This is a genomic window from Staphylococcus sp. EG-SA-15 (assembly GCF_017151895.1).
Lineage (GTDB): Bacteria > Bacillota > Bacilli > Staphylococcales > Staphylococcaceae > Staphylococcus > Staphylococcus aureus.
Map to the genome: position 1 here is coordinate 1 of NZ_JACVZN010000017.1, position 53,011 is coordinate 53,011.

The window sequence follows — 53,011 nt, forward strand, 5'->3', positions numbered from 1 at the left end:
TCTGAGTCGTTGTCTGAGTCCGAATCGCTATCTGAATCTGAGTCGCTGTCTGAATCTGAGTCGCTATCTGAGTCCGAATCGCTATCTGAATCTGAGTCACTGTCTGATTCTGAATCGCTGTCTGAATATGAATCACTGTCTGAGTCTGAATCGCTATCTGAGTCTGAGTCGCTGTCTGAGTCTGAATCGCTGTCTGAGTCTGAATCGCTATCTGAGTCTGAGTCGCTATCTGAGTCTGAATCGCTGTCTGAGTCTGAATCGCTATCTGAATCTGAGTCGCTGTCTGAGTCTGAGTCGCTATCTGAGTCTGAGTCGCTGTCTGAGTCTGAGTCGCTATCTGAGTCTGAGTCGCTGTCTGAATCTGAGTCGCTATCTGAGTCTGAATCGCTGTCAGAATCTGAGTCGCTATCTGAGTCTGAATCGCTGTCTGAATCTGAGTCGCTATCTGATGTTTCTTCTTCGTAGTAGCCATTATCTAGTGTGAAATCATCATGATCCGTAATTGTTACGTCAACTTCGCCACCATCAGCATCTTTATCATCTTCAGTTGTATTTGTACCTGTTTGAGTTAAGCCAGCAGGCTTTTCAAAGATAACTTTGTATTTACCACTATCTAAATTATCAAAACGATATTTACCATTTGAATCTGTTTCAGTTGTACCAATTACTTCGCCTTTTTCATTTTGCAATGTAACTTTAACACCTTTAATTCCTTTTTCAGTCGAATCTTGTTTACCATCTTTATTACTGTCATACCAAACATAATCACCTAAACTGTATTTTGGTGTTTTATAGAATCCACTGTCTAATGTCATGTTGTCAGCATCTTTAATGACACCTGTTGTAGTTAGTCCATCAGAATCTATTGCGTCATCTGTACCTGCATTTGCAGTTGTTGGTGTATAACCGGCTGGTGTTGAAAATTCTACACTATATGTTCCATTGCTTAAACCTGTGAACTGATATTTACCATTTTCATCTGTTGTCGTACGATCTAATTCTTTACCATTGCTATCTTTAAGAATGACATACACGCCTTTAATACCCTTTTCGTTAGCATCTTGTTTACCATCTTTATTTGTATCTTCCCAAACATAATCACCAAGATTGTATTTTTTTTGATCGCCATTTGCAGTTGATGAGCCATTCACATTTGAATAACTATTTGACCAACTATATTTAGTTTTGTCAGTGTCTAAAGTATAATCAATTTTCCCATTATCTGTTGAACTATTATCTGGATAAGCAACTTGTTGAATGATGTATTGTTTATTACTACTTTTTTGGCCTTTCATTAAATCGACTGTAGCTGTTTTATTATCATTACTATAATTAATATCGAATTGATCAGTAACATCTGTAAGTTTTGAAGTATCTGGTGTGAAACTATCCACAAACTGATTTTGGTTAGTCACTTCGTATATTTTGAAGTTTTTTGCATTTGGATTAAATTTATATCCAGTTAAATTAGTAACAAACGTTTGTTTAGTATATGTATTTTTAGGTTGATTTACATATGCAGTCATATTTCGTGACAAATCTTCATTGTTGATATAATTTGTACTTGAAATAAGCGGTTGTGCTTTTTTATTACCATAATCGACAATAACTTCTTTACTATAAGAGTCGTTTCCTAATGTAACTTCCATTTTATAAGCAGTTTTATCAGTTGTTGCATTTTCACGTTTGGCAAATGAAACTTGTTCAATACTACCACTAATATTTGTATATTGATCAACATAGTTTGTAAATGTATATGTTGTTGAATTTGTTGCACTATCATAAATACCTTTAGCAATAATGTTACCTTGAGCATTATATAAATTTTGTGTTTTCGATGGTAATCTTACTGATCCTGGACGGAAATATTGACCATATTTAAAAGTAAATGTATCGCCCTCTTTAACAGAATCATCGATTGTATAATTTGCTTTTAATTTTAAAACATCACTTGAAGTTGCCCAAAATTCAGTTTTACCAGTATCTTTATTAACATGTCCTTTATCAATCGCAATATCAATATTCTTAAAATGTACTTTATCATTAACATTTGTACCTTGTTGTGGTGCTGCAACAGTATTCACTGCCATACGGTTTAATGTTCTTGGTTTAATAGTTGTTGTTTTAGGCTTAGTTGAAACGTCTTTTGCCTGCGTTAAATTGCTTTTACTAGTATCGTTACTATATGTAGTTGCTGATTTATCATTTGTTGTTACATTGCTAGTTTGTGTAGTAGATTGATTAGCTGTAGCGTTTTGTGGTGATTGCATGTTACTACTAGTTTCTTTAACTGTTGCACTATCACTCATTGTCACTTTAGGCTGATCTGCAGTTGCAGTTTGCGTATTGTCTTTTAGTTGACGACTATCAACTTTTTCAGTTGTTTTATTCTCACTTGTGCCTGTCGTTTCATTTTTTGATTGATTTAATTCTCCATTCGTATGTTCTGCCGCTTTAGCTTCATGACCACTTAACCCAAAAATCAATGTTGTCCCTACTAAAATTGAAGCAGTACCTACAGAATACTTTCTTATCGAAAATTTGTTTAATCGATTTGGTATCATGCCTTTTCTATTTGTTGCTGTCTTTTTATTATTCATTTAATAATACTCCTTTAAAATATCAAAATTTGATAAATATAATATTTTGCATATATAAATTTCTGCATTACTATCGTAATATAAATTTCAATAAAGTGCAATACTTTAATTATTTTTCTTTATTTTACAATGTTATTTGCTACAAATATTAATATGAATTCCAGTTTAAGAATTGCAATTTTCAATACTTTTTTTCTTTAATTGCTTTAAATTATTTATCTATATTTTTAAAACTCACTTTTAATCTAAGCTTGTTTTCAATTCGCTATTACATCTTATTTTAATTAATAACATTGCTCACAACAGTAATCTCAAAGGCTTACTATTGGTGCATTAGAACAAAAAATAGGCATGTGACTTAAAAGCATTCTCAATGAAATACCTTAAGCTACATACCTATTTTTAATGTATATTTACATATTTTTTAATATTATTTTAAATGTTCATATGGACTATTATTCACAAAAGATACAATTTGATCGACAAATAATCTTGCTCGTAATTGGAATTCACTATCATTTAAGTAATATGAACCATCTTCATTTTTAGCAAAATCAGAATCATGTGTTGCTATTTGAGTTGGTACAGCAATGCCTAGTAAACTTCTGACGATTACTCTTAAATGTGACAATGGCTCTGAACTAACAATACCACCACTATTTCCTATTAAGCCTACAGGTTTCATTTTAAAATAATCCATATTTAGATGATCTAATGCATTTTTCAATATTCCAGAATATGAACCATGATAGTTTGGCGTTCCTAATATTAAAAAGTCCGCCGCCATTGCTTTCTCTTTTAAATCTTTCATATTTTGTTTGATTTCATCAATAGACGGTGTTGTTCCTGAAAAATCTAATTGATTTAACGGTTTTTCTGCTAAATCGAATATTTCCGCTTCAATATCATGTGTTTTAAAATGCTCAGTTAAGTATCTTGCTAGTGCACTTGTATGTGAATTCACTTGTGCACTGCCAATAATAATTAATCCTTTCATATTTGACCCCTCTTTTTTTATTAAACTTGTTGTTCACGTAATAATTTCATAATAGCTTTTCCAACACCACTATTTTCATTCGTATCTGTGACATATTTCGCTATTTTTTTAACTTCTTCTGCACCATTTTCCATCGCAACTGGATAGCCAACTTTCTCTAACATTGATAAGTCATTTAAATTGTCACCTATTGCCATGACATCTTTCATTTCAATCCCTAATCTTTCGGCAATTGTTTCTAGCGCAATACCTTTTTGTGCATCTGAATGCGTTATTTCTATATTTCCTCTCGAAGATGATGATATAGCTAAATTCGGAGATTCAGCTAAAATTTTACTAGCTTTGTCAATTTTTTCTAAATTTCCATCAAATGCTAATATTTTCATAATTAATTCACCAGGTATGTTTTCAATAGCATCATAATTATCAACAACTTTCAACGTACCATTATCTATGCGTCTTTGAATACCATTTTTAATACGCTCAACGTTTGCATGTTGACCTGCACGCTCAGCAATATCTATGTAAATGTCTAAATCTCTTTGTGGATCTTCAGTATAAATCGCACGACTCGTGTATACTTGATAATAAATACCTGCATCTTTTAAAACATTTGTAATTTTGTGTACTAACGATTTATTAAGGTGTGAAGTGCTCATTACATTGAAAGTTTCATCACGTACTTCAGCACCATTCAAACAAATATATGGTACTGTTAAATCTGTGTCAGCAACTGGTGCTTGTGCTTCATAAAATGCTCGACCTGTCGCGATAACAACTGTTATCCCTTGTTCTTGAGCGTATTTAATCGCATCAATATTAGGTTGAGAAATTTCATGTGCTGCATTAAGTAGCGTGCCATCCATATCAGTGGCTATTAGTTTTATCATTATGTTACCTCGTTTCGTAAATTTAAAATCTTGTTCTTAAATAAGAATATATACTCAGCGCACATACTTTTCTATTAACATTTATATTGTCATTAATTTATCATATAATGTAATTCTAACAAATTTTAATTAGTATGTACTATCGTCTAATTGGTGGATTTCTTATTGGCTCTTAAGTTTTTAAAAAATGTTGTTAATAATGTGCTACATGCTTCTTTAAGTAGACCTTTATCAACAATTGCACGATGATTAAAATTAGATTGTTGCAATAAATTCATTAAACTGCCACTACAACCACCTTTAAGATCATCTGCGCCATAGACGACTCTTGGAATGCGACTCATTACAATTGTTCCTGCGCACATGACACATGGTTCTAAGGTTACATATAATGTGCAACCTTCTAAACGCCAACTACCTAACACTTTGGCTGCACGTTCAATTGCAATATGTTCAGCATGCGCCGTTGGTTGTTGTAGTGTTTCTCTTAAATTATGTGCTCTAGCGATAACTTCATCATCTTTAGTGATGATAGCACCTATAGGTACTTCGCCTAGTTGAGCTGCTTTTTTAGCTTCTTCAATCGCTAATGTCATAAAATATATATCATTTGTCATTTATGTCCAGATACCTCACTTATGGTACAATACTCAATGTCTATTTTAACATTTGGAGATGTGAATATGAACAAACCTTTTATAGCAATTGAAGGTCCTATTGGCGTAGGTAAATCTTCACTTGCACACAAATTAAGTCAAACTTTAGATTTTTATGAAGAAAAAGAAATCATCACAGAAAATCCATTTTTATCAGACTTTTATGAAGATATCTCTAAATGGAGTTTTCAAACTGAAATGTTCTTTTTATGCAATAGATATAAGCAATTTCAAGATGTAACACAACTAAATCAAGGTGTAGTTAGTGATTATCATATACATAAAAATAAGATATTTGCTAAAAATACTTTGAGTCCTGTTGAATTTCAGAAATTCAGTAAAATTTATGATATTTTAACTGAAGATATGATTATGCCGAATATGATTATCTTTTTAGATGCAGACCTTGATGTGTTAAAATCTAGAATTGCTAAACGTAACCGTAGTTTTGAGCATCAAATAGAAGATGAATATCTGTTAAAGTTAAAAAAAGATTATCGTGAGTATTATGAGTCCTTACAAAGTAATGGTTCAAATGTAGTTTTAATCGATACAACTTCTATTGATTTTCTTAAAAATGAACAAGATTACGAAGATATATTACATATTATATTACCTATGATAGGAGATATTACCAATGAATAATTACGGTATTCCACAAAATGCCATTATAACCATTGCAGGTACAGTTGGTGTTGGAAAATCAACACTAACGCAAGCACTTGCAGATAAATTAAACTTTAAAACGTCTTTTGAAAATGTCGAACATAATCCATATTTAGATAAATTTTATAGCGATTTTGAACGATGGAGTTTCCATTTGCAAATTTACTTCTTAGCTGAACGTTTTAAAGAACAAAAGCGTATGTTTGAATATGGTGGTGGCTTTGTCCAAGATCGATCAATTTATGAAGATGTTGATATTTTTGCAAAAATGCATGAAGAAGAAGGCACAATGAGTAAAGAAGATTTCAAAACATATTCAGACTTATTTAATGCCATGGTCATGACACCTTATTTTCCTAAACCTGATGTAATGATTTATTTAGAATGTAACTATGATGAGGTCATTGATCGTATTATTGAACGTGGTCGCGAAATGGAAATTAATACAGACCCTGAATACTGGAAAAAGCTATTTAAACGCTATGACGATTGGATTAATAGCTTTAATGCATGTCCAGTTGTACGTATCAATATTAATGAATATGATATCCATAAGGACCCCGAATCTTTAAATCCTATGATAGACAAAATTGCTCGAATTATTCAAACATATCGACAAGTAGATACACGATAAAAGACTAAAGACATAGCGTATATGTTTATATTCAATGTATATTCCATAGATATCATCGATTACATTATCAATTCTATCGAATACATTAATTCACATATACACTATGTCTTTCTTTTTAATTTAAAGCTTCTAAAATATCTGCCGCACTATTTAAAATAATATCAGCTTCATGTAATTCTTCTTTTGTTGCAATACCTGTTAATACACCTATTGCCATACCTAAATTTGCATTACTTGCTGTCTTCATATCATTAGCAGTGTCTCCTACTATAGCTACTTTCTGAGGATCTACATTATATTGCTCAAATAAAGGCGATAATACTTTAGGATTTGGCTTCTCATAGGCATCCGCTTCGGTAGAAATGATCAAATCGAACAACGAGATAGCATTGGTATGTGCTAAAAATTGTTCTACACCTTTTTTAGTATCACTCGTAACAATACCAAGTTGATAGCCTTTTGCTTTCAAATCGATAAGTGCTTCTTTAACACCTTCTACCCAATTAATTTCAGGAATACGTTCATCTACCAGCTTTTGACTTGTTGACTTGGACCAGTCGGTTGTATCTTGTCCCGTCACATCATTAAATGCCTGGATAATTTGTTGTAAAGATCCTGAACCCATCACTGATTTTGGATCAATAGATTCTTTAATGACACCGAGTTGTCTTAAAGCAGCTTCTTTATTATGTACTGGGAAAGTCTCAAGCAATGATTGTACAAATCGTACCCCTATTTTTTCCCAACTTCTATCAAATTCAATTAACGTACCATCTTTATCAAATAATATCCATTCCATTGATATCAATACTCCTATTTATTTATTTCGTATTATGCTGATTCTATGATATTCGTTATCCCCTGAAAATGAACTCGTAGTATTGTTCTATTTAAATATTGAATTAAATATAATAATAAGTGAAATCCCCTTCAATACTTAACAATAAACATTGTAAACTTAATTTATTACCATGCTTCGCTTCATTGAAAGGGATTTTAGTCATGATTAACTTTTACATATTGTTTTCATGATTATATTCAATTTTTATTAATATTTTGGTACAACGACTCTCCAACCATTTTTATCTTCTAAAGTACCATTTTGAATACCAGTATAGACGTCGTATAATTTTTGAGTAATTTCACCAGTCTCATTATTATTAATAACGATTTCACGATCTTCGTATCTCAATGTACCCACAGGTGAAATAACTGCTGCAGTACCACTACCAAATACTTCTGTTAACTCACCTTTATCATATGATTCGAATAATTCATCGATTGAAACGCGGCGCTCTTCGACTTCATATCCTAAGTTTTTAGCTAATTCGATAATAGATTTACGTGTAATACCAGGTAAAATACTGCCATTCAACTCTGGTGTAATTACTTTTCCATTTTCAACGAAGAAAATATTCATGCTACCAACTTCTTCGATATATTTCTGTTCAACACCATCAAGCCATAATACTTGGTCATAACCTAATTTATTTGCATTTGTTTGTGCTAATAAACTTGCCGCATAGTTACCTGCAACTTTCGCAAACCCTACACCGCCACGAACAGCACGCACATATTCATCTTCTACATAGATTTTAGTTGGTTTTAAAGTTTCACCACCATAATATGCACCTGAAGGAGATAAAATAATTAATAATTTATACTGATGTGATGCACCAACGCCAAGTGCCCCTTCTGTTGCAAAAACAAATGGACGAATATATAATGATTGACCTTCCCCTTCAGGAATCCAATCTCTTTCTAAATCAACTAATTGTTTTAGCCCCTCTAACAATTCTGCTTCGTCTACTTGAGGCATTTCTAATCGTGCTAACGAGTTATTAAGACGCTTAAAATTTTCTTCTGGACGGAAAAGTGCAACTTCCCCATCTCTTTTATATGCTTTTAATCCTTCGAATACCGATTGACCATAATGAACACCTTGTGCAGCAGGTGAAATTTCAATAGGACCATAAGGTACTATCTTCAAATCATGCCATCCTTTATCTGCATCATAATCATAACTCAACATATAATCAGTAAAATATTTACCAAAACCTAGTTGAGATGTATTTGGTTTTTGTTTTAATGTTTCTCGTCGTTCAACTTTAACTGCTTGTGACATGGTGATTGCCTCCTAATAATATTGTATAAGAATTTGTTTAACTTAAATTATAACAATCCATATTTTGCTGTTCAATAAATTTTCTAAAAATTCAAAATTAATTAACAGATTTTCTAGAAAGACTATATCTTTTAGTATAAACGTATTAATTTCACAGAGACAAGTAATCTGTGTTTTACTAATATACTTTACATACAAAAAACTCTTTACTTTAAAATGAACTAAGCTCGCGAATTCAATATATATAATGAATAATATTAGAATTCATGCACTAGTTTATTAAAATAAAGAGTAATTTAAAATATCATTCCGTGTATTAAAGTGAATGGAAATGATTAGTTATTATTTTTAACAGTATCTTTTTGTTCAATAGCTTCTAACATTAATTTAGTCATGCTCGCTAAATCATATTTAGGATCAAATCCCCATTCGCCACGTGAACAGCTTGTATCAATAGAATCCGGCCAACTATTAGCGATACCTTGTCTAATAGGATCAACATCATAATCTAATGTAAAATTTGGATAGTATTCTTGAATTGCTTCTTTTACCATCTCTGGATCAAAACTCATTGCGCTCAAATTATAACCGTTTCTAGTTTCTAATTTAGCGTCGTCTGCTTCCATAAGTTTAATAATTGCTTCAATTGCATCATCCATATACATCATATCCATATACGTGCCTTTATCTATGAAGCTTGTATAATGACCTTCTCTTACTGCTTTGAAGTATATTTCAACAGCATAGTCTGTAGTACCGCCACCTGGCTCTTTAACATGCGAGATTAAACCTGGGAATCTAACACTTCTTGTATCTACACCAAAACGTTTGAAATAGTATTGACACAATAATTCTCCAGCTACTTTATTTACACCATACATTGTCGTAGGTTGCTGAATTGTTACTTGTGGCGTATTAACTTTAGGAGTTGAGTCTCCAAATGCACCAATTGAACTTGGTGTGAAAAAGTGCAAATTATAAGTTCTTGCAGCTTCTAATGCATTCATTAATCCACCCATATTTAAATCCCAAGCTAGAATTGGATTTTTCTCTGCAGTTGCTGATAATAATGCTGCCATATGCATTAGACTATCCGCTTCAAAGTCCCTAACTAACTCAAACATACGGTCACGATCTGTTACGTCTAAGATTTCAAATGGTCCATTTTGTACAGGTGAGTCTGCTTCAGGTTCCCTAATATCTGTAGCAAGAACATTATCTGTCCCATAAATTTCTCTGCACTTAACAACTAATTCTGTACCAATTTGTCCTAATGCACCAGTAATCATAATTTTTTTCATAGAAATATCTCCTTTGTCTCTTCTATATAGCTATAGTCCATCACAAGCGGACATAATATTCGTTTTCATAATAATTATAATATAAAAGCGCTTTCTTGTATATATGACATGTACATGTTGCTGTTATTTCCGTAAATGGAAATTCTAGTTGTATTAATTGATTTTAGTAATTTATAGCGTTGAATATTACTAATTACTGTCAAATTAAATTTTTTATCCCTCAACTCTTAAACTCTGGATATCTTTCATTATATTAGCTTTTTTATAACCATGGATATCATGTAAAGCCTTATAAGCTTTAAATAATGTTTCATACCTTTGTACTTTTTCCGCTTCTGGATTAATTTCGTATAAAATTGGCTCTTTCATAGCATCAACTGCATCATTAATTGAATTATGTGCGCCACCACTGACTGCACCTAATATTGCTGCGCCTATTGCTGGTGCATACTCACTATCCATAACAATTAGTTTTTTATTCAGTACATTCGCATAGATATCCATCATAACAGCATTCTTTTTAGGTATACCGCCACATGCAAATACCTTTTCTACTTCCATATGCCAATCTTGATACTGTTGCATAATCATCTTAGTACCAAATGCTGTAGCTTCTAAATATGCTCTATAAATATCCTCATGCTTAGTTTGTAAAGTTAATCCAAAGATACAACCTGTTAAATTGCTATCACTTAATACACTTCGATTTCCATTATGCCAATCAAGAGCAATGAGCCCACTTTCACCTGGCATTTGATGTTTTATCTTTTCATTCATTAATTCAAATACAGTCATATTTCTATTTGCTGCTTCATCTACATATGACTTTGGTGCTTGCTTAGCGACATACTCAAACAAATCACCTACTGCTGATTGCCCCGCTTCATAAGCAAATAATTCTGGAATAATTGCTCCTTTTACAGAACCTGATATACCTGGCACTTGATGTTGCTTTTCATTTAACATAAGATGGCATGTGCTTGTTCCCATCACCATAGTCATTTCTTTATCTTTTTCAGACCCAATACCTAATAAACTAGCATGGGCATCAATAATAAAAGGACTTACCATAGTCTCTTTTGATAATCCTAATTTCTGTGCCATTTTATCGTCCAGTTTCCCTACTACTTCACCAATATTAACAACCGGTGCAGATACTTTATCTTGAATTACTTTTGATAATTTGGGGTCTATTTTATCAAATAAATCATAATGAAACCCTGTTTCTTCTTCCCAAAATGCTTTGAAACCTAATCCACAATTCGAGCGTACATTTTTATTAGTTAATTTATTTACAATCCAATCGCCCGCTTCCATAATATAAGCCGTTTTTTCCATAATTTCTGGTGCTCGATTCATGACTTCCATTATTTTGGGAATCATCCATTCACTACTAACATTATATCCATAATGGCCTAACCACTTATTATTATTTTCAATAGCAGTTTGATATAATTTCTCTGCTTCTTTATATGCACCATGATGTTTCCAAAGTTTCACATACGCATGTGGATTGTTTTTAAATTGTTTTAAATTATGTACCGGGTTAAGGTTTTCGTCAGTAAAAATAATAGTAGATGAAGTAAAGTCTATACCAATACCTACTATATTGACTGGATCTATTTTTGATTCACGTACTATATATGATATTCCTTCTTCCATAATTTCTAAATAATCATTACTATTTTGAAGTGCATATGTATGTGGTATTTTCAAACCATTTAATTCACTCTCAATGACACCATGTGTATATGGTTTCACAAATTTTGATACTACTTGACCGTTAGTTGTATTAATTAAAAACACACGGCCTGAAGCTGTTCCATAATCAATTCCAATGCTATAAGACATCATGTTTCCTCCATATCGCTAGTTGCGGTTATTAGTTTTGCAAGCGTTTTCTTAAATCATACTCATAATAGGTTCTATTTTACAAGTATCACTTAAATTTTGCCAAAAAAAGAGCCCTCATACATTTACATATGGGGCTCCTCTAATTAATATTTAATTATTTATTTTGTATTGCATTTAACATTTCATTAACTGCTAATTTTCCTAACTCATTTGAAGCTAAAGGACTGTCACCTGTTAATAATTTACGATCTTTTAACGTTCTTCCTGTCATATCGTCGTTAACTACTTTTAATCCTTGTTTAGTTAATAAATCAGCAACTAACCATTTCAAGCGTCCAGGTAAATAACCTATTTCAATATTTGCACCTTCATCTAATGAGTCAGGGAAGACACAAACAGAGTATCCTTCTAATGGAGATTTTTCTCTGTTAAGCCCTGCTGAAAGTAGTGCTGCTGGTCCATGACATAATGTAACTATAAAGCGGTCATTGTCTAATGCCCAATCTAATGTTTGTTGAACGTCCTCACTTTCAGAAATACCAACAACTGCAGCATGTCCGCCTGGGATAAAGACAGATAAATAGTCTGAATCAGGTCCTAATTCATTTTTAATCACATCTGCTAATTTTTTTGGCTGTTTTAATTTTTCTTTCAATTTATTATAAGTACTTATAACTGCCTCGTCTTCAGTTGGCATAGCCCATAATTCTAATTTAACTGGATAACCAGATAATGTCGCAACATCAACGTCAAAACCTGCTTCCATTAAATGATGTAAAGGTAATAACATTTCAACAGGATGATTACCCGTAGAGAACATTTTTCCATTTTCCAATAATACATATCTCTCTTCAGCAGCAATCATCAATACTTTCCATTTACCATCTTTATAGGCACCTTTGTGTTCAACACCATCAAAATCTGTTTTAGGTGCTGTATATTGACTAAGGGAATATGGTGATGGGAAAAATGCGTTATCTTCTGCTTTATCTGGCGTTGGTTGCTTACTTAATTCATTTACATCTTGTGACATAGTTTATTCCTACTTTCTCTATATAGTTACTACTAGTATAGACATATACTACACACTATAAACATGTATTACTATTAAAATGCTCATTATCAAAAATAATCAAAATGAATTTCTTTGTAAAAAATACAACTAAATTCTACAAGATGCTTTTAAAATTCAAACTTCAATTTTGGGGAGCACTAAACATTGTTATAAGAACTTACTGTTAATAAACTAAACATTAAAAAAAGCCCACGACAATATTTGCCGTGGGAATAAATAAATATTAAATCAACTTCATTTCTTTTCCTACTTTTTCATAAGCCGCAATTGCTTCATCTAACATGTCTTTTGTATGTGCAGCTGTAGGCATATTTCTTACACGTCCTGTACCTCTTGGTACTGTTGGGAAAACGATAGATTTCACATAGACACCTTCGTCTTTTAAACGCTTACTAAATTCTTGAGTTGTTTTTTCATCACCAATAATTACTGGTGTAATTGGAGTTTCTGACTCACCTGTATCATATCCTAATTTTGACAATCCATTTTTTAAATATTGTGCATTGTCCCATAATTTATCATGTAATTCAGTTGAATCCATTAACTTTTTAACTGCTTCAGTTATTGCTTTGGTATCCCCAGGTGCTAATGATGTAGAGAATAAGAATGGTCGTGATTGTGCTTTTAACCAATCTATTAACTCTTTTGTACCTGCTACATAGCCGCCAACGACACCAATTGCTTTAGAAAGCGTACCTATTTGGAAATCGATTTTATCTTGTAAACCAAAATGTTTAACCGTACCAGCGCCTTTACCCATAACACCTGAACCATGAGCGTCGTCAACATAAGTTAATAAACCAAATTCTTCTGCAATTTCTACAATTTCAGGTAATTTAGCCACATCACCATCCATACTAAAAACGCCATCAGTGATATACATCACTTTATTGTATTGACCTGATTCAACTGCTTCTTTTGCTTTCGCACGTAAATCATCCATGTCTGAATGGTTAACTCGAATAATTTTAGCTTTAGATAAGCGACATCCATCAATAATTGATGCATGATTAAGCTCATCTGATAAAATAGCATCATTTTTATTCATGACAGCTGAAATAGCAGCCATATTACAATTAAATCCTGACTGATAAGCTATTGCAGCTTCTGTTCCTTTAAATTTTGCTAGTGTTTCTTCTAATTCGTCGTGTAAATCTAATGTACCATTGATTGTACGAACAGCGCCTGCACCTACACCATGTGTATCAATAGCTGCTTTTGCAGCTGATTTCAAATCTTCATTTGTTGCTAGTCCTAAATAATTATTTGAAGATAAGTTAATGTATGATTTCCCATTGATTTTGATTTCTGGTCCGTTTGCACCTTCAATTGTATCTATTTCATTATACAAACCATTTTCTTTTAGATAATTTATATTTTCCTCTAAAAACTCATGTAATGATTGAACCACAGTATATAATCCCCCTTAAGTATTGTTTGGTAATACCTTTATCATACAGTAATTCTACATAACTTGAAAGCCTTATCATTCATAGATAAAATATCTCAAAGCAATCATTTAGTACGATAATTTCATAAAATGTTATACTATAAACATTATTTTAGAAAGTAGTGATAAGGGTGTTAGATTGGTTCCAACTAGCAAATAATAAAGAAAATAAAACAATTCAACTCAGACGTTATTTACACCAATATCCTGAGTTATCTTTTGAAGAATTTCAAACACATGATTATATTGTTAACCAATTAAGCCAGTTATCTTGTGATATTGAAACTCCTATCGGCCGCAATGGTATCAAAGCCACATTTAAAGGCTTGGGCACAGGACCTACCATTGCATTAAGAGCTGACTTTGATGCGTTACCTGTCGAGGAATTAAACGATGTGCCTTATAAGTCTAAAAATCCAGGATGTATGCATGCGTGTGGGCATGATGGTCATACAGCAATTTTACTTACTGTAGCAGAGATTTTAGATGAACATAAACATTTATTAGAAGGTAATGTTGTATTAATATTCCAGTACGGTGAAGAAATCATGCCAGGTGGTTCTCAAGAAATGATAGATGCTGGATGTCTGGAAAATGTAGATAGAATTTACGGTACACATTTATGGAGTGGTTATCCTACTGGAACTATTCATTCACGTGCGGGGGCAATCATGGCCTCTCCAGATGAATTTAGCGTCACAATTAAAGGTCGTGGCGGTCATGGTGCCAAACCTCATGAAACCATTGACCCAATAGTAATCATGGCAGAGTTCATTTTAAGTGCACAAAAAATAATTTCACGTACGATCGATCCAGTTAAACAAGCTGTACTTTCATTTGGAATGATTCAAGCAGGCACCACAGATAGCGTTATTCCTGATCAAGCATTTTGTAAAGGTACAGTTAGAACTTTCGATTCAGATATACAGAATCATGTAATGGACAAAATGGATAAGCTTTTACAAGGTTTAGCAATAGCAAATGATATTAACTATGATTTGAATTATATTAAAGGGTATTTGCCTGTCCATAATAACGAGAAAGCATATCAAGTTATTAAAGAAGCAACAAATGACTTACATGTACGCTTTAATGAATCAGATTTAATGATGATTGGAGAAGATTTTTCACATTATTTGAAAGTACGACCAGGTGCATTCTTTCTGACTGGTTGTGGTAATGAAAGTAAAGGTATTACAGCGCCACACCATAATCCCAAATTTGATATTGATGAAAAATCATTAAAATACGCTGTAGCTGTATTTTTAAAAATCATTGAATTAGAGCAAGTATTTAAAACAAATTAAGCATTTAAATTAATTGAAAGATATGAATCTGAGACATAAACTAATGAAATGCTCCCTTCAAAGTAGACATTGAAAAAATGAAAACTTTGAAGGGAGCATTTTACAATGTCCAAGACTCAACAATTTTATTTAAACAGTATTATCAGTTATAAGTTTTATTAGTCAGTCTTTCATCAATTATTGTTCTTCTAAATCGAATAGCCATTACAAAATTTACACATTAAAAAAAGACCCCTCGATTGAGGGATCTTCTTTTTATATAAAATCTAAGAAATTAGAAATTATTTAATGATTTCAGTAACAACGCCTGATCCTACAGTACGTCCACCTTCACGGATTGAGAAACGAGTACCGTCTTCAATCGCGATTGGAGCGATTAATTCTACTGTCATTTCAACGTTATCACCAGGCATTACCATTTCAGTACCTTCTGGTAAGTGAACAACACCAGTTACGTCAGTAGTACGGAAATAGAATTGTGGACGATAGTTTGAGAAGAATGGAGTGTGACGTCCACCTTCGTCTTTTGATAATACGTATACTTCTGCTTTGAATTCAGTATGTGGTGTAATTGAACCAGGAGCAGCTAATACTTGACCACGTTGTACGTCTTCACGAGCAACACCACGTAATAATGCACCAATGTTGTCACCAGCTTCAGCGTAGTCTAATAATTTACGGAACATTTCAACACCTGTAACAGTTGTTTTAGATGTGTCATGTAAACCGATGATTTCAACTTCTTCACCAACTTTGATTTGACCACGTTCAACACGGCCTGTAGCAACAGTACCACGACCAGTGATTGAGAATACGTCCTCAACTGGCATCATGAATGGTTTGTCAGAATCACGTTCTGGAGTTGGAATGTAAGTATCTACAGCTTCCATTAATTCTAAGATTTTTTCTTCGTATTGAGCATCGCCTTCTAAAGCTTTTAATGCTGAACCAGCGATTACAGGTACATCGTCACCTGGGAAGTCATATTCGCTTAATAAGTCACGAACTTCCATTTCTACTAATTCTAATAATTCTTCATCGTCAACCATGTCAACTTTGTTTAAGAATACTACTAATGCTGGTACACCAACGTTACGTGATAAAAGAATGTGTTCACGAGTTTGTGGCATTGGACCGTCAGCAGCAGATACTACTAAGATACCGCCGTCCATTTGAGCAGCACCAGTGATCATGTTTTTAACGTAGTCAGCGTGTCCTGGGCAGTCAACGTGAGCGTAGTGACGTTTGTCAGTTTGGTACTCAATGTGAGAAGTATTGATTGTGATACCACGTTCTTTTTCTTCTGGAGCGTTGTCAATCATGTCATATGATTGTGCAACTGAGTCACCATTTTTTGCTAATACAGTAGCGATTGCTGCTGTTAATGTTGTTTTACCATGGTCAACGTGACCGATAGTACCGATATTGGCATGTTCTTTAGAACGATCGAATTTTTCTTTTGCCATTATAAAATCTCTCCTATTCTAATTAAAAATAATATTTAAATTTATCTCTCATGATAGTTTCTCACCATCATGAGAAATTATTTATAGCGATGCAAAAAGAATTTTACAATTCTTTTATAATGCATTCACCCCAAAAAATCAAACTATAAAGATGATAGCTTACATTTAAGCTCACCTTGTATTTTAACCTAGGCTAGCTAGTCAAAACAAGTTATATTATTCACCTTTATTTTTCTTGATAATATCTTCAGCGATTGATTTTGGAACTTCAGCATAGTGATCGAAGTACATAGTGTAAGTACCGCGACCTTGAGTGTTTGAACGTAATGATGTTGCATAACCGAACATTTCTGAAAGTGGTACATAAGCATTAACAACTTGTGCATTACCACGAGGTTCCATACCATCAACACGTCCACGACGAGATGTTACGTCACCCATGATATCACCCATGTACTCTTCAGGCATTTCAATAGTTACTTTCATCATTGGTTCTAAGATTACAGGATCACATTTTTTAGCAGCTTCTTTAAGTGCTAATGATGCAGCAATTTTGAAGGCCATTTCAGATGAATCGACATCATGGTATGAACCATCATATAATTTAGCTTTAACATCAATTAAAGGATAACCTGCTAAGACACCATTTTCCATAGCATCTTTAAGACCAGCTTCTACTGATGGAATGTATTCACGAGGAACTACACCACCAACGATAGCGTTTTCGAATTCGAAACCTGCGCCTGTTTCGTTTGGTGTGAATTCAATGTGAACATCACCGTATTGACCACGACCACCAGATTGACGAGAGAATTTACCTTGAACTTGTGCAGATGATTTGAATGTTTCACGATATGAAACCATTGGAGCACCTACGTTACATTCAACGTTGAATTCTTTCTTCATACGGTCTACTAAGATGTCTAAGTGAAGCTCACCCATACCACCGATGATAACTTGTCCAGTTTCTTCGTCAGTGTGTGCATGGAATGTTGGGTCTTCTTCTTGTAATTTAACTAAAGCTTGAGTCATTTTATCTTGGTCAGCTTTAGATTTTGGCTCTACTGATAAGTGAATAACTGGCTCTGGGAATTCCATTGATTCCAAGATAATGTCATTTTTCTCACCACATAAAGTATCACCAGTACCTGTATCTTTAAGACCTACCGCAGCAGCGATATCTCCAGAGTATACAGTATCGATTTCTTGACGTGAGTTAGCGTGCATTTGTAATAAACGACCTACACGTTCACGTTTACCTTTAGTAGAGTTCTTAACGTATGAACCAGATGTCATTGTACCTGAATACACACGGAAGAATGTCAATTTACCAACATAAGGGTCAGTCATAACTTTGAACGCTAATGCAGCGAATTCAGCTGAATCGTCTGCTTTCGCGATTACTTCTTCTTCAGGGTTGCTAGCACGGTGACCAATAATTGGTTTAACGTCTAGTGGTGAAGGTAAGTAATCAATTACAGCGTCAAGCATTAATTGAACACCTTTGTTTTTGAAAGCTGTACCACAAAGTACTGGGTAGAATTCTACGTTAGTAGTAGCTTGGCGGATAGCTTCTTTTAATTCAGAAACTGAAATTTCTTCGTCACCAAGATATTTTTCCATTAATTCGTCGCTAGTTTCTGCAACTGCTTCGATTAAGCTAGCACGAGCTTCTTCAGCTCTATCTAAGTGGTCTTCAGGAATTTCAATTTCTTCAATTTCAGTACCTAAATCATTTGTATATTTGAAACATTTCATTTCAACTAAGTCAATGATTGCTTCGAATTCGTCTTCCGCACCAATTGGTAATTGGATTGGAGCAGCGTTAGCTTGTAAACGATCATGTAATGTACTTACAGAGTATTCGAAGTTAGCACCTAATTTGTCCATTTTGTTTACAAATACTATACGTGGAACACCATAAGTTGTAGCCTGACGCCAAACTGTTTCAGTTTGAGGTTCAACACCTGATTGTGCATCAAGTACTGTAACTGCTCCGTCAAGTACACGTAATGAACGTTCAACTTCTACAGTGAAGTCTACGTGTCCAGGTGTATCGATAATGTTTACACGGTGACCTTCCCAAGCTGCTGTTGTTGCAGCAGATGTGATAGTAATACCACGGTCTTGTTCTTGCTCCATCCAGTCCATTTGTGAAGCACCTTCGTGTGTTTCACCAATTTTGTGGATACGGCCAGTGTAATAAAGAATACGTTCAGTCGTAGTCGTTTTACCAGCATCAATGTGAGCCATGATACCGATATTACGAGTTTTTTCTAATGAAAATTCTCTAGCCATGTATTTTTTCTCCTTCCAGTTTATATTACTGAATAAATACGATAGATATGGCGATGCCCTAAGCATGAACGCTTAATGAAAATTCATTAATATAGAACACACTCAGGGTAAAAGCTTTTATCTTACCAACGGTAGTGAGCAAATGCTTTGTTTGCTTCAGCCATTTTGTGAGTGTCCTCACGTTTCTTAACGGCACCACCTGTATTATTTGCTGCATCTAAAATTTCGTTAGCTAAACGATCTTCCATCGTTTTTTCACCACGAAGACGTGCATAGTTAACTAACCAACGTAAACCTAAAGTAGTACGACGCTCTGGACGAACTTCTACTGGTACTTGATAGTTAGAACCACCTACACGACGAGCTTTAACTTCTAATACTGGCATAATGTTGTTGATTGCTTCTTCGAATACTTCTAATGCATCACGACCACTGCGTTGTTCAACTAGGTCGAATGCTGAATAAAGAATTCTTTGTGCTGTTCCACGTTTACCATCTAACATAATTTTGTTAATTAATTTAGTTACTAACTTAGAGTTATGAATTGGATCTGGTAATACGTCTCTTTTAGGTACTGATCCTTTACGAGGCATAATGTAAATCCTCCCTTCCTTATATTAAATATTTTAAGTTTAAGATTTAATTAAAAACTAAATTCTTAGTTTTTAGGTTTCTTAGTTCCGTATAATGAACGACCTTGTCTACGTCCGTCAACACCTGAAGTATCAAGTGCTCCACGTACAATATGGTAACGCACACCTGGTAAGTCTTTTACACGTCCACCACGTACAAGTACAACACTGTGTTCTTGTAAGTTATGGCCGATACCAGGGATGTATGCGTTAATTTCGATGTTGTTTGATAAACGCACACGTGCATATTTACGTAACGCTGAGTTAGGTTTTTTAGGTGTCATTGTACCTACACGAGTACATACACCACGTTTTTGTGGTGAGTTTAAGTCAGTAAATTTTTTCTTTTTACTGTTGAAACCTTTATTTAAAGCTGGAGAATCTGATTTTTTGATTTTGCTTTGTCTTGGTTTACGTACTAATTGGTTAATAGTTGGCATGTGATATGTCCTCCTCTCTTCACTTTTTAATCCCACACATCCAGGTGGTTCATTTTTAGGTTAAATAAAATTTAGTAAGTAAAACACTTACTAATTCTCATTTAATCAATGCTACTATTGTCGCATTGACGTTAATACCTACATGTTTACCCAAAGCATGTTTGCTTTTGAAAAAAGATACAGGTATATTTTTCTGATTGATTTGGCTTAACACGCGAGTCATTAAATATACTTCAACGTCTTCAGCAATAATCAAAGATGTAACTTGATCTTTCTTTAACGCTTTAAGCGTTTCTTTAAGACCAACTACAAAATGTTGTTTGTTAAAGCGTGCAACTTTTTCCTTAGACAATAATTTATCCTCCAAAGTTCTGCTTGCATCAACCTTTAATATATTAACATTGAACAAGAGAATTCGTCAACATTAAATCAAATAATTTACATAAAAATAACAAGAGGCTAAAGCATTAGCCTCTGTTATATACTTGTTATTCCGTTACTTCAGTTTGAGATTCAACTTCTGCAACTGGTTTAGCTGTTTTTTCGTATTTTACGTCGCTATAACGTCTCATACCAGTACCAGCTGGAATTAACTTACCAATAATTACGTTTTCTTTAAGACCTAATAAGTCATCACGCTTACCTTTAATTGCTGCATCTGTAAGAACTCTTGTTGTTTCTTGGAATGATGCTGCAGATAAGAAACTTTCTGTTTCAAGTGATGCTTTAGTAATACCAAGTAATACTGGTTTAGCTGTTGCAGGACGCTTACGGTGTTTAAATGCTTCTCTATTTGCATCTGTAAAGTTATGAATATCAACTAATGAACCTGGTAATAACTTCGTATCACCTGCTTCGATAATTCTAACTTTACGTAACATTTGTCGAACCATAACCTCAACGTGTTTATCGTCGATTTCTACACCTTGCATACGGTAAACTTTTTGTACTTCTTTTAATAAGTAGCTTTCAGTCGCGTTTAATCCAGCAACAGATAAGTAATTCTTAGGTTCAATAGAACCTTCAGTTAATACTTCACCACGTTGAACTGGTTGACCGATTTCTACAATAATTCTTGAAGTACCTGAAGCAAGGTATGATCTTGTTTCATTAACACCTTTAACAACAATTTCTTGTTGTCTATCTTTTGCTAATTTAATATCTTCTACGACACCTTCGATTTCCGTAATTACCGCTTGACCTTTAGGGTTACGTGCTTCGAAAATCTCTTGAATACGAGGAAGACCTTGTGTGATATCGCTACCTGCTACCCCACCTGTATGGAATGTACGCATTGTAAGCTGTGTACCTGGTTCACCGATAGATTGGGCTGCAATTGTACCAACTGCTTCACCAACTTCAACTTTTTCACCAGTAGCAAGGTTTTTACCGTAACATTTTTCACAAACACCATGTCGTGCGTTACAAGTAAATGCTGAGCGAATATACATTTGTTCAATACCAGCATCTGTAATTTTCTTAGCAATTTCAGGTGTAATTAATTCATCAGGACGAATGATTATTTCATCAGTTTCAGGATGACGAATTGTTTCTTTAGAATAACGACCTTCAATACGTTCGATAAATGGTTCAATCATTTCTGTACCTTCTTTAATATCAGAAACTAATAAACCTCTATCAGTACCACAGTCTTCTTCACGAACAATAACATCTTGTGCCACGTCAACAAGACGACGAGTAAGATATCCTGAGTCAGCTGTTTTAAGTGCTGTATCGGCAAGACCTTTACGTGCACCGTGAGTTGAGATGAAGTATTCAAGTACTGTTAAACCTTCACGGAATGAAGATGTGATTGGTAATTCGATAATCTTACCAGATGGTGCGGCCATCAATCCACGCATACCTGCTAACTGTGTAAAGTTAGATGCGTTACCACGGGCACCTGAATCACTCATCATGAAGATTGGGTTAGTTTTATCAAGTGATTGCATCAATTCACCTTGAATTTGATCTTTTGCATCTGTCCAAATTTCAACAACTGCATTATATCTTTCTTCTTCAGTGATTAAACCACGGTTGAATTGTTTTGTAATTCTGTCGACTAATTTTTCATGCTCATCAAGTATTTGTTGCTTATCAGGTAATACTACGATATCAGCAACACCTACTGTAATACCAGCTTTAGATGAGAATTTGAATCCTAAGTCTTTCATACGGTCTAACATCATTGATGTATCAGTGATGCTAAATCTGTTGAATACTTCTGCAATAATATTACCTAAGAATTTTTTGTTGAAAGGTTCAATTAATTCTTCATTTTCAAAGTATTCTTTTAATCCACCTTCACCTAAAGTTGTAGGATCGATGAAATATCTGTTTGGTGTCTTTCTTTCTAAGTTTTCTTGCGTAGGTTCATTAATATAAGCAAATGAATCTGGAATGATTTCATTGAATATAATTTTACCTACTGACGTAGCAAGAATCTTTTTGTTTTGTTCTTCAGTAAATGTTGGATTATTGAACGAACTTGCATGTACACCAATTCTAGTGTGTAAATGTACAAAGCCATTTGCATATGCTTTTAATACTTCATTTGTATTATTAAAGATTGCGCCTGTATTTACTGCATCTTTTCTTTCTAAAGTAAGGTAATAGTTACCAAGTACCATATCTTGTGATGGTGTAACTACAGGTTTACCATCTTTAGGGTTCAAGATGTTTTGTGCTGCTAACATCAACATTCTTGCTTCAGCTTGTGCCTCTTTTGATAAAGGAACGTGAACCGCCATTTGGTCACCGTCAAAGTCAGCGTTATAAGCTGTTGTTACAAGTGGATGTAGACGAATCGCACGACCTTCAACTAAAGTTGGTTCAAATGCTTGAATACCAAGTCTATGAAGTGTTGGTGCACGGTTAAGTAATACAGGATGTTCTCTAATTACTTCTTCCAATACGTCCCAAACTTCATCATCCATGCGTTCGATTTTACTCTTCGCATTTTTAATGTTAGTTGCAATTTCACGTTGAACTAATTCTTTCATTACGAATGGTTTAAATAGTTCAAGTGCCATTTCTTTTGGTAAACCACATTGGTACATTTTCAAGCTTGGACCTACTGCAATAACTGAACGTCCTGAATAGTCAACACGTTTACCAAGTAAGTTTTGACGGAAACGACCTTGTTTACCTTTTAACATATGAGATAAAGATTTTAATGGACGGTTACCTGGGCCAGTAACTGGACGACCACGACGACCATTATCAATTAAAGCGTCAACGGCTTCTTGTAACATACGTTTTTCGTTTTGAACGATGATACCAGGTGCACCTAAATCTAATAAACGTTTCAAACGATTATTTCGATTAATTACACGACGGTATAAATCGTTTAAGTCACTTGTTGCAAATCGTCCACCATCTAATTGAACCATTGGACGAATTTCTGGTGGGATGATTGGAAGTACATCTAAAATCATCCATGAAGGTTTGTTACCTGAATTACGGAATGATTCAACAACTTCTAAACGTTTAATTGCACGAGTAAGTCTTTGACCAGTAGCTGATTCCAACTCATCGCGTAACAATTTAAGTTCTTCGTCAAGATCAATCTCTTCAAGTAAATCTTTAATACCTTCTGCACCCATTTTTGCAACGAATTGACCTGGGTATTTATCATAATAATCTCTGAATTCAGCTTCAGATAATAAAGTTTTCTTTTCTAAACCAGTTGGACCTGGATCTACAACAACATAAGAAGCAAAGTAAATAACTTCTTCTAATGCTCTTGGTGACATGTCAAGTAATAATCCCATACGGCTTGGTATACCTTTGAAATACCAAATGTGAGAAACTGGAGCAGCAAGTTCAATGTGACCCATTCTTTCACGACGTACTTTAGATTTAGTTACTTCAACTCCACATCTGTCACAGACCATGCCTTTGTAGCGAACACGTTTGTATTTACCACAACTACATTCCCAGTCTTTTGTAGGTCCGAAAATCCTTTCACAGAATAGACCATCTTTTTCAGGTTTTAATGTACGGTAGTTGATTGTTTCAGGTTTTTTAACTTCACCAAAAGACCAAGAACGGATTTTTTCAGGTGAAGCCAATCCTATTTTCATATAATGGAAATTATTTACATCAATCAAGGAGCCTACCTCCTTCAATTTAGATTAGCTGTGCTATTTGATTGATTTGCATTTATTTAAAATGGCTTAAAGTACTAAACTGAATCATCAATAAAATTCAGCTTAGTATCTTTTTGCCTGTTTTGTAAATTGCGTATTAATCAGTAACTTCTTTTTGTGTTTCAGGAGCATCATTTTGTTGTAAATCTACTTTGCGTTCTACAACATCATCGTCATCAACGTCTGTCATTTCGATTTCATTATCTTGCTCATCCATAACTTTTACATCTAAACCTAAACTTTGTAATTCTTTCATCAATACTCGGAATGATTCTGGAACACTTGGTCTAGAGATGTTTTCACCTTTAACAATAGCCTCGTATGTTTTCACACGTCCTACTGTATCATCGGATTTGTAAGTTAAGATTTCTTGTAATGTGTATGCAGCACCATATGCTTCAAGTGCCCATACCTCCATCTCACCGAAACGTTGTCCACCGAATTGCGCTTTACCGCCAAGTGGTTGTTGTGTAACAAGTGAATATGGTCCTGTTGAACGCGCATGTAATTTATCATCAACCATGTGCGCAAGTTTCAACATGTACATTACACCTACTGAAATACGGTTATCGAATGGTTCACCTGTACGTCCATCATAAAGTACAGTTTTACCATCACGAGCCATACCAGCTTCTTCAATTGTTGACCATACATCGTCATCGTTTGCACCGTCAAATACAGGTGATGCAACGTGAATACCAAGATTTTTAGCAGCCATACCTAAGTGTAGCTCTAATACTTGTCCGATGTTCATACGAGATGGTACACCAAGAGGGTTTAACATGATATCGATCGGACGTCCGTCTGGTAAGTAAGGCATATCTTCTTCAGGAACAATCTTAGAAATGACACCTTTGTTACCATGTCGACCACACATCTTATCACCAACATGAATTTTACGTTTTTGAACGATGTATACACGTACTAATTGGTTTACACCAGGTGATAATGTATCGTCGCCTTCTTCACGATTGAATACTTTTACATCAAGAACGATACCGCCAGCGCCGTGAGGTACACGTAATGAAGTATCTCTAACTTCACGTGCTTTTTCACCAAAGATTGCATGTAACAATCTTTCTTCGGCAGTTAACTCAGTTACACCTTTAGGCGTTACTTTACCAACTAAAATATCTCCATCTTTTACTTCTGCACCAATATAAACGATACCACGATCGTCTAAGTTCTTAAGTGCACTTTCAGAAACATTAGGAATATCTCTTGTGATTTCTTCAGGTCCTAACTTAGTATCACGTGCTTCTGATTCATACTCTTCAATATGAATAGAAGTATACACGTCATCTTTCACAAGTCTTTCACTCATGATAACGGCATCCTCATAGTTGTAACCGTCCCAAGTCATGAAACCAACTACTACGTTTCTACCTAATGCCATTTCTCCTAATTCCATAGATGGTCCGTCTGCTAAAATCTCGTTATACTCAACAACATCTCCAACTGCAACGATTGGACGTTGGTTATAACATGTACCTGAGTTTGAACGTTTAAATTTAGCTAATGGATAGCGATCTAATTCACCTTCATGCTCAACGCCGTTCTCTTCAACTAGACGACGTACAAGAATTTCATTAGATTCAACATGTTCAACACGACCTCTGTGCTTAGCTGTAATAGCCGCACCAGAATCACGTGCTGCAACGTGTTCCATACCTGTACCAACAAATGGTGCTTCTGGATTCATCAAAGGCACTGCTTGACGTTGCATGTTCGCACCCATCAATGCACGGTTTGAGTCATCATTTTCTAAGAATGGAATACATGCTGTCGCTGCTGAAACAACTTGCTTCGGCGATACATCCATATAATCCATTTTTTCTTTAGCCATAACTGTGTTGTTACCACGGAAACGACATACAACTTCATCATCCATGAAACGACCATTTTCATCTAATTTAGAGTTTGCTTGTGCTACAACATAGCTATCTTCTTCGTCAGCTGTTAAATAGTCAATTTGATCAGTGATAGCATGTGTATCTAAATCAACTTTACGATATGGTGTTTCAATAAAGCCGAATTCATTTACACGTGCATAACTTGATAATGAGTTAATCAATCCAATGTTTGGTCCCTCAGGTGTTTCAATTGGACACATACGGCCATAGTGAGAGTAGTGAACGTCACGTACTTCCATTTGAGCACGTTCACGTGTTAAACCACCAGGTCCTAATGCTGATAGACGACGTTTATGCGTTAACTCAGCTAATGGGTTTGCTTGGTCCATGAATTGTGATAATTGAGAGCTACCAAAGAATTCTTTAATAGATGCAATAACAGGTCGAATATTAATTAATTGTTGAGGTGTGATAGACTCAGTATCTTGAATTGACATTCTTTCACGTACAACTCTTTCCATTCTTGATAAACCGATACGGAATTGGTTTTGTAGTAATTCACCTACAGAACGTAAACGACGGTTACCTAAATGGTCAATATCATCTGTATATCCAATACCGCTTAATAAGTTAAAGAAGTAACTCATTGAAGCAATGATATCTGCTGGTGTAATGCATTTAACTTCTGAGTCAGGGAAAGCATTACCAATTACAGTTGTCGTACGACCTTCATCATCGTTAGGAACATATACTTTAATTGATTGAATTTCTACTGGCTCGTCTATAACGCTACCATGCAATTCAAACACTTCGCTGTTTGCATTTGATTCAAGTACATCCATGATTTCGTCGATTTTACGACGATCAAGCACTGTACCTTCTTCAACTACAATTTCACCAGTTTCAGTATTTACAATTGGCTCAGCTAATTTTTGATTAAATAAACGATGTTTTAAATGTAATTTTTTGTTTGTTTTATAACGACCCACGCTTGCTAAGTCATAGCGTTTTGGATCAAAGAAACGTGAATACAATAGACTTTTAGCATTTTCAACAGTTGGTGGTTCACCTGGACGTAAACGTTCATAGATTTCTAATAACGCTTGTTCAGTGTTTTCAGTGCCGTCTTTCTCTAAAGTATTACGTAAATATTCATTGTCACCTAAAAGGTCAACAATTTCTTGGTCGCTTGAGAAACCTAATGCACGTAACAATACTGTTAATGGTAGTTTACGTGTTCTATCAATACGCACGTATACAACATCTTTAGCATCTGTTTCATATTCTAACCATGCACCACGGTTTGGAATAATTGTTGCATCATAGTTTTCACGACCATTTTTGTCGATTTTTTCATTGAAATAAACGGATGGTGAACGAACTAATTGAGATACGATTACACGTTCTGCACCATTGATAACGAACGTACCTGTATCAGTCATTAATGGGAAATCACCCATAAAGACTTCTTGTTCTTTAACTTCTCCTGTTTCTTTAATGATTAGACGCACTTTTACACGAAGAGGTGCAGCATAAGTAGCGTCACGGTTTTTAGATTCTTCTAAATCATATTTTGGTTCTCCTAAACGGTAATCCACAAACTCTAATGACAAATTACCAGTAAAATCTTCAATTGGAGAAATGTCTCTAAACATTTCGATTAAACCTTCTCTTAGGAACCACTCGTAAGATTTAGTTTGAATTTCTATTAAGTTTGGTAATTCTAATACTTCTGAAATTCTCGCGTAGTTTCTACGTTTACGATGTCTTCCATATTGGACAACTTGACCTGCCAAACAGATTCACCCCTCAAAAATTATGTGATCCGCTTTTAGCTAAATACCATAAGCATATTAATAAAAAGACAAAAAGAAAACGGCAACACTAATGATGACACCATTTTCGATTCTATATTTATTCTTAATTAACTTATCTATTTAACGTAAAAGTACACACTTATTGAACATAAATTTTTACATTATATAACTATAACAGAATATCCATTTCATTTCAAGCTTTTATACTTCTCAGAATGTAATATCCTTTATCTTTATTTACCACTTCTACATTTCCAAAAAGTTCATTCATTCTTTTCTTTGCAGATGGCATACCTTGCTTCTTCTGAATTACAACGAATAGTTCACCGTTCGAGTCTAATCTATGTAATGCTTGCTCGAATATACGATGCACGGTTTCTTTCCCTGCTCTTATTGGTGGATTGGTTAAAATAAAATCAAAACTTTTGTCTTCCACAGCAGACAAAGCATCACTTTCCTTTACGATCGCATTATCAATACCATTTATTTTTTTGTTTTTTTCAACTAAGGCTAGCGCTCTGTGATTAACATCTAGCATTGTAATTGAATGATGTGGTGATACTTTAGCAATCATCAAACCAATTGGTCCGTAACCACAACCAACATCGGCAATTCGCTTACTTGGACCAGGTGGATGCGCTTTTAAAAAAGTTTGAACAAGAACATCTGAACCATAATCTACTTTATCTTTCGAAAACACTCCATTATCAGTTATTAAATCAATTTTATGATGGTTTAATTGATATTGAATACGTTGTTCATTGCTAATTACACTTGGATCTTCATCGTAATAATGACTCATTATTCCACCTCATCTTCACTTTGTAACTCGTCATTATAATTATAACATTTCACTCAGTCTTTAAATGAATAAAACCCCGTTATCAAAATAACGGGGTTTTAACTTCTCAAAGAATCATTATATTATAGCAATACTTGCTATAAAACTTTGATTATTAAGTTTAAGATACTTGAATTATTTTAATTCTACAGTAGCTCCAACTTCTTCTAATTGTTCTTTAAGTTTTTCAGCTTCTTCTTTAGGTAAAGCTTCTTTGATTACTTTAGGAGCTCCGTCTACTAATTCTTTAGCATCTTTTAATCCTAAACCAGTTGCTTCTTTAACAGCTTTAACAACTTTGATTTTAGATGAACCAGCTGAAGTTAACTCAACGTCAAATTCAGTTTTTTCTGCTGCAGCGTCAGCGCCACCAGCTGCACCTGCTACTGCTACTGGAGCAGCTGCAGTTACACCAAATTCTTCTTCAATTGCTTTTACTAAGTCGTTTAATTCTAATACTGACATTTCTTTAATCGCTTCAATGATTTGTTCATGATTAGCCATTTTATAATTCCTCCATTATTTTTAATTTTTTTACGCTAAAAATTATTCAGCGCTTTCTTCTTTTTGTTCTCCAATAGCTTTAACCGCATAAGCGAAGTTGCGTACAGGAGCTTGTAATACTGATAAAAGCATAGATACAAGACCATCGTGTGAAGGTAATGAACCAACAGTTTTAACTTCTTCTGCTGTAATAACATTGCCTTCCATAACGCCTGATTTAATTTCTAATGCTTCATGATCTTTAGCAAATCCAGAAATTACTTTCGCTGCAGCTACAGCATCTTCACTTGAAGTTGCAATAGCAGTAGGACCTGTTAAGAATTCATCTAAGCCTTCGATACCAGCTTTTTCAGCTGCACGACGTACCATAGTGTTTTTGTATACTTTATACTCAACACCAGCTTCACGTAATTGTGAACGTAAGTCAGTAACTTCAGCTACTGTTAATCCACGGTAGTCAACGATTACTGTTGAAACTGAATTTGATAGTACCTCAGCAATTTCATCAACTAGTTGTTTTTTAGCTTCAATGATAGCAGACATTCAGACACCTCCATTTAAATTTTTGGTGCTTTTTTTAAAATTAATAAAAAAAGCACTTTCTACCCACGGCAAAAAGTGCTTGAAAGATCATAGATCATCACGTTCAAGTCAATTTTAGCCTCGGCAGGATAAGTTTTAAGTTATAAATAACTCCTACTGTCTTAGGTAAAATAATCACAATAAGTAATATAACTTGGAAATTACTTATTGTCAATATATTTTTACAGACTGAAAGATATTTCTTTCAGCCTGTAATTGTTTATATCATTTATTATTTGAAACTTGCAGTATCAATTTTAACTCCAGGACCCATTGTTGTAGTTACAGCAACAGATTTGAAGTATGTACCTTTAGCAGATGATGGTTTAGCTTTAGCTAATACATCTTGTAAAGTATTGAAGTTTTCAATTAATTGTTCATCAGTAAATGAAACTTTACCAATTGATGCATGTACGATACCAGCTTTTTCAGCACGGTATTCTACTTTACCAGCTTTGATTTCTTCAACAGCTTTTTTAACATCCATTGTTACAGTTCCAGTTTTAGGGTTTGGCATTAAACCTTTTGGTCCTAATACACGACCTAATTTACCAACTTCACCCATCATGTCTGGTGTAGCAACTACTACATCGAAGTCGAACCAACCTTGTTGGATTTTTTGAACGTATTCTGCTTCACCTACATAGTCAGCACCTGCTGCTTCAGCTTCAGCAATTTTGTCACCTTTAGCGAATACTAATACACTTTGTGATTTACCAGTTCCGTTTGGTAATACAACTGCACCACGGATTTGTTGGTCATTTTTACGTGTATCAATTCCTAAACGGAATGCAACTTCAACAGAAGCGTCAAAGTTAGCAATACTTGTTTCTTTAGCTAATTTAATTGCTTCTTCAACACTGTAGTGCTGAGTACGGTCAACTTTACTAGCTGCTTCTTGATACTTTTTACCTTTTTTAGCCATTTATAGTTCCTCCTTTAGTGGTTTTAGCGGAATTTCCTCCCACATTACTTGCTATATGCAAGTTAAGAGCAGACAACAGAAGAATTAATCTTATGAATAAATCAATCATTAATCTAGTCATTCAGATTATATTTATAATTCATCATTATTATCTCTGTTATCTGCTTCATCGTTTAAATCATGTAATCAAATTTAATATTCGTAAAATTATTCTACAACGATACCCATACTACGTGCAGTACCTTCGATAATACGCATAGCTGCTTCTTCGTCAGCAGCGTTTAAGTCTTGCATTTTGCTGTTAGCAATTTCGCGTACTTGATCTTTAGTTACTGTAGCAACTTTAGTTTTGTTTGGTTCGCCTGAACCTTTTTCAATACCAGCTGCTTTTTTAAGTAATACTGGAGCCGGTGGAGTTTTTGTAATAAATGTAAATGAACGATCTTCATAAACACTGATTTCTACCGGAATAATTAAACCTGCTTGATCTTGAGTACGTGCATTGAACTCTTTACAGAATCCCATGATGTTCACACCTGCTTGACCTAATGCTGGACCAACTGGTGGTGCTGGATTCGCTTTACCTGCAGGAATTTGTAATTTAACAACTTTATCTACTTTTTTAGCCACGATGTGCACCTCCTTGATATCGTGATGTGGTCACAGGGCTCAGTTTTGCCCTCCCACTCTTAACATTTCGTGACGAAATGGGCGCTCTAAAAGCGCGACCACATAATTTTAACACTTTTCTAATTAAAAAATCAATACTCTTTTTTATCTTTTGGTTAGTTTAATAACTTTAATTGTTAATTAAAGCTTTTCTATTTGATCGAATTCAACTTCTACTGGTGTTTCTCGGCCAAACATATCTACTAATACTGTTAGCTTAAACTTATCTGTTTCAATTTCTTGAACTTCACCAACTTGATTCGCAAATGGACCTGATTTAATACGAACTTGCTCGCCAACTTCGAGTTCAACATCGATAGTCTTTTCTTTAAGACCCATTTGTTTTAAGATGAAGCGAACTTCTTCTGGTAACAATGGATTTGGCTTAGACCCTGCACCTGCAGAACCTACAAAACCAGTAACACCTGGTGTATTTCTTACCACATACCATGATTCATCTGTCATGATTAATTCCACTAAAACATATCCAGGGAATGTTTTTTTAACAGTCGTTTTAGCTTTGCCATCTTTTACTTGAGTTTCTTCTTCTTCCGGTATGACTACTCTAAAGATTTGTTCAGTCATATTCATAGATTCTACTCTTTTTTCTAAATTCTTTTTAACTTTATTTTCATATCCAGAATATGTATGCACTGCATACCAACGCTTTGCGCCAACTTCTTCAGACATGTCTTCACTCCTCTAACCAAATAATAAATTTTTCAATGCTGTAATTCCTAAATCTAAGGCATAGAAAAAGACTAAGAAGAATATAACAGTAGAAACTACAATTACAGTATATTTAAATAGCTCTTCTTTCGTCGGCCAACTTGTTTTTTCCATTTCAGACTTAACGCCTTTAAAGAAACTTTCTTTTTTAGCCATCTGCTCAACCTCCAAATCCTTTGAACATATTATCAAAGTATTATTTCGAATGTATTTATTTCGATTCTTTATGAATTGTGTGCGCGTTACATTTTGGACAATATTTCTTTAAGGTTAATCTTGTTGCCGAGCCTTCTTGCTTAGGAACATTATAATTTCTATTGCCACAAGCTTCACAATTTAAAGGTATTTTTCTCACAATAATTCACCTTTATTCATTATAATACCAGTATACTATACATAAAATTTATAACAAATGTCAAACCATCAGTAAGTAACACGTTCTAATTCAATTCACGTCCTAAGGCGCTTTTCAAATCGTTTTGAAATAACGTTTTATTTTATTTTTACATCGTTGTATGGCATTATAAATCACTTTCTCTTTTACATGCATCAGTTGAGCAATTTCTCTCGGCTTATATTGTTCACACATTAAATACATGACATCTTTTTCAAATGCACTCAAATACTTAAACTGACGAATCAACTCTTTAATTGCTAATTGATTCAAATAATTGTTTTCAACATCATAACGCTTTATTGCACATGGATACGTAACTCTATATTCATTAATCAAATTATCCATTCTTTTATTTGTAGCTAAATATTTTCTCAAATAATCATGCTTTACAGACGTAATTAAACATTGAACATAATTTGTGAAAGGCTGCTCTCCACTAAAATCAAATGTTTGGACCGACCTATACATCCGTATAAGTATTTCTTGATATAAGTCTTCTAAATCATAATGATTAAATCCAAATGTTTTGATGCGTCGAATAATTAATGGTTTTAGATCCATTACTAACTTTTCGAAGTCTTTATCATTTATTGCATTGTTACGTTTGATTGTACTGTCTTGAGTTGTCAAATCGTATTTCAAGTATTAAACTAACCCCTTCTATCTAAAATTTAAGGTTAGTTTAATATTGTTACATTCAAAATTTCAAGATGACGGAAATGTCATTTCTTATGATGTCCTCTTCGTATTTTTTCAAATTCTGCAAGGATTTCAGAAGATAACGGAATTCGAGTTCTTGGCTTGTTTTCACTTATATCATCTAATGATTTACTCACATCAATTTCATTTTCTTTTAAATCTCTCCACATTTCGCGAGATGATATTCTATATGCACCTGATCCAAAGATAGCATGTTGCTCACTCATATCACTTGTTACAACTGTAATATGCTTAGTATGCTTGTCATAAAGTTCATAAACATAACGTTCTATGAAACTATCAGCTGTTTCTTTTTCCTTGGTAAAAATCGTTTTAACGCCATGATACATGTATTCTCTTTCAACACCCGATTGGTCATAAGCATCGAAAACACAAATAATTTCATCTGAAATAACTGCATTATAATTTGCAATTGCATCTATTAATTGCATTCTAGCTTCTTCTAAATTCTCTTTTGCAATGGCGCTTAGCGTTGGTGATTGTCCTATCATATTGTATCCATCAATGATTAAGTAACGTTCTTTCATTATATTTCTCCAACATCATGTCTTTTTCGAAATACTTCGTACATCATTAAACTTGCTGCAACCGAAGCATTCAAACTGTTTACATGTCCAACCATTGGAATCTTAATATAAAAATCGCATTTATCACTTACTAGGCGACTCATACCCTGTCCTTCGCTACCAATTACAATAGCCAATGACATGTCCGCTTCTAGATTTCTATAATCTGTTGCATTATTAGCTTCAGTGCCAGCTACCCAAAAGCCATTATCTTTTAGTTCATCGATAGTTTTAGCTAAATTTGTCACTCGAATAACTGGTACATGTTCAATTGCACCTGTTGAGGCTTTTGCAACTGTTTGCGTTAGTGTAACTGAACGACGTTTAGGAATAATAACACCATCAACTCCCGTTGCATCGGCTGTTCTTAAAATTGATCCCAAGTTATGCGGGTCTTCTAAGCCGTCTAATATAAGTACTATCGATAAACCTTCTTTTTCTTTTTGCTGTTTTAAAAATTGATCGAAGTCAGCATATTCATATGGTGCAATAAGCGCTGCAACACCCTGATGTGGTGCATTTGCTAAAAAATCTAATTTAGATTTTGGTACAGTTTGAACAATAATTTTTTGATCTTTTGCATTTTTTAAAATTTCATTAATTTGTTGCTTTTTAATACCTTCTTGAATCAATATCTTATTTATCGGATGCCCAGTAATAATCGCTTCTCTAACAGCATGCCTACCAACAATAACCGTATCTTCCACATCGTCACTACCTTTCGTTTACTATTGTTATTATTTTATTTAATAATGCCTCTAATCGTTCTTCTCTTTTTTCTAAATAAAGAAAACCTATCACTGCTTCTATCGCTGAACTTTTACGATATGTTTGAACATCAGTGTTTTTAGCTTTAGTATGACTTTTCGCGTTACGCCCTCGCTTCAAAATATCCATTTCTTCGTCTGTAAACCATTCTTGCTCCATTAAATATTCTAACGTTTGCGCCTGACTTTTGGCAGATACATATTTTTTAGACATTTGATGTAGTTTATTAGGCTTACTTTTAAGCTTTAAAACGATATAGGTACGTACATATTGATCTAAGACTGCGTCTCCCATATATGCTAAGGTCAATGGATTCAATAATTTAATGTGATTATCTTGTTGATTATCCACGTTTAAATCTAACCCCTTGAGGTGTGTCTTCTAATATAATGTTTTGTGATTTCAGCATGTCTCGAATTTCATCTGCTCGTGCAAAATCTTTGTTTTTCCTTGCTTCATTACGCTCTTCGATTAATTTTTCAACATCTTCATCCAATAATTCATCTGCATTTTTAGATTTTAACGGTACACCTAAAACATCGCTGAAAATTTGATAAACTGCTTTAAATTTATCAATTACTTCTGTTGATGTTGTGTTCTCTAGTACATATTTATTCGCAAGTTTTGCTAAATCATACCAAGCTGTAATTGCATTAGCTGTATTAAAATCATCATTCATAACTGTTTCAAAACGATTTAAAATCGCATCAATTTGATCAATATATGTCTGTTGATTTTCAATATTAGTAGCAATTTGTGCGCGCTCTTCAATTAATTGATAACTATTGCGAATACGCTCTAGTCCACTACGTGCTGATTCTACCAATTCTAGATTATAGTTAATTGGGCTTCTATAATGTACGCTAATCATAAAGAATCTTAGTACATCTGGATCAACTTCTTTAATAATATCGTGAACTAAAATAAAGTTGCCTAGTGATTTACTCATTTTTTCATTATCAATATTAATGAAACCATTATGCATCCAATAATTAGCAAATGGCGCATGATTATGTGCTTCTGATTGTGCTATTTCATTTTCATGATGTGGAAATTGTAAATCTGAACCACCCGCATGTATATCAATTGTAGGTCCTAGCTCATGAAATGCCATTACAGAACATTCTATATGCCATCCTGGTCTACCTTCACCAAATGGGCTATCCCAACTAATCTCGCCAGGCTTCGCTTTTTTCCACAATGTAAAATCAAGTGCATCTTCTTTATGCTCTCCTGCATCTATACGAGCACCCACTTTTAAGTCATCTATGGATTGATGACTTAATTTACCATAACCTTCAAATTTACGTGTTCTAAAGTAAACATCGCCACCACTTTCATATGCATAACCTTGATCCACCAAATCTTTAATAAATTGAATAATGTCATCCATATGGTCCATTACCCTTGGATTTGAAGTCGCTTTTCTAACATTTAACGCACCAACATCTTCATGAAAAGCTGCGATATATTTTTCTGCAATTTCGGGAACAGACTGATTTAATTCTTGAGAACGTTTAATTAATTTATCATCTACGTCTGTAAAATTTGATACATATTCTACATTATATCCTTGGTATTCAAAGTAACGTCTCACTACGTCATAATTAATTGCTGGTCTTGCGTTACCAATATGAATGTAGTTATATACAGTAGGACCACATACATACATTTTTATTTTTCCTGGTTCTATAGGCTTGAACACTTCTTTTTGACGTGTAAGCGTATTATATAATGTAATCATCTTGAATCTCTCCATTCCTAGTCTTTTCAAGTTGTCGTTCTAAATGCTTAATTTGTTCATAAATTGGATCAGGTAGATGGCGATGATCAAATGTTTTTCCAACTCGAACACCATCTTGCTTAACAATATGTCCTGGTATACCAACAACCGTTGAATAGCTTGGAACTGATTGTAAAACAACTGAATTTGCACCAATATTTACATTTGAATTTATTTTAATATTTCCTAAAACTTTCGCACCCGCTGCTATTAAAACATTGTCTCCTATATCTGGGTGTCTTTTCCCTCTTTCTTTCCCTGTCCCACCAAGTGTCACGCCTTGATAGATTGTCACATTATCACCAATTGTACATGTTTCTCCTATTACAACGCCCATACCATGATCTATAAATAGACGCTTTCCAATTTTAGCACCTGGATGGATTTCTATACCTGTGAAAAATCTTGAAATTTGAGATATCGCGCGTGCTGCAACATATTTTTTTTGGTTGTATAACTTATGTGCAATCAAATGACTCCAAACTGCATGTAAACCTGCATACGTTGTAATGACTTCTAATGTTGAACGTGCCGCTGGATCCTGCTCAAATACCATTTTTATATCGTCTCTCATTCTTTTTAACAAGATCATTTCCTCCTCAATGATTGAACTACGTAAATACATAATTGAAGTACCTGCGAAATTAAATATCAAAAAAGCACCACTAACATACAAATTGTATTGTTAGAGGCGCTTCCGCACGGTTCCACTCTGAATTTAGCGAATAACATTAATAATATTGCGGGCGCTTCCAAATTATCAAGGAAACTAAGTCAACTTAATGCTCATCACTCTCATTATATATTTAATTCATTTTACGAAGGTGCATTCATTAATTTCTACGTTGTACTCACAGCAACCGTACACTCTCTGCATCGTATAAATTTAATTACTAATCCTTCGTTTTATATAAAATACTTTATTCATATTGTTGTAATTTGTTAATACAACTTTATCATATGTGGTTACGTTATAAAATTCAAGTATATACTACCTTGATCTTGTCTATTTCATTACTTATATTGTTTTAAACGGTTTAGCACTTTTTCTTTACCAAGTACTTCAATTGTATTTGGTAATTCAGGACCATGCATTTGGCCTGTTACAGCAACACGAATAGGCATAAATAATTGCTTGCCTTTTATTCCTGTTTCTTTTTGAACTTCTTTAATTGTCTTTTTAATTTCAGCCGCTTCAAATGGTTCAAGTGCTTCTAATTTACTGAATAAGTGCGTCATTAACTCTGGTACTTGCTCTCCATTAATCACTTGTTGTTCTTCTTCACCAAGAGCTGGCATTTCTTTAAAGAACATTTCTGATAAAGGTACAATTTCACCGGCATAACTCATTTCTTTTTGATAAAGCGCAATTAATTTGCGTCCCCAAGATAAATCCTCTTCTGACGGCACCTCAGGAATCAAATTTGCTTTAATTAAATGAGGTAATGCTAATTGGAATACTGTTTCAGTATCTTTTTGTTTCATATATTGGTTATTAACCCATGCTAATTTTTGCTTATCGAAAAATGCTGGTGATTTTGACAAACGCTTTTCATCAAAGATTTTGATAAATTCTTCTTTAGAAAAGATTTCTTCTTCACCTTCAGGAGACCAACCTAATAACGCAATAAAATTAAATAACGCTTCAGGTAAATAACCTAAGTCACGATATTGCTCAATAAATTGTAAAATTTGCCCATCACGTTTACTTAACTTTTTACGTTCTTCATTAACAATTAATGACATATGACCAAAACGAGGTGGCTCCCAGCCAAATGCTTCATAAATCATAATTTGTTTAGGCGTGTTTGAAATATGATCATCACCACGAATTACATCTGAAATTTGCATGTAATGATCATCTATAGCTACTGCAAAATTGTACGTTGGAATGCCATCTTTTTTTACGATAACCCAGTCACCAATACCATTTGAATCAAATGAAATATTTCCTTTTACCATATCATCAAATGAATACGTTTGGTTTTGAGGTACTCGGAAACGAATTGATGGTTGGCGTCCTTCTGCTTCAAATTGTTGACGTTGTTCTTCAGTCAAATGCGCATGTTGTCCACCATAGCGAGGCATTTCACCACGAGCGATTTGTGCTTCACGTTCAGCTTCTAATTCTTCTTCTGTCATATAGCATTTATATGCTTTATCTTCTGCTAGTAACTGATCTATTAATGGTTGGTAGATATGTTGACGTTCAGATTGACGATATGGTCCGTAGCCATTGTCTTTATCTACAGACTCATCCCAATCTAATCCTAACCATTTAAGATTATCAAATTGTGATGTTTCTCCATCTTCTAAATTACGTTTTTTATCAGTATCTTCAATTCGAATCACAAAATCTCCGTTGTAATGTTTAGCATACAAGTAATTGAATAATGCTGTTCTTGCATTACCAATATGAAGATAACCAGTTGGACTTGGTGCATATCTTACTCTTATACGATCGCTCATTTTTTTCACTCCTAAATTAAATATCAGATTTTCAAGTTAGTTCATATAAATTGTTCATTTGCTATCTTCGACCGTCATAACAAATGTCTAACTCGTCTTATTGTTAAAACGAAACAATGCTTTTTAACATGACCTTAAAATAATTTCATTGTTTAATCATAACATAATTCCCTGGGTAATATGCTTAAATTTTAAATAGAAAGCAGTTGTTTTTTCAACACTTTAAAAAAGCTATCCCTAAGAATCAAGACTGCACTACATAAACATTTCAACGACTTAAAAATGAATATTATGTACTGTGAAATTAAACTTCAAATTAACTATTCAAATACGTTAAAATTGATTCTAATTTTGTATGTCTTGATTGCTATAAGAATAACTTTATTAATATCTAAAATTTAACACTTAATGAACTTGTTTCAATGATATATTAGCACTATTTGCATTTTTTGATAACTGATATGTTTTGCATTTATTTATAGTTATACTTCAAATTACAAACTTCGCCATTTCATATACCTTTTAATATCTATTTTGTTTTCGTCAACTACAGTTTTTATAATGATACTGTATCTTCGATTTTTTTAGCAAAAACAATTCTTCCTGAAGATGTTTGCAATAAGCTGACTACTTCTAAATTGACATGACTGCCAATAAGATTTTTAGCATTATCAACAACCACCATCGTACCATCATCTAGATATCCTACTGCCTGACCAGGCTCCTTACCCATTTTTGTCAGTAAAATATGCAGTTGATCACCTTGATGTACATTAGGTTTGATTGCTTCTGATAAATCATTAACATTTAATGCTTTAATACCATGTACATGACAAACTTTATTTAGGTTGAAATCTGTCGTTATAATACTTGCATGATATTGTTTTGCTAGTTTTAATAACATCGTATCAATATCACTATGTGTTTTAGTTGGATGTATAACCTTTGTAGGATAGTCTAAATCATACAATTCATTTAAAATATCTAAGCCTCTTTTACCCTTTTCACGTTTAACACTGTCATTTGAATCTGCAACAATTTGTAATTCATTAATAACACCTTGTGGAATTAAAATATTGCCATCGATAAAACCGCAACGAATGACTTCTAAAATACGACCATCAATAATTGCGCTTGTGTCGATAATTTTTGGCGTAGCACTTTTAGTATGTTGTGACATGGAACGCGCTATATTCTCAGGTAAAAACATTAACATTTCATCTCGTTTTTTAAGGCCAAATTGGAAACCGAAATAACATAGTAATATCGTAATTATGACAGGAATGAAATGATTAAAAATAGAGTTACCAATTGATTCTAATATAAACGACACCATAACAGAAATAAGTAATCCGATTATTAAACCTATTGTTGCGAATAGTATTTCAACAGCACTTCTACGCATAATAAAATGTTCTAAACCTTTTATAGCGTTAGTAACTCGTCTAATAAATACACCAAAAATTAAGAACATAAAAATACTACCGATAATGCCATCTACATAGTGATTTTTTAAAAAGCTGGAGTTTTGTAATCCAAGATCATTTGCAATTTCAGGAATAATAATTATTCCTAATGCGCTCCCAATAATTAAGTAAATAATAATAACCATTAGTTTAACGATATTCACACAATGTCCTCCTTTCTTGATGTTTTATGAATGAAGAGCAAATGACAATGCTTCATGTACAGTAGTTACACCTATTACTTGTATACCTTCAGGATATGTCCATCCGCCTATATTATTTTTAGGAATAATTACACGTTTGAAACCTAGTTTTGCAGCCTCTTGCACGCGTTGTTCTATCCGAGATACACGACGTACCTCACCCGTTAAACCAACTTCTCCAATATAGCAATCTAATCCGTCGACAGCTTTATCTTTAAAGCTAGATGCAGTTGCTACAATTACACTTAAATCAACTGCTGGCTCCGTTAACTTTACACCGCCAGCTACTTTGATATAAGCATCTTGTTGTTGTAATAGATAATTTTCTTTCTTTTCCAAAACAGCCATCAACAAACTTAATCGATTATGATCAATCCCTGTTGCCATTCGTCTCGGATTGTTAAAAGTCGTTGGAGTTACCAGCGCTTGAACTTCTATTAAAAGTGGTCTGGTTCCCTCCATGGTTGCAACAATTGTTGAACCTGGAACATTTGTTGAACGTTCTTCTAAAAACATTTCAGATGGATTATTTACACCTTTTAATCCACTTTGCTTCATTTCGAAGATTCCCATTTCATTCGTTGAACCAAAACGGTTTTTAACAGCTCGCAAAATTCGATATGCGTGGTGTTCATCGCCTTCAAAATAAAGCACAGTATCAACCATGTGTTCTAGCAATCTTGGGCCAGCAATTTGACCTTCTTTCGTTACATGACCCACTATAAAAGTTGCAATGTTCATTTGTTTAGCAATATTCATTAAACTTTGTGTACTTTCACGAACTTGTGAAACAGAACCTGGCGCAGAGCTGATTTCAGGATGATATATTGTTTGAATCGAATCCACTACTAATAAATCAGGTTGTTCTTCTTTTACTGTTTGATAAATAACTTCAAGATCTGTTTCAGCTAATACTTGCAATTCACTTGAATCTTCATCTAATCGCTCTGCACGTAATTTAGTCTGACTAAGCGATTCTTCTCCAGTAATATATAGTACTTTTTTCTTTTGAGATAACGATGCACAAATTTGTAAAAGTAACGTTGACTTACCAATACCTGGATCCCCACCAATAAGTACTAACGATCCGCTCACAATACCTCCACCTAATACACGGTTGAATTCTGCTGAATCTGTTAACACTCTCGGCGTTGTTTCATGTTTAATACTATTTAATTTTTGTACTTTACCTGCTAATTCCTTGGTTTTAACTCCATGTTTAGGATTGGCTGCTTTTTCAACAATTTCCTCCATTTGATTCCAAGCGCCACAATTAGGACATTTCCCCATCCATTTAGGAGATTGATAACCACAAGCCATACATTCAAAAATCACTTTTTTCTTGGCCAAAATTGCACCTCCACTTTCCTTTGAACAAATCTATTTTAAACGCACATTCCCATTATGACAAATTAAATGTGAGTTACATTTGTTTGTATTTTAACATGACTACTAACGCAAACTGTTTTACCAGATTTATTTTTTATGAATATTATAAAATAAACTTACATCATGTTGATAGTCGGTATCTTTCAAAGATAAAATCTTAATAATTTCTTAGTAAACTCTTTTCTCTAGATTTATCACAATATTATATAGACCTATTTTATTTTGACGTAAGTTGCTAGTATCTTCAAACAAAAAACCTTTATAAAAATTCATACCTTTATGCTATCGCTGTAGGCTCATTAACTTGTTACATATAATTCTTAACTATCCTTTGATGATTGTTTTATAGATTGTTTCGTTGATGGATACTTTCACGAATTTCTATAGTTCAATGCTACTAAAAAAACAGCCCAAAACTTTAATTTGTTTTGGACTGTTTTATAATTATGCTTGCGATGGTGTTTTAGTTTCTGAAGTTTGTTCAGCAATGTCATATTTAAACTCTTTACCATCATGATCTACTGTAACTTTCTTACCTTCAATTTGATTACCATCTAATATTAATTCACTTAAATTATCTTCGATAGTTTTTTGTATCGCTCTAATTAATGGTCTTGCACCATATTCTGGATCATATCCTTCTTCTGCGATTTTGTCTTTCGCTTTATCAGTAACAATAATATTTATGTTTTGTTCAGATAATCGATTTGTTAATTTATTAACCATCATTGTTACAATTTCTTTTAATTCTTCTTTTGTTAGTTTATGGAATACAATGATATCATCTACACGGTTTAAAAATTCTGGACGGAATGAATTTTTTAATTCTTTTAACATCGTTTTTCGAATTGTTTCATAATCTTGTCCATCACTTGAACCACCGAATCCAGCAAATCGTTGATCTTGTAATTCTTGTGCCCCAACGTTTGATGTCATTATGATAATTGTATTTCTGAAATCAACTGTACGTCCTTTTGTATCTGTCAAATGTCCATCATCTAAAACTTGTAATAGAATATTAAATACATCTGGATGAGCTTTTTCAATTTCATCAAATAAAATTACAGAATATGGTTTACGTCTAACTTTTTCAGTTAATTGTCCACCATCATCATGACCAACATATCCTGGAGGAGCACCAACTAATCGGCTCACTGCGTGTTTTTCCATAAATTCACTCATGTCTACACGGATCATCGCATCATCATCGCCAAACATTGATTCAGCTAAAGCTCTAGCTAATTCAGTTTTACCAACACCAGTTGGTCCAAGGAAGATAAAGCTACCAATTGGTCGTTTAGGATCTTTTAACCCTGCACGGGCACGTCTAACCGCTTTACTGATTGAATTAACAGCATCTTTTTGCCCAATAACTCTCTCATGTAATGTATCTTCTAGACTTAGAAGTTTTTCAGATTCTGTTTCATTGATTTTAGTTAATGGGATACCTGTCCATCCTGCAATAACTTCAGCAATATCTTCTTCTGACAATGAAGTTGACATGCCATTTTGTGCATTCTTCCATTCATTTTTAGCTTCTTCATATTGCTTTTCAAGTTTTGTTTGTTTATCACGCAGGTTAGCAGCATTTTCAAACTCTTGAGCATGTACTGCAGCATCTTTTTCATTTTTAACTTTTTCAATTTCTTGTTCAATTTCTTTTAAATTATTAGGTGTCGTATGACTCTTAAGTCTTACTTTAGAACTTGCTTCATCAATTAAATCAATTGCTTTATCTGGTAAGAAACGATCTGAAACGTATCTGTTACTTAATTTAACAGCTGCTTCAATAGCTTCGTCTGAAATATTAATACGATGGTGTGCTTCGTAACGATCTCTTAATCCTTTTAAAATAGCAACTGTATCTACTACTGAAGGTTCATCAACTTGTACAGGTTGGAAACGACGTTCTAAAGCCGCGTCTTTTTCAATATTTTTGCGATATTCATCTAATGTAGTAGCACCAATACATTGTAATTCACCACGTGCTAATGCCGGTTTCAAAATATTCGAAGCATCGATAGCACCTTCAGCACCACCAGCACCAACTAAAGTATGCAACTCATCAATAAATAGGATGACATTACCTGCTTGTTGGATTTCTTCCATAACCTTTTTCAGACGCTCTTCAAATTCACCACGATATTTAGTACCTGCAACTACTGTTCCCATATCTAAAGACATAACACGCTTATCTTTTAATGTCTCTGGTACCTCATTATTCACTATGGCTTGCGCTAAACCTTCAGCAATAGCAGTTTTACCAACACCTGGCTCTCCAATAAGTACAGGATTGTTTTTCGTACGTCTACTTAATACTTCAATTACACGTGTAATTTCTTTATCACGTCCTATAACAGGATCTAATGTACCGTCTTTGGCAATGACTGTTAAGTCACGAGCTAAACTATCTAAAGTTGGAGTATTATTTGACTTACTAGCTTGTGCATTTTTATTACTCATTTCAGGGTTTCCTAAAGCTTTCACAACTTGTGCACGTGCTTTAGTAATATTTAAATCTAGATTTGCAAAAACTCTTGCTGCAACACCTTCATTTTCACGAATCAAGCCTAATAAAATATGTTCCGTTCCAACAAAATTGTGATGTAATTTTCTAGCTTCATCCATCGATAATTCAATAACTTTTTTAGCTCTAGGTGTATAATGCAATGTACCAACATGATCTTGACCATGTCCGATTAATTTTTCAACTTCTTCAATTACTTTATCTTCAGTGATATTAAAACTTTCTAATACTTTTGCAGCAATTCCTTCAGGTTCTTTCATTAATCCCAATAATAGGTGTTCTGTTCCTATATTTGAATGATTTAAACGAATTGCTTCTTCTTGTGCATGTGCTAATACGCGCTGTGCACGCTCAGTTAATCTACCAAATAACATAAATAATGACCTCCTACTTTATATGTTCTCTTAGTATATCTGCTCGTTTTTCTTTTACAGATTTGTCATCTTCTTCATCTAATAAAAATGGTGACTGTATAGCTACCATCAATTCATTAAATTTAAAGTTTTGTAATTCAATGTAATTTAAATCTATACCAAGTTTAACTTCGCTTAATCTATAAGAAGCCTCTTCCATAGTTATCATTCTACAGTTTTGTAAAATACCTAGCGAGCGAAAAACACGGTCTTGTGTTTCTAATTGATTATAAGTGTCTAACTTTTGTCGTATTTGTTTTTCTTCATGAATGATTTGATTAACAACTTCTGTTAATGTTTCTATGATTTCTAACTCAGATTTACCAAGTGTAAGTTGGTTGGATACTTGATAAGTATGTCCATAAACTTGCGAACCTTCACCGTAAATACCTCTGATTGTATATCCAAAACGATTAATGGTTTGAGCAATCCGTGTCATTCTTTTCATAATAGATAGACCTGGTAAATGTAGCATCACGCTTGCTCTCATACCAGTACCTATATTGGTAGGACATGTAGTTAAATAACCAAGTTGTTCATCATAACTTATATCAAGGCTTCGATCTAATTCATCATCAATTGATGAAGCTTGATTATATAAAGCCTGTAATGTCGTGTCAGTTCCCATAGCTTGAATACGAATATGGTCCTCTTCATTTATCATGACACTTAAAGATTCATCATCATTCACTAATACTGCGGCTGCTGGTTGTTTTATTAGTTCAGGACTAATCAAATGCTTTGCAACCATTTTCATTTTACTTTGTTGATCCATTTGATCAAGACGCATTAATTCAAAATTTGGCAAGGCATCTTGTACCTCATTTATAACTCTAAATCCATCATTTTCAGTAGCATACATTAGTGGATGCACATGATTTTCTAAATTACGCGCTAACCGAATTCTAGAAGACATAACAATTGGTGTTTCTTCATTACTTTTCATCCATTGGCTGATATTATCATGAATATTATGCGTCATCATGTTGCACCTCACTCTCAGCTTTTAGTGCTTTAATTTCATCTCTAACAATGGCTGCTTCCTCAAAATCTTGGATTTCAATAAGTTTTTTCAAATATTCATTCTTTTCTTCGATTTTTCGCTTTAAAGCTATCTTTTTATGTGAAGAATGTGGTGTCTTTCCAACGTGCTCAAATTGTCCACCTTGAACTCTGCGGACGATATCAATGATGTCATCTTTAAATGTTGCATAACAATTAGCACACCCAAATTTACCAACATGTGCAATATCTTTCAAAGTCATATGACATGATGGGCAACGTTTTTCTTCTTTAAACGCTACTTCTTGAAAATTAATGCCATGTTTCGTAGCTAAATGTTGTAAAATTTGCTTAACAACAAATGCTTCTTCGAAATTATCTTGATGTTCTTGATATTCAGGCTGTTCATTAGCTTGATTCCACGGATGGTGCCCCTCAGCACAAGTTTGACACACCATTTTTTCTTCTGTTTTATTTTTACTTGTAACTTTAACTTTTAATTCCGCTTCATTAAGTTGACAATTTTCACAAAGCACTTCAACACCTCATTTCATTTAGTAATAATTTATAACTGGTAACAAACGTTTTAAAATATTTGCTCTAATAATATCTCTAGAAACCATATCCATTGATAGCGTTTCTCTATCAATAACTGCTTGAATCATTTTAGCTTCACGTTCATTTATTAACATTTTATCTAAAAGCCCATCAATAATATAATAAGCTTGTTGTTGAGAAATAGAAGGTCCAATCAGCTGAAGCAAATGATTAATATAACCTGTTGCATCTTTATTTTCAATTTTAGTGATTCGGATGTAACCACCACCACCACGTTTACTTTCGATTTCATAACCATGTTCATTAGTGAATCGTGTTTTGATTACATAATTTAATTGTGATGGTACGCAATCAAAACGCTGTGCGATATTCGCTCTCTGAATTTCAACGACATCTTCATTCGACTCTTCAAATAAACGTTTGATGTATTGTTCTATGATGTCAGACATATTGTGCATGTATATCACCCCTTTTTGACCTTCTTTGACTATATTATATGACCTATTTTGACCTTTTTCAATTAATTTGTTTTTATATTTTCAAAAATTTATGATGTTAGCCCTTCCATTTTATTGTATGATAGATTGTAGAAAAAACTAAAGGAATGAGAAATATATGCATATTCTAATTGGGATTATCGGAATTATCTTCTTTTTAGCACTTGCGTTTCTATTTAGCTCAGACAGGAAAAATATTCGCTGGAAATATGTAGGAATTTTACTTGCAATTCAGCTTATCTTTGCATTTATCTTGCTTAAAACTACAATGGGAATCAAGGTTATTGGTGGTATTTCAAACGGTTTTAACTACTTATTATTAAAAGCAGCAGATGGTGTTAACTTTGTATTCGGTGGTATTCAATATATCGATCCTAAGCAACCACCATTCTTCTTCAGTGTATTATTACCTATCGTATTTATTTCAGCGATTATCGGTATCCTTCAATACACAAAGATTTTACCTTTAATCATTAATGTTTTAGGATTCTTAATTTCTAAAATTAATGGTATGGGACGTTTAGAATCATACAATGCAGTTGCTGCAGCAATTTTGGGACAATCTGAAGTATTTATTTCAATTAAAAAACAATTACCATACATACCTAAGCAACGTTTATACACATTAACAGCTTCAGCAATGTCGACTGTTTCTGCTTCAATTATCGGTGCATACTTTACCTTAATTGAACCTAAATATGTTGTAACGGCTGTTGTCTTAAACTTATTTGGTGGTTTCATCATCGCTTCAATTATTAACCCTTATAAAGTTAATGAAGAAGATGACAAATTATTAGTTGAAGAAACTGAAGAAAGACAACAATCATTCTTCGAAATGCTAGGAGAATATATTTTAGATGGATTTAAAGTAGCTGTCATTGTAGGCGCAATGTTAATCGGATACATTGCCATTATCGCTCTATTAAATGGAATTGTAAGCAATATCTTTAGTACAGTTTCAGGTGGCGCTATTTCTTGGGATTTCCAAACATTAATTGGTTTTGTCTTTGCACCATTTGCATTCTTAGTCGGTGTGCCATGGCAAGATGCAGTTCAAGCCGGTTCAGTTATGGCGACAAAACTATTATCTAACGAATTTGTAGCAATGCAAGCACTTGGTAAACTTAGTGATTTATCTGAACACGCAAAAGGTGTTACATCTGTATTCTTAGTATCATTTGCTAACTTTAGCTCTATCGGTATTATTTCAGGTGCGATTAAATCACTTAATGACAAAAAAGGAGATACAGTTGCCCGCTTTGGTTTGAAATTATTATTCGGTGCAACACTAGTATCTTTCATTTCAGCTGCAATCGCTGGATTCTTTATTTAACAAATACATCAACATCGAATTAACCCCTTCAAAATTTTGACTATTCTCAGTCTCTTTGAAGGGGTTTTTTCTTATGTATATCTTTATTTTTTATCATTTTTTATTTTGAAATAAAAAACAACTCCTCCAAAGCTAAGTTTGAAGGAGATATTGTCTTCTCAACAAATCTATAAATATCAATAATTCGTTGTTTTAGCATACATTAAGCTATGCTTTTTTTACAATATGATTAATAAAGTAATCAGTTACTCTATAGTCATCTGTTAATTCAGGATGGAATGATACGCCTAAATATTTACCTTGCTGGACGGCTACAATTTTCTCATTAACCTTACATAGGATATCTACGCCTTGGCCTACTTTTTCAATATGTGGCGCTCTTATAAACACACCTTCAATATCTGTAGCGATACCTTTAATATCTAATTCTGTTTCAAAGCTGTCAACTTGTCTACCGAATGAGTTTCGTTGTACAGTAATATTCAACTTGTTAAGGTATCCTTCTTCACCAACTATATCTTGCGCTAGAACTATTAATCCTGCGCATGTACCAAACATAGGTAAAGTTGAATTTTGTAAAGCCTCTTTAAATCCATATAAATTCATTAATCGACGTAACGTTGTAGACTCGCCACCAGGTAATATTAAGCCCTCGATTTCTTCTAATTGTTCAACTTTTTTAACTGCAATACCTTCATGACCACTTAATTCAATATGTCTAATATGTTCACGTACTGCACCTTGTAATGCTAATACACCTATTTTCATATCTTACCAACCACGCTCTTGCATACGTTCTTCTAATGATAATTGATTGATATCTAAACCTTTCATAGCAGTGCCAAGTTCACTTGCTAATCTTCCAATTAGTTCATAGTCTTGGTAATGTGTTGTTGCTTGAACAATTGCTTTAGCAAATTTTTCTGGATCTTCTGATTTAAAAATACCTGATCCAACGAATACACCGTCGGCACCTAATTCCATCATTAAAGCAGCATCTTGAGGAGTCGCAACGCCACCAGCTGCAAAGTTAACTACCGGTAAACGACCATTGTCTTTAATTTGTTTTAAAATTTCATAAGGCGCACCGATATCTTTCGCAAAAGTCATAATCTCATCATCATTCATTACAGTCAAACGACTAACTTCTGAATTAACTTGTCTCATATGTCTTACAGCTTCAACAATATTACCTGTACCTGGTTCACCTTTAGTACGTAACATAGCAGCACCTTCACCAATTCTACGCGCAGCTTCACCTAAATTACGACATCCACATACAAATGGTACTGTAAATTGGTCTTTTCTTAAGTGATATTCCTCATCTGCTGGTGTTAACACTTCTGATTCATCAATATAGTCAACACCCATCGCCTCTAATACTCTTGCTTCAGTGATATGACCAATACGTGCTTTAGCCATGACTGGAATAGAAACAGCATTCATTACTTCTTCTACAATTTTAGGGTTTGCCATACGTGCAACGCCACCAGCAGCTCTAATATCAGAAGGTACTCGTTCTAATGCCATAACTGCTACCGCGCCAGCTTCTTCTGCAATTCTTGCTTGCTCAGCATTAACGACATCCATAATAACGCCGCCTTTTTGCATTTCAGCCATACCTCTTTTGACTCTGTCTGATCCAATAATTTTACTCATTATACATAAAACCCCTTTTCAAGTTGATTAAATACATTGTAATGTATAAACTGATATTTAAAAAGGTACAAAATAAGATAAATTTAGGAGGTCAGTTATAAAATTGAAAAACACTTTATACCATCAACTTTATGAAAAATTAAAAAAACAAATAATTGAAGGTCAATTTAAAGAAGGCGATAAATTTTATTCTAAAAGACAATTAAGCAAACATTTATCTATCAGCCAAACAACCGTAGAGCATGCATATCAACTTCTATTAGACGAAGGTTACATTTATTCAAGACCTCGCTCTGGATATTTTGTGTCCGAAATTGAATCTTTAACAATTTTAAACAATCAACCTATCCCCTCTCTTTTTGATGATGATTCATATAAACCAAAAGCGAGTGATGAAGCTTATGATTATGCTTTTAATTTGGATGAAATAGATACGAAACATTTCCCGATAGAACTTTTCAGAAAGTATTCCAAAGATCTTTATGATACAAATCATTTAAATCAATTACGTAGAGGACATTTTCAAGGAGAATTACATTTAAGATTTCAACTGGCATTTTATTTATTTACTAATCGTGGTGTAATTTGTGATCCTAATCAAATTATAATTGGCTCATCTACCGAACAATTAGTAAATCAATTAGTCGATTTACTTTATACTTCAACATTTATTATCGAAAAACCTAGTTATCCACCAATCAAAAATATTTTAGATAAAAAACAAGTTGAATATGAACAAATTGAAGTTGAAGATAATGGAATAAACGTAGATGAAGTTATTAAATCACAAAAAAATATAGTATATATAACGCCTTCCCATCAATTTCCAACTGGATATGTGATGGACTTAAAAAAGCGAACTCAATTAATACAATGGGCTCAAGAAAAAGAAGAACGATTTATTATAGAAGATGATTATGATTCCGAGTTTAGATATTTCGGCAAACCCATTCCAGCAATTCAAGGTCTATATTCAAGAGGAGAAAAAGTGATTTATATCAGTACATTTTCAAAGTCTATTTTTCCTAGCTGTCGAGTTGCATATATGGTGTTACCCTATTCTATAATGAAAAAATATCATTCTCAAAATCACATTGAAGGCAACACTGTACCTGTTCATATGCAAAACCTTATTGCAACGTTTATATCTTCCGGTGGTTTTGAAAGGCATTTAAATAAAATGAGACGAATTTATCGTAGAAAACTAACCTATATTTTAAAAAGATTGAAACCTTACAAAGAGCAGCTTGATATTCAAGGTGCTGAAACGGGTATGCATTTTACAATTACAGTAAAAAATGGATTAACATTACAAGAGTGTCTTGATAGAGCAAACAAAGTAAAGTTAAAATTACAAGTTTATAATTTTGATGATGATCAAGACTATAAGAAAACCCCTAAATTTATATTAGGCTTTGGCGGTATAGACGATGATGCTTTAAAACCGCATGTAGACGCTCTAATAAAATCATTAATTATAAAGTAACACTTCTTTGATAAAAGTTAGTGTTACTTATGCAATAGCTTGTCTATTGTATAATAATTAATTTCCTTTTTGTATTTCAATAAAGTATATAAAAGAGCAGTAAGATTATTTTCAATTAGATACCGTCTTACTGCTCTTCTCTATTTATACAATATTTTGTTTTCGATGATATCATTTTAAATTTATATAAACACAAAATTAAAGTTGTACATACTTAGACAATCGAAAGTGTACATTATTAAATTATCATTTCCAGTTCTACTCTAGCGGAACGTAAGTTGGCTACCATCCTCGCTAAGAACCTTTCTTGACTTGTGACAATCGCTTGCTTCTTTCCTCTCCTTCGGCTCTCACTTACTCATTTAGCTCTACTAAACTCGTTGCGTTCTTTTCTCGTTTCGTCAGATTCAAACGTTTTCACTTCGCCAAGCCATTTTTCTTTGTGTTTGCTTTTTATTTTGACGTTTTAGACATAAAAAAAAGAGACCTCACGGTCTCAATGCGGCTCATCGCATCCATTTTTGCCTGGCAACGTTCTACTCTAGCGGAACGTAAGTTGGCTACCATCCTCGCTAAGAACCTTTCTTGACTTGTGACAATCGCTTGCTTCTTTCCTCTTCTTCGGCTCTCGCTTACTCATTTAGCTCTACTAAACTCGTTGCGCTCTTTTCTCGTTTCGTCAGATTCAAACGTTTTCACTTCGTCAAGCCATTTTCTTTGTGTTAACTTTTATTTTGACGTTTTAGACATAAAAAAAGAGACCTCACGGTCTCAATGCGGCTCATCGCATCCATTTTTGCCTGGCAACGTTCTACTCTAGCGGAACGTAAGTTGGCTACCATCCTCGCTAAGAACCTTTCTTGACTTGTGACAATCGCTTGCTTCTTTCCTCTCCTTCGGCTCTCACTTACTCATTTAGCTCTACTAAACTCGTTGCGTTCTTTTCTCGTTTCGTCAGATTCAAACGTTTTCACTTCGCCAAGCCATTTTTCTTTGTGTTTGCTTTTTATTTTGACGTTTTAGACATAAAAAAAAGAGACCTTGCGGTCTCAATGCGGCTCATCGCATCCATTTTTTGCCTGGCAACGTTCTACTCTAGCGGAACGTAAGTTGGCTACCATCCTCGCTAAGAACCTTTCTTGACTTGTGACAATCGCTTGCTTCTTTCCTCTCCTTCGGCTCTCACTTACTCATTTAGCTCTACTAAACTCGTTGCGTTCTTTTCTCGTTTCGTCAGATTCAAACGTTTTCACTTCGCCAAGCCATTTTTCTTTGTGTTTGCTTTTTATTTTGACGTTTTAGACATAAAAAAA

45 protein-coding genes and 1 other annotated feature are annotated in these 53,011 nt (G+C 33.9%); of the genes, 5 read left to right on the top strand and 40 right to left on the bottom strand.

The features are described 5' to 3' along the window. The 4 genes from sdrC to tadA form a co-directional block, all read right to left on the bottom strand. A partial coding sequence (gene sdrC, locus IDG64_RS08590; RefSeq protein WP_206171306.1) for an MSCRAMM family adhesin SdrC occupies positions 1–2,600 on the bottom strand: 2,600 nt, incomplete at its 3' end. Positions 2,601–3,030: 430 nt separating this feature from the next. Continuing rightward, positions 3,031–3,597, bottom strand: coding sequence for an NADPH-dependent FMN reductase (locus IDG64_RS08595; RefSeq protein WP_000677261.1), 567 nt, complete (start codon positions 3,595–3,597; stop codon positions 3,031–3,033). A gap of 20 nt (positions 3,598–3,617) precedes the next feature. Further along, positions 3,618–4,487: a Cof-type HAD-IIB family hydrolase gene (locus tag IDG64_RS08600; protein WP_000593361.1), complete on the bottom strand. Its 870-nt coding sequence runs from the start codon at positions 4,485–4,487 to the stop codon at positions 3,618–3,620. 146 nt (positions 4,488–4,633) lie between these two features. Then, positions 4,634–5,104, bottom strand: coding sequence for a tRNA adenosine(34) deaminase TadA (gene tadA, locus IDG64_RS08605; RefSeq protein WP_000180279.1), 471 nt, complete (start codon positions 5,102–5,104; stop codon positions 4,634–4,636). Between the two features lie 66 nt (positions 5,105–5,170). On the opposite strand from tadA, the gene IDG64_RS08610 reads away from it, so the two are divergent. Further along, complete coding sequence (locus IDG64_RS08610) at positions 5,171–5,788, top strand: deoxynucleoside kinase (protein WP_001039516.1); 618 nt, start codon at positions 5,171–5,173, stop codon at positions 5,786–5,788. After that, positions 5,781–6,443 carry a deoxynucleoside kinase gene (locus IDG64_RS08615; protein ID WP_001067261.1) on the top strand — a complete coding sequence of 221 codons (663 nt, stop codon included), beginning with the start codon at positions 5,781–5,783 and terminating at the stop codon, positions 6,441–6,443. Before IDG64_RS08610 ends, IDG64_RS08615 begins: the two co-directional genes overlap by 8 nt. 115 nt (positions 6,444–6,558) lie before the next feature. Here IDG64_RS08615 and IDG64_RS08620 read toward each other — a convergent pair whose 3' ends face one another. From IDG64_RS08620 to IDG64_RS08645, 6 genes are all read right to left on the bottom strand, one after another. After that, positions 6,559–7,242: an HAD family hydrolase gene (locus IDG64_RS08620; protein ID WP_000454780.1), complete on the bottom strand. Its 684-nt coding sequence runs from the start codon at positions 7,240–7,242 to the stop codon at positions 6,559–6,561. A 249-nt stretch (positions 7,243–7,491) separates the two neighbouring features. Then, positions 7,492–8,568, bottom strand: coding sequence for a branched-chain amino acid aminotransferase (locus tag IDG64_RS08625; protein WP_000076038.1), 1,077 nt, complete (start codon positions 8,566–8,568; stop codon positions 7,492–7,494). Positions 8,569–8,903: 335 nt separating this feature from the next. Further along, positions 8,904–9,869, bottom strand: coding sequence for an NAD-dependent epimerase/dehydratase family protein (locus IDG64_RS08630; RefSeq protein WP_000723301.1), 966 nt, complete (start codon positions 9,867–9,869; stop codon positions 8,904–8,906). Between the two features lie 213 nt (positions 9,870–10,082). Then, a complete protein-coding gene (locus IDG64_RS08635) occupies positions 10,083–11,720 on the bottom strand; it encodes a ribulokinase (protein ID WP_000122354.1) in 1,638 nt (545 codons plus the stop codon). Between the two features lie 157 nt (positions 11,721–11,877). Further along, positions 11,878–12,756: a glyoxalase III HchA gene (hchA, locus tag IDG64_RS08640; RefSeq protein WP_000076404.1), complete on the bottom strand. Its 879-nt coding sequence runs from the start codon at positions 12,754–12,756 to the stop codon at positions 11,878–11,880. Between the two features lie 265 nt (positions 12,757–13,021). Then, the gene (locus IDG64_RS08645) at positions 13,022–14,209 is read right to left on the bottom strand and encodes a glycine C-acetyltransferase (protein WP_000250823.1); all 1,188 of its coding nucleotides are present in this window, start codon (positions 14,207–14,209) and stop codon (positions 13,022–13,024) included. Between the two features lie 170 nt (positions 14,210–14,379). Between IDG64_RS08645 and IDG64_RS08650 the strand changes: the two genes are divergently transcribed. Further along, positions 14,380–15,555, top strand: a complete 1,176-nt coding sequence (locus tag IDG64_RS08650) for a M20 family metallopeptidase (RefSeq protein ID WP_000887920.1) — start codon at positions 14,380–14,382, stop codon at positions 15,553–15,555. A 281-nt stretch (positions 15,556–15,836) separates the two neighbouring features. Here IDG64_RS08650 and tuf read toward each other — a convergent pair whose 3' ends face one another. The 28 genes from tuf to IDG64_RS08790 form a co-directional block, all read right to left on the bottom strand. Then, complete coding sequence (gene tuf, locus IDG64_RS08655) at positions 15,837–17,021, bottom strand: elongation factor Tu (protein WP_001040568.1); 1,185 nt, start codon at positions 17,019–17,021, stop codon at positions 15,837–15,839. Positions 17,022–17,237: 216 nt separating this feature from the next. Next, a complete protein-coding gene (fusA, locus tag IDG64_RS08660; RefSeq protein WP_000090315.1) occupies positions 17,238–19,319 on the bottom strand; it encodes an elongation factor G in 2,082 nt (693 codons plus the stop codon). A gap of 122 nt (positions 19,320–19,441) precedes the next feature. Beyond that, entirely contained in the window at positions 19,442–19,912 is a 471-nt protein-coding gene (gene rpsG, locus IDG64_RS08665) for a 30S ribosomal protein S7 (RefSeq protein ID WP_001137495.1), read from the bottom strand. Between the two features lie 65 nt (positions 19,913–19,977). Beyond that, positions 19,978–20,391, bottom strand: a complete 414-nt coding sequence (gene rpsL, locus IDG64_RS08670) for a 30S ribosomal protein S12 (protein ID WP_001142337.1) — start codon at positions 20,389–20,391, stop codon at positions 19,978–19,980. A gap of 97 nt (positions 20,392–20,488) precedes the next feature. Continuing rightward, positions 20,489–20,743 (bottom strand): ribosomal L7Ae/L30e/S12e/Gadd45 family protein, encoded by a 255-nt coding sequence (locus tag IDG64_RS08675; RefSeq protein WP_000031892.1) that lies wholly within the window; start codon positions 20,741–20,743, stop codon positions 20,489–20,491. 136 nt (positions 20,744–20,879) lie between these two features. Then, a complete protein-coding gene (gene rpoC, locus IDG64_RS08680; RefSeq protein WP_016169078.1) occupies positions 20,880–24,476 on the bottom strand; it encodes a DNA-directed RNA polymerase subunit beta' in 3,597 nt (1,198 codons plus the stop codon). Between the two features lie 163 nt (positions 24,477–24,639). Continuing rightward, a complete protein-coding gene (rpoB, locus tag IDG64_RS08685; protein WP_000918667.1) occupies positions 24,640–28,191 on the bottom strand; it encodes a DNA-directed RNA polymerase subunit beta in 3,552 nt (1,183 codons plus the stop codon). A 214-nt stretch (positions 28,192–28,405) separates the two neighbouring features. Then, positions 28,406–29,014, bottom strand: coding sequence for a class I SAM-dependent methyltransferase (locus IDG64_RS08690; protein ID WP_000020302.1), 609 nt, complete (start codon positions 29,012–29,014; stop codon positions 28,406–28,408). 174 nt (positions 29,015–29,188) lie between these two features. After that, positions 29,189–29,557 carry a 50S ribosomal protein L7/L12 gene (gene rplL, locus IDG64_RS08695; protein ID WP_001273586.1) on the bottom strand — a complete coding sequence of 123 codons (369 nt, stop codon included), beginning with the start codon at positions 29,555–29,557 and terminating at the stop codon, positions 29,189–29,191. 42 nt (positions 29,558–29,599) lie between these two features. Then, on the bottom strand, positions 29,600–30,100 hold the full coding sequence (rplJ, locus tag IDG64_RS08700; RefSeq protein ID WP_001273087.1) for a 50S ribosomal protein L10: 501 nt from the start codon (positions 30,098–30,100) through the stop codon (positions 29,600–29,602). A 37-nt stretch (positions 30,101–30,137) separates the two neighbouring features. Next, positions 30,138–30,284, bottom strand: a sequence feature (ribosomal protein L10 leader region). Positions 30,285–30,371: 87 nt separating this feature from the next. Beyond that, positions 30,372–31,064: a 50S ribosomal protein L1 gene (gene rplA, locus IDG64_RS08705; protein WP_001074619.1), complete on the bottom strand. Its 693-nt coding sequence runs from the start codon at positions 31,062–31,064 to the stop codon at positions 30,372–30,374. A 207-nt stretch (positions 31,065–31,271) separates the two neighbouring features. Continuing rightward, on the bottom strand, positions 31,272–31,694 hold the full coding sequence (gene rplK / locus IDG64_RS08710) for a 50S ribosomal protein L11 (RefSeq protein WP_001085792.1): 423 nt from the start codon (positions 31,692–31,694) through the stop codon (positions 31,272–31,274). Between the two features lie 180 nt (positions 31,695–31,874). Continuing rightward, the gene (gene nusG, locus IDG64_RS08715) at positions 31,875–32,423 is read right to left on the bottom strand and encodes a transcription termination/antitermination protein NusG (protein WP_001288302.1); all 549 of its coding nucleotides are present in this window, start codon (positions 32,421–32,423) and stop codon (positions 31,875–31,877) included. A 12-nt stretch (positions 32,424–32,435) separates the two neighbouring features. Next, positions 32,436–32,618, bottom strand: coding sequence for a preprotein translocase subunit SecE (gene secE, locus IDG64_RS08720; RefSeq protein ID WP_001074473.1), 183 nt, complete (start codon positions 32,616–32,618; stop codon positions 32,436–32,438). Positions 32,619–32,673: 55 nt separating this feature from the next. Next, positions 32,674–32,817 (bottom strand): 50S ribosomal protein L33, encoded by a 144-nt coding sequence (gene rpmG / locus IDG64_RS08725; protein ID WP_001788193.1) that lies wholly within the window; start codon positions 32,815–32,817, stop codon positions 32,674–32,676. A 114-nt stretch (positions 32,818–32,931) separates the two neighbouring features. Continuing rightward, positions 32,932–33,501, bottom strand: a complete 570-nt coding sequence (locus IDG64_RS08730; protein WP_200626288.1) for a sigma-70 family RNA polymerase sigma factor — start codon at positions 33,499–33,501, stop codon at positions 32,932–32,934. Between the two features lie 80 nt (positions 33,502–33,581). After that, complete coding sequence (locus IDG64_RS08735; RefSeq protein ID WP_000664738.1) at positions 33,582–34,106, bottom strand: NYN domain-containing protein; 525 nt, start codon at positions 34,104–34,106, stop codon at positions 33,582–33,584. Beyond that, positions 34,106–34,852, bottom strand: a complete 747-nt coding sequence (gene rlmB, locus IDG64_RS08740; protein ID WP_000390329.1) for a 23S rRNA (guanosine(2251)-2'-O)-methyltransferase RlmB — start codon at positions 34,850–34,852, stop codon at positions 34,106–34,108. The genes IDG64_RS08735 and rlmB overlap by 1 nt, the downstream gene beginning before the upstream one ends. 7 nt (positions 34,853–34,859) lie before the next feature. Next, positions 34,860–35,264 (bottom strand): Mini-ribonuclease 3, encoded by a 405-nt coding sequence (locus IDG64_RS08745; RefSeq protein ID WP_000370182.1) that lies wholly within the window; start codon positions 35,262–35,264, stop codon positions 34,860–34,862. Further along, positions 35,257–36,657, bottom strand: coding sequence for a cysteine--tRNA ligase (gene cysS / locus IDG64_RS08750; protein WP_000631957.1), 1,401 nt, complete (start codon positions 36,655–36,657; stop codon positions 35,257–35,259). Before cysS ends, IDG64_RS08745 begins: the two co-directional genes overlap by 8 nt. Next, the gene (gene cysE, locus IDG64_RS08755) at positions 36,641–37,288 is read right to left on the bottom strand and encodes a serine O-acetyltransferase (RefSeq protein ID WP_001805237.1); all 648 of its coding nucleotides are present in this window, start codon (positions 37,286–37,288) and stop codon (positions 36,641–36,643) included. The genes cysS and cysE overlap by 17 nt, the downstream gene beginning before the upstream one ends. Before the next feature lie 422 nt (positions 37,289–37,710). Continuing rightward, complete coding sequence (gene gltX, locus IDG64_RS08760) at positions 37,711–39,165, bottom strand: glutamate--tRNA ligase (RefSeq protein ID WP_001283792.1); 1,455 nt, start codon at positions 39,163–39,165, stop codon at positions 37,711–37,713. Positions 39,166–39,721: 556 nt separating this feature from the next. Further along, entirely contained in the window at positions 39,722–40,795 is a 1,074-nt protein-coding gene (locus IDG64_RS08765) for a PIN/TRAM domain-containing protein (protein WP_001028376.1), read from the bottom strand. Positions 40,796–40,819: 24 nt separating this feature from the next. Beyond that, positions 40,820–42,184, bottom strand: coding sequence for a DNA repair protein RadA (radA, locus tag IDG64_RS08770; protein ID WP_001085219.1), 1,365 nt, complete (start codon positions 42,182–42,184; stop codon positions 40,820–40,822). A 483-nt stretch (positions 42,185–42,667) separates the two neighbouring features. After that, positions 42,668–45,124, bottom strand: a complete 2,457-nt coding sequence (locus tag IDG64_RS08775) for an ATP-dependent Clp protease ATP-binding subunit (protein ID WP_000897132.1) — start codon at positions 45,122–45,124, stop codon at positions 42,668–42,670. Positions 45,125–45,137: 13 nt separating this feature from the next. Further along, positions 45,138–46,145: a protein arginine kinase gene (locus tag IDG64_RS08780; RefSeq protein WP_000149503.1), complete on the bottom strand. Its 1,008-nt coding sequence runs from the start codon at positions 46,143–46,145 to the stop codon at positions 45,138–45,140. Then, the gene (locus IDG64_RS08785; protein WP_000882069.1) at positions 46,135–46,701 is read right to left on the bottom strand and encodes a UvrB/UvrC motif-containing protein; all 567 of its coding nucleotides are present in this window, start codon (positions 46,699–46,701) and stop codon (positions 46,135–46,137) included. Before IDG64_RS08785 ends, IDG64_RS08780 begins: the two co-directional genes overlap by 11 nt. An 18-nt stretch (positions 46,702–46,719) precedes the next feature. Then, entirely contained in the window at positions 46,720–47,181 is a 462-nt protein-coding gene (locus IDG64_RS08790; protein WP_000551762.1) for a CtsR family transcriptional regulator, read from the bottom strand. A 157-nt stretch (positions 47,182–47,338) separates the two neighbouring features. On the opposite strand from IDG64_RS08790, the gene IDG64_RS08795 reads away from it, so the two are divergent. Then, complete coding sequence (locus tag IDG64_RS08795) at positions 47,339–48,553, top strand: NupC/NupG family nucleoside CNT transporter (RefSeq protein WP_000547794.1); 1,215 nt, start codon at positions 47,339–47,341, stop codon at positions 48,551–48,553. 207 nt (positions 48,554–48,760) lie between these two features. Here IDG64_RS08795 and pdxT read toward each other — a convergent pair whose 3' ends face one another. Beyond that, complete coding sequence (gene pdxT, locus IDG64_RS08800) at positions 48,761–49,321, bottom strand: pyridoxal 5'-phosphate synthase glutaminase subunit PdxT (RefSeq protein ID WP_000690439.1); 561 nt, start codon at positions 49,319–49,321, stop codon at positions 48,761–48,763. 3 nt (positions 49,322–49,324) lie between these two features. Further along, on the bottom strand, positions 49,325–50,212 hold the full coding sequence (pdxS, locus tag IDG64_RS08805; protein WP_000034728.1) for a pyridoxal 5'-phosphate synthase lyase subunit PdxS: 888 nt from the start codon (positions 50,210–50,212) through the stop codon (positions 49,325–49,327). Between the two features lie 103 nt (positions 50,213–50,315). Here pdxS and pdxR point away from each other — a divergent pair, with 103 nt between their 5' ends. After that, positions 50,316–51,698 carry a MocR-like pyridoxine biosynthesis transcription factor PdxR gene (gene pdxR, locus IDG64_RS08810; RefSeq protein WP_000799248.1) on the top strand — a complete coding sequence of 461 codons (1,383 nt, stop codon included), beginning with the start codon at positions 50,316–50,318 and terminating at the stop codon, positions 51,696–51,698. The last annotated feature ends 1,313 nt before the right edge of the window (positions 51,699–53,011 follow it).

Excerpts from the sequence above, each read along its gene's own strand:
- IDG64_RS08595 (WP_000677261.1), bottom strand. The coding sequence starts at position 3,597 with ATGAAAGGATTAATTATTATTGGCAGTGCACAAGTGAATTCACATACA.
- cysS (WP_000631957.1), bottom strand. The coding sequence starts at position 36,657 with ATGATTACATTATATAATACGCTTACACGTCAAAAAGAAGTGTTCAAG.
- hchA (WP_000076404.1), bottom strand. The coding sequence starts at position 12,756 with ATGTCACAAGATGTAAATGAATTAAGTAAGCAACCAACGCCAGATAAA.
- pdxT (WP_000690439.1), bottom strand. The coding sequence starts at position 49,321 with ATGAAAATAGGTGTATTAGCATTACAAGGTGCAGTACGTGAACATATT.
- secE (WP_001074473.1), bottom strand. The coding sequence starts at position 32,618 with ATGGCTAAAAAAGAAAGTTTCTTTAAAGGCGTTAAGTCTGAAATGGAA.
- pdxS (WP_000034728.1), bottom strand. The coding sequence starts at position 50,212 with ATGAGTAAAATTATTGGATCAGACAGAGTCAAAAGAGGTATGGCTGAA.
- rpoC (WP_016169078.1), bottom strand. The coding sequence starts at position 24,476 with ATGAAAATAGGATTGGCTTCACCTGAAAAAATCCGTTCTTGGTCTTTT.
- IDG64_RS08790 (WP_000551762.1), bottom strand. The coding sequence starts at position 47,181 with ATGCACAATATGTCTGACATCATAGAACAATACATCAAACGTTTATTT.
- rpsL (WP_001142337.1), bottom strand. The coding sequence starts at position 20,391 with ATGCCAACTATTAACCAATTAGTACGTAAACCAAGACAAAGCAAAATC.
- cysE (WP_001805237.1), bottom strand. The coding sequence starts at position 37,288 with ATGATCTTGTTAAAAAGAATGAGAGACGATATAAAAATGGTATTTGAG.
- rpsG (WP_001137495.1), bottom strand. The coding sequence starts at position 19,912 with ATGCCTCGTAAAGGATCAGTACCTAAAAGAGACGTATTACCAGATCCA.
- IDG64_RS08620 (WP_000454780.1), bottom strand. The coding sequence starts at position 7,242 with ATGGAATGGATATTATTTGATAAAGATGGTACGTTAATTGAATTTGAT.
- IDG64_RS08615 (WP_001067261.1), top strand. The coding sequence starts at position 5,781 with ATGAATAATTACGGTATTCCACAAAATGCCATTATAACCATTGCAGGT.
- IDG64_RS08635 (WP_000122354.1), bottom strand. The coding sequence starts at position 11,720 with ATGTCTTATAGCATTGGAATTGATTATGGAACAGCTTCAGGCCGTGTG.
- tadA (WP_000180279.1), bottom strand. The coding sequence starts at position 5,104 with ATGACAAATGATATATATTTTATGACATTAGCGATTGAAGAAGCTAAA.
- tuf (WP_001040568.1), bottom strand. The coding sequence starts at position 17,021 with ATGGCAAAAGAAAAATTCGATCGTTCTAAAGAACATGCCAATATCGGT.
- fusA (WP_000090315.1), bottom strand. The coding sequence starts at position 19,319 with ATGGCTAGAGAATTTTCATTAGAAAAAACTCGTAATATCGGTATCATG.
- gltX (WP_001283792.1), bottom strand. The coding sequence starts at position 39,165 with ATGAGCGATCGTATAAGAGTAAGATATGCACCAAGTCCAACTGGTTAT.
- IDG64_RS08625 (WP_000076038.1), bottom strand. The coding sequence starts at position 8,568 with ATGTCACAAGCAGTTAAAGTTGAACGACGAGAAACATTAAAACAAAAA.
- IDG64_RS08610 (WP_001039516.1), top strand. The coding sequence starts at position 5,171 with ATGAACAAACCTTTTATAGCAATTGAAGGTCCTATTGGCGTAGGTAAA.
- IDG64_RS08690 (WP_000020302.1), bottom strand. The coding sequence starts at position 29,014 with ATGAGTCATTATTACGATGAAGATCCAAGTGTAATTAGCAATGAACAA.
- IDG64_RS08735 (WP_000664738.1), bottom strand. The coding sequence starts at position 34,106 with ATGAAAGAACGTTACTTAATCATTGATGGATACAATATGATAGGACAA.
- rplL (WP_001273586.1), bottom strand. The coding sequence starts at position 29,557 with ATGGCTAATCATGAACAAATCATTGAAGCGATTAAAGAAATGTCAGTA.
- rplA (WP_001074619.1), bottom strand. The coding sequence starts at position 31,064 with ATGGCTAAAAAAGGTAAAAAGTATCAAGAAGCAGCTAGTAAAGTTGAC.
- rplJ (WP_001273087.1), bottom strand. The coding sequence starts at position 30,100 with ATGTCTGCTATCATTGAAGCTAAAAAACAACTAGTTGATGAAATTGCT.
- IDG64_RS08600 (WP_000593361.1), bottom strand. The coding sequence starts at position 4,487 with ATGATAAAACTAATAGCCACTGATATGGATGGCACGCTACTTAATGCA.
- IDG64_RS08630 (WP_000723301.1), bottom strand. The coding sequence starts at position 9,869 with ATGAAAAAAATTATGATTACTGGTGCATTAGGACAAATTGGTACAGAA.
- IDG64_RS08795 (WP_000547794.1), top strand. The coding sequence starts at position 47,339 with ATGCATATTCTAATTGGGATTATCGGAATTATCTTCTTTTTAGCACTT.
- IDG64_RS08775 (WP_000897132.1), bottom strand. The coding sequence starts at position 45,124 with ATGTTATTTGGTAGATTAACTGAGCGTGCACAGCGCGTATTAGCACAT.
- IDG64_RS08780 (WP_000149503.1), bottom strand. The coding sequence starts at position 46,145 with ATGACGCATAATATTCATGATAATATCAGCCAATGGATGAAAAGTAAT.
- nusG (WP_001288302.1), bottom strand. The coding sequence starts at position 32,423 with ATGTCTGAAGAAGTTGGCGCAAAGCGTTGGTATGCAGTGCATACATAT.